Raw genomic sequence first — 56,080 nt, forward strand, 5'->3', positions numbered from 1 at the left:
TGTCGCTGCTCATCGGTGAGAACGACCCCGCGAGGGGTGTTCGCCGCCGACAGCAGCCGTCTGAGCCACTCGTCGTCCAGAGCCGGCACCGAGCCGTCGGCGTACGTGAAGAACACAGGATGCCTGGGCGTGAGCCACAGCGACCGTCGGCCGCCGCCCTCGGGCGAACCGCCGTCCCACCACGTGAGCACGAACGGCTCGCCGCGGCGGAACTTGTTCACGATCACCGTTTCGAGATGGATGAGCACCTGGTCATCCAGCTCTACCTCCAGCTGTCCGTGGTTCAGTGTGCCCATTTCAGTCTTGCTCCTTCGGGTCGCGTCGAGACCGGTGCGAATATCGCCCCGACGGTGGGTTGGGGATGCCCAGTGCAAAGGTAGGAATAAGCAGGGGTGAAATCTTCACCCCTAAGGGTGAAACCGACTTATTAGGCTGAAACGATGGCTCTCACTGTTGCGCTCATCAACGACTACGAGGTCGTCGTGCGCGGCCTCGCCTCGATGCTCGCTTCGTATCGCAATCGCGTCGAAGTCGTCGAGCTCGACCTCAATCGAGAGGTCAGCTCATCCGTCGATATCGCTCTCTACGACACGTTCGCGTCACCGCAGGGGGACAGGTATCGCGTGAAATCCCTCGCGGCCAACCCTTTGATCAGCAAGGTCGTCGTGTATTCGTGGAACGTCGACGACGACCTGGTGCGTGCGGCACTGTCGAACGGGTCAGCCGGCTACATCTCGAAGGGGATGTCGGCGCGAGAGCTCACCGAAGCGCTCGAGGGCATACACGCGGGCGCCAACCAGGTGTACGCCACCCCCTCCAATGCCACGATCGTGGCCGGGGATTGGCCGGGGCGTCAGGAGGGTCTCACCCAGAGGGAGGCCGAGGTGCTGGCGCTCATCACTCAGGGCTTCACGAACGACGAGATCGCCGATGTGGCTCATCTGTCGATCAACTCGGTGAAGAGCTACATCAGAAGCTGTTATCGCCGAATCGATGTCGACAGCCGCACGAAGGCGGTGCTCTGGGGGATCGAGCACGGGTTCCGTCCCGACTACGCGCGCGTCACGAATCCCGAGCCGGCGCCGGGTGAGGGCGGGGACTGAGCAGGAGACTCAGTCGGACTCGGAGAACTCCGCCACGGCCTGCCGGCCTGCGTCTGCTGCACGCTCGAGGAAGCCGGCGATCAGCTCGAGCTCTGCCGGGGAGTACGAGTCGCAGACGGCATCCAGCTGGGTGTTCATGCCGTCGTAGTGCTGGAACACGGCACCGATCGCCTCCGGACGGACCGAGATGACGACGGCACGGCGGTCATCCTTCGCGCGTTCGCGCTGGATCCAACCGCCCTTCTCCAGACGGTCGATGACACCCGTCATGGTCGCGGGATGCACGCCGGCTCGTCGGGCGAGGGCGCCCGGACTCGCCGGGCCGTGCTGCGCCAAGAAATCGAGGCAGTCCAGGTCGATGTCGCGCAGGTCGACCTGGGCCGAGACGTGGTGCGAGAGCAGAGCGATCTGGTTGTTCACGTCGCGGAATCGCCGCTTGAGCTCGCTCGTCGTGCGCCTGCGGGCGCGAGCATCCTCGTTCTCGCCCATAGATGTTCTCACTCTCATATTGTATGGTTTTCATATCGTCTGACATCGGTGACAAGGAGAATCTAGTGAACATCGTGGTGTTCGGGGCCAACGGCCCAACGGGACGTCTGGTGGTGAAGGGAGCACTCGAACGAGGGCACGTCGTCACCGCAGTGACGCGCAACCCTCAGACCTTCCCGCTCCAGCACGAGAACCTCAGGGTGGAGCGCGGTGATGTGCTCGACCCCGAGTCGATCGCACCGGCGGTTGCCGGGCAGAATGCCGTGCTCTCAGCCCTCGGCGTGCCATACGGCAAAGGGGAGATCACGACGTACTCGGCGGGAGCCGAGGCGATGCTTCACGCGATGGGCATCCACGGCGTGCGACGCCTCGTGTCCGTGAGCTCGAGCGCGGTCGATCTCGAGGCGGGACCGCACGGTGGCCTCTTCTTCGAACGCGTGCTGCAGCCGTTCGTGACGAACGTGCTCGGCAAGACGTTGTACGACGACATGAAACGCATGGAACGCATCGTTTCTGAGAGCGACGTCGACTGGACGGTCATGCGCCCGTCAGGCCTCTTCGACGCGGATGTCGTCAGCGACTATCGCATCGCGGAGCGCTACGTGCCGCAGAAGTTCACGTCGCGCATCGATCTCGCGGATGCCATGATCCGCCAGCTCGACGACCGCCGCTTCGTTCGTACAACGGCGGCCGTCGGCACTGTGTCGGGCGCCCCTTCCGTGGTGCAGCTGATGATGCGCGAGGCATTCAAGCGCCCGCCGAGGAAGGCGGAGCCGACGGAAGAGCTCAGTCCTCGACCGGTCCGTTGAGGCGCTCTCCGCTTGCAACGTCGAACAGGTGCACACGGTGCGGCTTGGCGGTCACATAGATCGTGTCGCCGGCGTTGGGGTGCACCCGACCGTCGACGCGCGCGATGATGTCGACGCGCTTCTCGTCGACCTCGGTGTGCCCGTACAGGTAGCCATCCGCTCCGAGTTCCTCGACCAGGTCGACGGCGACCGTCAGACCCTGGCCTGCGGAGGTCGAGATCACGATGTCCTCGGGGCGTACGCCGAGGGTGATCTGCTGCCCGGTCTTGGCGAGCACCTCCCGCTCGACGGGAACGACCGCAGTGCCGAACTGGATGCCGCCCTCGTTCACATCGGCAGTGAACAGGTTCATGGAGGGGCTGCCGATGAAGCCGGCGACGAACACGTTGTTCGGGTTCTCGTACAGTTCGCGCGGTGTGCCGACGTGCTGCAGAAGGCCGTCGGCCAGCACAGCGATGCGGTCGCCCATGGTCAGAGCCTCGACCTGGTCGTGCGTGACGTACACGGTGGTCACGCCGAGACGACGGGTGAGGGACGAGATCTGCGTGCGCGTCTGCACGCGCAGTTTCGCGTCGAGGTTCGACAGCGGCTCGTCCATGAGGAACACCTGCGGCGATCGCACGATCGCACGACCCATCGCGACGCGCTGACGCTGACCACCGGACAGCGCCTTCGGCTTGCGGTTCAGGTACGGCTCGAGGTCCAGCAGCTTCGCGGCCTCGAGCACACGCTTCGCCCGCTCGTCCTTGTGCACACCCGCGATCTTCAGCGCGAAGCCCATGTTCTCCGCAACGGTCATGTGCGGGTAAAGCGCGTAGTTCTGGAAGACCATCGCGATGTCGCGATCCTTCGGCGGAACATCCGTGACGTTGCGCTCGCCGATGAAGATGTTGCCCTCATTGACCTCTTCGAGGCCGGCCAGCATTCGCAGCGATGTCGACTTTCCCGATCCCGAAGGCCCGACCAGCACCAGGAACTCGCCGTCGGCGATGTCGAGGTTCAGCTTGTCGACCGCCGGCTTGGCCACACCCGGGTAGATGCGCGTCGCCTCGTCGAAAGTCACCGTAGCCATGTCATATCTCCTTTGCACCGGCATCCATGAGCCGGATGATTCTCAGTAGTGGGGTGGAAGTGTGAAGTCGAATCACGCGATGTCCTGCTCGACGGGCCAGTCGCCGAGCGTCGCTGCCGCCTGGTAGGTGCGTTCCAGGAACTCGAGGACGAGAGCGTCTGGGTCGGGCGAACGTCTGACCGTTTCGTAGGGAAGAAGGAACTCACCGAGGTCCGCGTCGTAGTAGGCGCCTTCTGGCATCGGGGCATTCTCGAATTCGCCGGGTTCGGGGTACGCGTACGAATAGAAGGCGCCCTCTTCGCCGCCGCCCGGCCAGAAGCCGGCGCTGCTCAGTTCGCGCGAGTACCCCTCGACCATCACACTGTCGGGGCAGTTGGGCGCGCCGCCGGGATGCCTCGGTGCCGGTCGTCCCGAGAATCGGGTGACGGCGAGATCTATGGCGCCCCAGAAATAGTGGACCGGGCTCGCCTTTCCGCGGAATCGCGACCTGTGCAGCTGAAGAACCCGCTGCGCCTCGATGAGCTGGCTCCAGAAGGCGTGCGCGTGATCGGGAACGTAGGTGCAATGGGCGGTGTCTTCGAAGAACGGGGTCGCGACCAGCACCTCATTGGGTGTCGGATGGATCGTGACCTCGACGTCCAGTTCGCGGAGGACGGCGAAGATGTCGGCATAGAAGTCAGCGACCGAGTGGCCGGACAGTGGGAAGCCGCGTTCTTCTCCCGAGCTCGTCTGCACGGTCAACCGATGGCTGGAGAAGTCCAACTCGATCTCGAAGACCCCACGGCCGCCAGGGATCGGCCCGGTTGTGATGCCGCGCGGGCTCAGGTACAGCGCGGCATGCCACCAGTGATTGACCGGTGGCGACACCGTCATCTTGATCTTGCCGACGATCTGGGTCCACATGTGCACGGTGTCGCGCGTCGGCTTCCACGAATCGACGCGTAGCGAGGGCCACGCGCCGTCGTCGGTCGACGGCGTGCGCGCGGCGGAAAGTCCGGTTCTAGCCATGAGGGGTCCTGAGAACTTGTTGAAGCGGGCCGCCCGTGCGAGCGCGCGACAGTTGCAGCTCCGGCTTCCACCTCTGGCCAACCCGAGAACGAACGGCACGTGCCCGCATGAACGTCCCGAACGTCATCTGGCTCGTGTCGTCAGAGTATCTCTGTGGCCGCAAATGCGATGCGCGTAACCTGGGCGACGGTGTCCGGGTGCGTGACGCCGGAGGAGGAGTGGGCGTGGCGCTGCCGCACAAGCCTGGCGATCAGGCCTTGCTCTGGAACGACCCGAAGTTCGACGCTCAGGAGAACTTCCGGCTTTTCGCCGATTGGGCGGAAGACGGCGACACAGGGGAGATCCCCGATCGCTTCCGCGGGCACGTGTTCCGCAGGAATGTCTCGCCGGCCCTGTCGTGGTCGCCACTCCCCGAGGGCACGGCGGAATTCGCGTTGGTCGTTCAGGACCCTGACACACCCATGTCCGGGGCATCCACTCACCTCGTCGCCGTGGTCGACCCGTCCGTTGTGTCACAGCTTGCGGACGGCGAGCTCTCCAAGGGCGCCGCTCCTGCCGGTGTCACGCTGGGAAAAGGCGGCTTCAAGCTCGGGTGGGCCGGGCCGCTGCCTCCCAAAGGACACGGCGCCCACCGCTATGTCTTTCAGGCGCTCGCGCTCGACCGCACCCTGGGGCTAGCGGCTGGCTTCCGTCTTCGCGAGCTGACCGGAGTGCTCGGCGGCGGACTGCTCGGGCGAGCCCAGCTGATCGGGATGCACGAGACTCGGTGAGAGCCGGGGGCCGCTCGCGACCACGATGACCGCCGCAACGACGCAGCCGATCGCGAGCGCCCATCCGCCCAACAGGAACACGCCGCTGGGCTTCACGATGGACTGACCTGCGAGCGCCTGGAAGGTCACGATCGTGAGCGTTCCCGCATACGCGACCGTCGCGATGGCCACGAGACGGAACCGCACCCGGTCGTCGGCAAGGGCGCGCCAGCGCCGGCCGAGCCAGCCGATCAGGATGGCGAAGAGGGGCAGCAGCTGAAGCGCGTGCATCCCGACGAAGTGGGGGATGCGGAGGTCTCCGCCGACGGTGCTCCAGCCGAGGAAGGGGAGTCCCGGTCCGCCGTCGGGCAGGCCGACCGTGTGAGCGCCGATGATGCCCTGGAAGTCGGAGATCTGCCCGGGCGTCGGCCCGGTCATCAGGTAGGCGAGCCCCATGCCGATCAGCGCGATCACGGCGCCGGCGCGTACCGCGAACGTCGTGGATCGCGTCGGCAGGCGCAGGAAGAAGACCGCGAAGGTCGTGATGAAGGTGCAGACGTAGAGGACCGTGATCGACACGGCCATGACTCCCCAGATGGTCTGCGCAAGCGGGGTCGAGACGTTGAAGTGGCTGGTGGTGCCGGCCGCGGCGGCACCGATGATGAGTGCCTGCTCGATGATCAGCGCGACGGCGATGATGGTTCCGGCGAGGTGCGCCGCGCGGCGCCAGCGGGGCAGATGGGCGATGAGCCAGGCCCAGGTGACGCTGTACAGCAGGATGGATACGGAGAACTTCAGCGGCTTGTCCCACACGTCGAGGCCGGTGATCTGGCGGTGGTCGACGAGCAGACCGACCAGGCAGACGATGGTGCTCACGAGCATCAACCCGGCGACCGTCATGAGCGGACGGTGCCAGGCGAAGACGGACTTCATGTCATTCTTCTCTCATTCGTGACGACGGCCTGAGCCATGCGACGCAGGCCGAGAGCGAGGGTGTCTCCGAGTACGGTGCCGACGACGACGAGCTCGGTCATCCGTGCCGGATCGGGGATGGCGGCAACCGTGCGCAGGTCGGCTTCGGCCTGCTGGCGTGCGGCCGTTGCGTAGCTGTCGAGGTAGTCGTCGGGCAGGGGGAAGCCGGCGTTGTCGAACGCGTCGATCACCTGTGCAGCGATGCCGCGGCCGATGTTGTCTTCGCAATCGGCCCAGCCGGAGCGGATGACCAACGCATCCACCCGCTCGAGCGCCTGAGCACTCGGCGGAGCCACAGCGGGCACGGCTGACCGCGACACCGCCTGCTGGGCGACGTCGAAGGCGTGGCCGACGGGAGCGCCGGGTTCGTCGAGGGCATCGAGCACACCGTGAACGGCGGCGATGGACAGTTTGCCCACCTCGAGCATCGCCCTGATGAGCTTCAGCCGGCGTTCGTGCTCGTCCCCGTATACGGTGCGGTTGCCGCCGACGCGCTCACCGGCGGGCAGCAGTCCCTCGCGCACGTAGTACTTGATGGTGGCGGCCGGAGTGGCTGAGCGTTCGGAGAGTTCGGAGATGAGCACGTCACCGATAGTAACACTACCGGTAGTGACGCTACCAGTGTCTCGCTCAATGACATCCGCTCCCGTTGTGCCAGGGTTGGTCGACATGATCTATTACGGCGGCGACTACAACCCGGAGCAGTGGCCGGAGTCCGTCTGGCAAGAGGACGTACAGCTGATGCGCGAGGCCGGGGTGAACCTCGTGACGCTGGGCGTGTTCTCGTGGTCGCGCATCCAACCCGCCGAGGGCGTTTTCGACTGGGAGTGGCTGGATCGCATCCTCGATCTGCTGCACGAAGGAGGGATCGGCGTCTGCCTCGCGACGGCGACGGCCTCGCCTCCGCACTGGCTGAGCGTCGACTATCCGCAGTCGCTGCCGGTGACGCGCGACGGAGTGACTCTCGGCCCCGGAAGCAGGCAGCATTACGCGCCGACCGCGCCCGACTACCGCAGGTTCGCGAGCGAGCTGGTCAGGCGGATGACGGAGCGATACGCCGAGCATCCTGCCGTGCAGATGTGGCACATCAACAACGAGTACGGATGCCACCTGCACGCCGACTACTCGATCAACGCCGAGCTGGCGTTCCGCGAGTGGCTGCGCGAGAAGTACTCGACGATCGATCGCCTGAACGAGGCGTGGGGCACCGCGTTCTGGTCGCAGATCTACGGAAGCTTCGACGAGGTGCTCCCACCGCGCACCGCTCCGTACAGCACCAATCCCACCGGCTGGCTGGACTTCAAGCGGTTCACCTCCGCCGCGTTCCTCGACCTCTTCAGAATGGAGAAGGGGATCATCCGTGCCGCCGGCGCCGAGCAGCCGGTGACCACCAACTTCATGGGTGCGTTCGAGCCGATCGACTACTGGTCGTGGGCCTCGGAGCTCGACATCATCTCGGATGACAACTACCCCGATCCGGCCGACCCCGAGTCGTTCCGCGGGTCCGCCTTCACCCGCGACCTGATGCGCTCGCTCGGCGGCGGGCGGCCTTGGATCCTGATGGAGCAGGCGGCGAACGCCGTGAACTGGCGGCCGGTGAACGCCCCGAAGGCGCCCGGCCAGATGGCAGCGCTGAGCAGGCAGGCGATTGCTCGTGGCGCGACGGGCATCCTCTTCTTCCAATGGCGACAGTCCCGCTCGGGCGCCGAGAAGTTCCACTCCGCAATGCTTCCGCACGGGGGAACGGGGACGCGCACGTGGCGAGAGGTCACCGAGCTGGGACGCACGCTCGCCGAACTCCCCGAGGAGCGAGCAGCGGATGCCCGGGTCGCGGTTCTTCTCGACTGGGAGAACTGGTGGTCGCTCGGCGCGCCCGACCATCCAGCCCAGCTCGACTACCTGGCGAACGTGCAGGCCTGGCATGCGTCGCTTCACCGCAAGAACGTTCTCGTCGACCTCGCGCACCCGGGTGCCGACCTCAGCGAATACGATCTCGTGATCGCACCCCAGCTCGGGCTGATGAGCGACGACACGGCATCCCGCCTCGCCGAGTGGGTCGAGAGCGGTGGGACCCTCGTCACGACGGCGTTCACCGATGTCTCCGACCTCGATGACCGCTTCCTCACCGGCGGCTTCCTCACGCGGCTGAAAGAAGTCGTCGGCGCTCACGTCAGCGAGCATGAGGGCCTTCCGACCCCGTTGGATGTCGAGTTCGATGGCCGGACCGTCGTGGCATCCACCCTCGCCGAGGTGCTCGAGGTCGCCGATGCCGACGTGATCGGTCGATTCCGAGGCGGATGGCGCGACGGCCGGCCCGCGATCACCCACAGGCGGAGCGGAGCAGGGCACAGCATCCATGTCGGGTTCATCCCCGACCAGGCGGGTCTGTCCGGCATCGTCGACCGTGCGCTTGAGACCGCCGGGCTCGCTGGATTGAAGCAGCCGAGCCCTGAGGGCGTCGAGCTGATCCGGCTGGCCGCGGGCGGCACGCTGGCCATCAACCACAGCGGCGAGCTCGTTGCCGTCTCGGTGGGCGGCGAAGATGCCGAACTCGAGCCGTTTGCCGTGCGGGCGGTCGGGTAGACATAACCCGGATATGACAAGTCACTAACTTGTATGATGACCTGTGAGCTCGCCGAAGGGCTCTCGAAGGGTCGTCATGTCGCATCCGGATGCAATCCGTTCCGTCCGTCTCCGCTCCGTGCGTCTGCCGCTGGCCACGCCGATCAGCGACGCCAAGGTGCTCACCGGTCGCCAGCGGCCGATGACCGAGGTGGCGATGCTGTTCGCCGAGGTGCTCACCGAGCAGGGGCACGAGGGACTCGGGTTCAGTTACTCGAAGCGCGCTGGGGGCGACGCCCAGTTCGCGCACGCCCGAGAGGTCGCACCGGTGCTGATCGGGCGCGACCCGAGCGACATCCAGCGGCTGTGGACCGCGATGGTGTGGGCCGGCGCCTCGGTGGGACGCAGCGGCGCGGCGACGCAGGCGATCGCTGCCATCGACAATGCCCTGTGGGACCTTAAGGCGAAGGGAGCTGGACTGCCGCTCGCGAGGCTGCTCGGCGCCCACCACGACGCGGTGCGTTGCTACAACACGTCGGGCGGGTTCCTGCACACGCCCATCGAGCAGGTGATCGAGAACGCCCAGGCGTCGCTGGCTCGGGGCATCCGCGGCATCAAGATCAAGGTCGGCCAGCCCGACGCGCGTGAGGATCTTCGAAGGGTCCGCGCTGTGCGCGAGGCTCTCGGCGAGGACGTGCCCCTGATGGTCGACGCCAATCAGCAGTGGGACCGACCGACCGCCATCCGCATGGGCCGCGCGCTCGAGGAGTTCGGTCTGGTGTGGATCGAGGAGCCGTTGGATGCCTACGACGCGGCCGGCCACGCTGACCTCGCGCGGGCGCTCGATACTCCGATCGCGTCCGGTGAGATGCTCACCAGCGTGCGCGAACACCGCGACCTCATCGAGGCGCGGGCGGTGGACATCCTGCAGCCCGACGCTCCTCGCATCGGCGGCATCTCCCAGTTCCAGCGGCTGCTCGCGCTCGCCGACGAGGCAGGCCTCGACCTGGCGCCCCACTTCGCGATGGAGCTGCACCTGCACCTCGCCGCCACCTACCCCCGCGAGCCGTGGGTCGAGCACTTCGAGTGGCTCGAGCCGTTGTTCGAGGAGCGACTCGAGATCGTCGACGGCAAGATGCCCGTGCCCGACCGACCCGGCATCGGCGTCACCCTGAGCGGCGCGGTCCCGGGGTGGACGGTCGCCGACGTGACGGTGATCGACGCCGTGGGCGGTGCGGACTCGTGACGGCATCCGGCGCAGGGGCGGCGACCGGCACCACGGCGGAAGGTGCGAGCGGTGCGGGTCGACCCCGTCGGTCGGAGCAGCTCGCCGCCGACCTGCTCGACCTGATCCGTTCCGGTGTGGTGCGCCCCGGTGCGAAGCTGCCGACGGAGTCCGAGCTCGGCGATCGGTTCGGGGTCAGTCGCACGGTCGTGCGTGAGGCCATCGCCCAGCTCGGCGCCGCGGGAGTGGTGCGCTCGCAGCAGGGCCGTGGCACCTTCGTGCTCGCCCTGCCGAATGAGACACCGATCACAGTGGGCGCGTCACAGGTCGACGACCTTGCCGGACTGCTCCAGCTGTTCGAGCTGCGCACCGCCGTCGAGGTGGAGGCCGCCGGCCTCGCCGCTCGGCGCCGCACCGCCGACCAGCTCGGAGCGCTGCGCACCGCGCTGGCCGCGATGACGGATGCCGCGCGTGACGCCGCCGCGTACGACCCTGCCGCTCACGTCGCCGCTGACTTCGCGTTCCACGTGGCTGTTGCTCGGGCCACAGCGAACCAGCACTTCGTCGCGCTTCTCGACGCCTGGGGTGTCGGGATGCTCGCCGTGCCGGGGGAACGACTCAGTCACGACGACGAGCGAGTGCGGCGGCTCCAGCATGAGCACGCAGCGGTGCTCGACGCGATCGCGGAGGGCGACGCGGTGGCCGCCCAGGCGGCGATGCGCACCCACCTCGTGGCGTCACGCAGGCGTCTCGCCGGCTGAGGTGGTATGCGGGGTGGCTACGACGACTGCCGCACCATCACCTCGAACGACTCCGTCACTCTCACCGTGCGGAACCCCTCGGTCAGATACAGCCGGCGTGCGAAGTTGTCCGGCTCGACGGCGAGGCTGACGCGGGAGTGGCCGAGCACTTTGGCCTGTGTGAGCACGGCGCGCAGCAGATCGCGACCGATCCCGCGGGCGCGCCAGAGCGGGTTCACTCCGATCGTGAGTTCGGGCACGCCGGATGCCACGAAACCGTCGCCCGCCGATTCCGGTGACAGCACACGGGCCCACGCCGCTCCGACCGAGCTTCCCCGTTCGTCGACCGCGATCGCACCGAAGTCCGACGGGCGCTTCCAGCCGGAGAGATACAGGATGGCGCGCGGGTCGTCGAGCACCGCGATACGTGAACGACGTACTCCCGTCGAGGCGGCAGCACCGTTCACGGCCTCCACGAGCATGTCGTTCAGGTGCGCGATGTCGGATGCCACGGCATGCCGTATCGTGTAGCGCTCCATGTCCGGACTGTAGGCGCACCGTGTTACAGCGGGGTTACATGGGGGCTCGATCGTTTCGTTGTATATCTATTGGCATCGATGCCATTTTGTGTCATGATGACTCGACCAAAGGTGGATGGAGCTGCGATGACCGTCTCTCGCAAAGCCCGTTTCGTGCGCAGACCGTTCGTTCTCGTCGTTGGAGCGGCGGTGATCGTCGCATTGGGTGCCGTCGCTCTCGTCATCTGCCTGGCCCCGAGGCCGATCGGAACCATCGACGGTGCCGCCGTCGGCCAGGACGAGCTGACGTTCCAGATCGACCTCGCTCGCCACGAGGGATTGGACGATGCGACCGCTCGCAGGAAGGCGCTGGACGCCATCGCTCAGGACCACGCACTCGTCACCCTCGCACACGACGCAGGGGTGACATCCATGACGAGTCCCGCCCAGATTCTGGATGCCCGTCAGCAAGCCAACACGACGAAGCAGGCCCTCGCGGCGAGTGGCCAGGTGGTCTACGGAAAGACCACCTACACGCCGCAGGAGTTCTACTCACGCACCCTCAGCGACCTGCGCAACAAGCTGGTCGAGGCACTGAGCAGCGGCAGCTCGCCCCGGGTGGTCGTCACCGATGCGCAGGTCGGCGCGAACCTCAGGGCGCACCTCGGCGATTGGTCGGCCGGTGCGACGACTTACACGGTGACCGCGTTGTCGGTGCCGGCCGCTACGGACGGCAGCGCCCCGGCTGCGCTGGTCGGCGACGGCCCGCGACCGACTCTTGAGCTGCTGGCGACGAGCATCCCCGGCGCGACGCTGAAGGCCGAGACCATCGGTCCGGACACTCTCGATGCTGCCGGGTTCTCGCCCGACACCACGCAGCAACTACAGGACGCCACAGTCGGCAGCACAACGGAACCCTTCACGCAGCGAGGCACGTGGGTCGTGCTGCGTGTCGACGCACGGAACGTGGATGCCGCCGCGGCGCTCGCGAAGCACGGAGACGAGCTGCGGGCGAAGCTCGTCGAGCAGAAGGTCGACGAGCTGATCGAGAAGACCCGTCGCGCGGAGACCGACGACCTCAAGTAGTGTCCGCGACCCGCGCCGACGCGGACACGGATGAACCACCAAGCACATTCGGGAAGAAACACATTCGGGAAAGAGGAAGACACCTATGAGAGCTGTCAGAAGCGGTGCGCCATGGCGTTGGCCGGCCACCGTCAGCGCGGCGGTGGTCGCAGCGCTGCTCACGTTCGGGGTGACGGCGCCGGCACACGCTGCGGGCGCCGATCCATCGTCTGAGTGGGCAGGCAACACTGCGAACACCACAGGCGGAACCGACTACTACATCGACTCCTCCGGCGGTGACGACAGTGCAGCCGGCACCTCGCCCGGTGCGGCATGGAAGACGCTCGCCAAGGCGAACGCGACCACGTTCCAGCCCGGCGACCGCATCCTGCTCAAGGGCGGCGACACCTGGAACGACGAGCAGCTGTGGCCGAAGGGCTCGGGAACCGAGTCGGCGCCGATCACCATCGACGCCTACGGGAATCCGGATGACGGACTGCCCTACATCTCGACAAACGGTCATGTTCCCGCAGCTCTGCTCGCAAACGGCACGAAGAACCCTGACACCGTCGGACTCAGCGGCGCGGTCGTGCTGCGCAACCAGGAGTACTGGAACATCGCGCACCTGGAGCTGTCCAACGATGACGACTTCAACACGAACATGACCACAGGCAACGTCGTCAGGGACGGCGTCTCGGTCTCGATCAACGCAGACCTGTTCGCCCCCGGCGACAACACGATCATGCACGGCATCCACATCTCCGACCTCAACGTGCACGACATCGACGGCCCCGACTCCTGGCAGAAGATCTACGAAGCGGGCGTCGACTTCCAGGTCTTCGGCAAGAACCAATACGGCAGCTACGGCACCGGCGGGTACTACTTCCAGGGCTCACGAGTCGAGAACAACACCTTCACCCATGTGGAGTTGAACGCCGTGCAGTTCGGCTTCAACTGGTGGGGCGACAGCGTCGGCTACAACGACTCGACTGGCAAGTTCCACGAGGGTTGGGAGCAGCTCTGGATCCGTGATCGCGACCTCTACAGCCGCGACATCTACATCGGCCACAACTACGCGGAGAGCATCGGCCAAGGCGCGTATCAGTTCGGCGACATCAAGAACCTCGTCGCCGAGTACAACGAGGCGAACGGATGGCTGCAGCGCTACAACGGTGTCTCCGCAGGCCTCTACCTCTGGGCGGGCGCCGACTCGGTGATGCGCTACAACGAGATCTACGGCGGCCCCGCGCAACAGTACGACGCCACCCCATGGGACCTCGAGTACACCAACTTCAACGTCACGTACGAGTACAACTACTCGCACGACAACCTCGGCGGCTGGATGTCGTACATGGGCAACAGCTCGAACTCGATCGCGCGCTACAACCTGAGCGTGAACGACAACGGCGTCATCTGGAAGAACATGCTGTCGACGAACTACTCGCCGACCTACGTGATGAACAACGTGATCGTCTACGACGGCTCGAAGCTCAGTTCGTTCCACGACGCCGTGCTGAAGGACAAGGTCTACTTCGCAAACAACATCTTCTACAACAGCTCGAAGACGACGACCACGAAGTGGTTCACGCAGCCGGGCGCGCTCGCCAACGGCGTGTTCACGAACAACGCCTACTACGAGGCCAGCGGCAAGTACTCGCCGAACCAGCCGACCGACGCGCATGCCGTGATCGGTGACCCGCAGTTCGTCGGCAACCCTGCTGACTACGCCAAGACCGCCAGCGTCGACGACATCCTCACATCGGTGGCGCCGTTCGCGATCTCGCCGACATCCCCTCTCGTGGACAAGGGGCGATACAACGCGCACATCGGCACCAAGGACTTCTTGGGCAACGCGAACTACCGCGGCAAGGCACCTGACATCGGTCTCGCCGAGACGGCCAATGGCGCCGTCGTGACGAACCCGGTCGACACCGATCCGATCGAGAACATCGGAAAGGACGGGCGCACCGACCTCGCGCTGAACAAGCCGATCACGGCGACCTCGACGCACGCCGGAGCGCAGTACGCCGCATCGCGACTGGTGGACGGTGACAAGACGACCAGGTGGGCCGCGGATGACGTGGTGACCTACCCGCTGAACATCGACATCGATTTCGGCGCGCCGACCGCGTTCGACGAGGTCGACCTGTCTGAGTTCACGGACTCGGGCACCAAAGCGAGGGTGGCGAACTACTCGTTGCAGAAGTGGGATGACGCCACGAACTCGTGGGTGACGTTCTCGACGCAGTCCGCGATGGGTGTCAGCGCCGTGGTCAAGGACTTCGGCGTGGTCACGAGCTCCAAGCTGCGTCTCTCGATCGCGTCGCTGCTGCCCGGCTCGACCGGCACCCCCACGATGACCGAGATCGGCGTGTACAGCACGAAGCCCGTCACGGACCCGACCGTCACGCCCGACGCCGCGGTGTTCGACCGCAACGCCGCGAAGGCCGACGCAGCGGACAACCAGGTCGCGTTCACCGTCGACCCCGACGGCGACACACTCCAGGCGATCAACTACGTCACGCCGGCCGGCGCGATCGTCGGCGCCCTCGGCACGGACGACTACACGACGAGTGACGCGGACGGCAAGACGGTCTATCGCATCTCGCCGGCGTTCCTCGCGGGCAAGGACCTCGGCAGCTCTGGGCTGCAGTTCTCGTTCGAGTCGACCAAGACGGTCAAGGTGTCGGTCGAGATCATCGACTCGACGGCGTTGACGGCCGCTGTCGCCGACGCTGATGCGCTGAAGGCGAGCGACTACACCGCGGATTCGTGGGCGTCCGTGAAGGCGGCGCGGGACGCCGGTGCAGCGGTTCTCGCCAAGTCCGGCGTGACGCAGGCCGAGCTGGATGCCGCGACGTCGGCCATCACATCGGCGAAGGCTGGTCTGGCGTCGGCGGTGCGGACGTTGTCGGTGGAGCCGTCGGCGGAGGCGTTGCCGACGGGGACGGCTGCGGCGGGTGCTGCGGTGTTCCATGCGACGTTGGCGGACGGTTCTACGGTGACGCTGACGGATGCCGACGTGACGGCGTCCGGCTGGGATTCGTCGAAGGCCGGGACGGTGCCGGTGACGTACACGGTGCGGTCGGGTCTGGTCGCCACAAGCGGCAGCCCCGTGACTGCCACGGTGTCGTTCGTGTTCGCTCCCGCGTGGTCGGCATCGACGGCGTACACCGCCGGCGGCAAGGTCGTGTACGACGGCACCCTGTGGGTGGCGTCGTGGTGGACGCAGAACCAGAAGCCGGGCGATGTGAACGGTTCGTGGCAGCAGGTGCGGACCGCGCCGGATGGCACCGCGATCTGGACCCCGACCCGCGTCTTCAACACCGGTGACGTGGTCGTGTACCAGGGTGAGCGGTACAAGGCCGACTACTGGACCAGGAACCAGACACCAGGGGACCCGAACGGTCCGTGGGAGCAGCTGTCGACCACCAGCGACGGGACCGTGCTGTGGACGGCATCCCGCATCTTCACTGCCGGTGACATCGTCAGCTACCAGGGCAAGCTGTACGAGGCGAAGTGGTGGACCCGCAACCAGGCACCAGGAGACGCGAAGGGCCCCTGGCAACTGGTCGGCTGACCCACCTGACACATCTGCCCGGGAGGCCACACCACGGCCTTCCGGGCAGACGTATGATGCCGCTTCGGCACGACACCGCTCCGCAGAAAGGATCTCCTTGAACATGACGAATTCCGGGCTGCCCCATCTCGCAGCGCACGACGCGGCGAGCATCCGCGAAGCCTCCTTCGTGCGCCCGTCGGAGCGTCAGGTGGCGTGGCAGCGCATGGAGTTCTACGCGTTCATCCACTTCGGCATGAACACGATGACCGACCGCGAGTGGGGCCTCGGCCACGAGTCGCCCGAGCTGTTCGACCCGACCGCGCTGGATGCCGGGCAGTGGGTCGACGCCATCGCCTCAGCAGGGATGACGGGCGTCATCCTCACGTGCAAGCATCACGACGGCTTCGCGCTGTGGCCCACCAAGGTGTCGTCGCACAGCGTGGCGTCGAGTCCGTGGCGCGGCGGCGAGGGGGATGTCGTCGCCGAGGTCGCCCGAGCGTGCGCCGAGCGCGGGCTGAGGTTCGGCGTCTATCTCTCGCCGTGGGACCGCACCGAGCAGAGCTATGGCAGCGGCCCTGCGTACGACGACTTCTTCGTCGCGCAGCTGACCGAGCTGCTCACCGGGTACGGCGAGATCTTCACGGTGTGGCTCGATGGCGCGAACGGCGAGGGGCCTGACGGCCGGCGGCAGTACTACGACTGGGACCGCTACTACGAGGTCGTCCGCAGCTTGCAGCCGAACGCGGTCATCAGCGTCTGCGGCCCCGATGTGCGCTGGTGCGGCAACGAGGCAGGGCACACCAGGCCCGACGAGTGGAGCGTCGTGCCGGCGTCGCTGCGCGAGGCGGAGGGCATCGCCTCCCGCTCGCAGCAGGCGGATGACGGGGAGTTCGCCCGTCGTGTACTGAGCGACGACGCCGATCTCGGAAGCCGTGATGCCCTTCTCGCCTCCACCGAGCCGCTGGTCTGGTACCCGGCGGAGGTGAACACCTCGATCAGGCCAGGATGGTTTCATCACCCGGCGGAGGACTCGGCGGTGCGCTCGGTGGACGAGCTGTTCGAGATCTACCTCTCGAGTGTCGGCGGCAACGCGACATTCCTGCTCAATGTGCCGCCCGCGCGCGACGGGCTGCTCGCCGATGAGGACCTGGATACGCTCGCCGCACTCGGTGACCGTATCCGCGCGTTCGACGCGAGCGATATCGCGGGTTCCGCTGCTGTCACTGTGTCGAGTGGTGAGGTGGCTGACCGGGGATGGCGTCCGGCGCCGACCGGCTTGCCAGAGACGCTCTCGCTGACGTGGGATGCGGCGCGCACGATCGACGCGGTCGCGCTGCGGGAGGACATCCTGATCGGGCAGCAGATCGAGAGTGTCAGCGTGCGAGGCACCAGCCCCGACGGCGAAAGCCTCGAGCTCGGACGGGCGCGCTCGGTGGGGTATCAGCGCATCATCCGGTTCCCTGCCGTCGAAGTGATCGCGCTCGAGATCGAGCTGGACGCGTACCGCGGCCCGTTCGCGCTCACGCAGGTGCGGGCGTTCGCCGCGTCGAGCCCAGTCGGCAGCGTCGACCTGAGCACCGGCTCACGCAATGGCACGGATGCCAAGGCTTAACACAGATCGGCTGGCGATGATCGGGGCATGGAGATGAGCGGCAGCGTCGCAGCGAGCGACCCGGTGGCATCCGCAACGGATGTTGACGCGACAGAGACCGCGGCAAAGGTGCAGCGCATCCGCCAGCCCACCATGGCCGATGTCGCGTCGCTCGCGGGGGTGTCGCCTCAGACCGTCTCCCGCGTCATGCGCGGTCATCCCAATGTCAGCGACGTGACTCGGCTGCAGGTCGAGGCCGCCATCGAGAAGACGGGCTACCGGCGCACGGGGCTGGCCCGCGCGCTCGTGACCGGGCGCAGCATGACGATCGGGGTTCTGACCCACGAGTCGGATCAGTATGCGGGGGCATCCATGATGCTCGGCATCCAGCGGTCGGCACGCGCGAACGGATACTTCGTGAGCGCGGCGGGCACGACCTCGGTCTCACCCGCGGCGCTCAGCGAGGCGATCGAGCATCTGCGCAACCAGGGAATCGACGGGCTCGTCGTGGCGCTGCCCGTGTGGGACGAAGAGTCGCTCGAGCATGCGACGGCCGGGCTGCCGACTGTCGTCATCGACGCCCTGGCGTCAGAGGTGGGCGAGATCATCGCCATGGACCAACTGGCCGCAGGCACGATCGCTGTCGAGCACCTGCTCGGCCTCGGGCACGAGACGGTCTGGCATGTCGCCGGCCCGGCAAGCTGGAAGGACGCCGCCGGCCGAACAACGGGATGGGAGCGCACGCTGCGCGAGGCCGGGCGCACGCCGCCGCCCGTGCTGCACGGCGACTGGACGCCAGAATCCGGCTACCGCAACGGTCAGATCCTCGCCCGCATGGACGACGTGACAGCGGTCTTCGCGTCGTCGGACGAAATGGCGTTCGGCATCATGCGCGCCCTGATCGAGCACGGCCGGCGTATCCCGGGTGACGTGTCGGTGGTCGGCATGGACGACATCGCCCTCGCCCCGTTCGCCGCGCCGCCGCTGACGACCATCCGTCAGCCGTTCGAGCAGATGGGCCGCGTCGCCGTCGACCACGTCGTGCGGTTGATCGAGGAGACCGAGGCGGAGGGCGACGCCATCACGATCACGCCCGAGTTGGTCATCCGTCAGAGCACCGCCGCCCCCGGGCGCCGCTGAGGCGCGCGATCGAGGCACACGAGCGCTCGCGGCGGGCACCCACACTCCGTTGCGATCCAACGATGCCATCCATCTCGCCACGGCGGTGCGATTCGGTGTCGACGACATTGCGACCTCTGACGTGGAACTCGGCCAGGCAGCCCGAACAGCTGGGCTAGGAGTTGTCGCTCCGAGCTAGCGGCTCCCGCCGCCGCTGACACGCAGGCGGATCGCGCGGTACGCGACGCCTACGGCGAGCACGATCACGCCGGCGATGATCGCGGGCACCGGCAACGTGACGACGAGGATGACGCAGCCGACCGCTCCCGCGACGGCGAGGAACCGAGGGTAGCGGCGATTCTCGCGGCGCTGCGTCCACGCGGAGGCGTTCGCCACGAAGTAATAGAGGAGTACGCCGAACGAGGAGAAGGCGATCGCGCCGCGCAGATCCGTGAAGGCGACGAGCACGCACACGATCAGGCCGACCGCGATCTCGGCCCGGTAGGGCACGTGGAACCTCGGGTGCACGGCGTCGAACCACCCGGGGATGTCGCGCTGACGCGCCATGGCGAGGCCGGTACGACCGATGCCCGCGATCATCGCGAGCAGGGCTCCGAGCGCTGCGGCCGCAGCACCGATGCGGATGACGATCCCTGGCCAGTCCGCACCCGTCGTCTGCGCGACGGCGTCTAGCGGGGCGGTCGCCGAGGCGAGTCCTGCTGCACCGAGCGCGTGCAGAGCGGAGACGGCCACGAGTGCGTACACGACCAGCGTGATGCCCAGCGCGGTGGTGATGGCCCGCGGAATGGTGCGCGAGGGGTTGATGACCTCCTCGCCCATGGTGGCGATGCGGGCGTATCCGGCGAACGCGAAGAAGAGGAGCCCGGCGGACTGCAGCGTGCCGTACAGCGTTACGGGCGGCCCGGCCTCTGACGCGCTCGCCGCGGTGTGAGTGAAGCCGATGATGACGGCCACTGTGAGCGCCACGAGGGAGATCGCGACCAGGATGCGCGTGAGCAGAGCCGTGCGCGTGACCCCGAGGGCGTTCACCCCGGTGAGCACGAGTACGGCGACGATCGCGACGGGCTTCACCCAGGCGGCAGGCACGGCGTAGGTGGCGAACGTGAGAGCCATCGCCGCCGAGCTGGCCGTCTTGCCGATCACGAACGACCATCCGGCAAAGAACCCCGGCCAGGCGCCAAGCTGTTCGCGTCCATAGACGTAGGTGCCGCCCGAGGTCGGGTACTGAGCGGCGAGCTGGGCCGACGACGTGGCGTTGCAGAACGCGATGAATCCTGCGATCAGAAGCCCTACCAGCAGGCCGACACCCGCTGCCTCGGCCGCCGGGGCGAACGATGCGAAGATGCCGGCACCGATCATCGACCCGAGCCCGATGACGACGGCGTCGCCCAGGTTCAGGCGTCGCGCCAGCTGTCCGCCAGACGGGGCGCTCGGCATGGATGTCACGGCAGTCGTCTCCTTCGGGCCGTCGGCGCTCATTCTCCCCGACGCGTGTAAACTGCGGGGCCGTCATCCACGTCGCGTCCCGCGTGGGGTCCCGCCGAGTGTCGCCCCACCACCCCACCTGCCGCGGAGTCGTCGCCACCCCACACCACCTGCCGCAAAGTCGTCGCCAACCCACACCACCCTCAAGTCGTCGCCACTTGTTGCGGCATCCATGTCCACGAACGCACAACAACTGGCGACGACTTCGCGGGGCAGGGCGGCGTGGGGGATGGCGTCGGGCGGGGATGGCGTCGGGCGTGGGTGGGGTGAAGGGGGCGGGATGGTGTCGGGTGGGGGTTGGGCGAGGGGTGCGGTGGGGTGCGGGCGGGCCGGGGAGGGGCACCGGTAGGTTGGTATACCTACCCCTCCCGCTGCCGAAAGGACTGCCGCGCGGCCATGCGCGGCTGCCCGGCCACCACGCCGATGCCTCTCGCCCCGTCTGCGCCGCCGTCTGCCGAGTACCGTCTTCCCGACGGCAACGTGCCGGTGCGCGCGGTGTTGAGGCGTCCGCGGTTGCTCACCACCGAGGTGCTCGCCGGCATGGTGACGACGCTCGCGCTCATCCCGGAGGTGATCTCGTTTTCGATCATCTCGGGAGTCGGGCCGGATGTCGCGCTCATCTCCTCCGTCGTGCTGGCGGTGGCGATGTCGTTCCTCGGCGGCCGCCCGGCGATGGTGACGGCAGCTGCGGGGTCCGTCGCTCTGGTACTGGCGCCGATGGTGCATGCGCACGGCACCGCATACGTGCTGCCGACGGTGTTGTTGACGGGGGTCATCCAGATCGCGTTCGGGGCCGCGGGGCTCGCGAGGCTCGTGCGGTACATCCCTAGGTCGGTGATGATCGGATTCGTCAACGGGCTCGGCGTGCTGATCTTCATCGCCCAGCTGCAGCACGTGATCGACGTGCCGCTGGCGGTGTATCCGCTGTTCATCGTGACCGTGCTGATCGTGGTGTTCCTGCCGCGGCTCACGAAGGCGGTGCCCGCGCCACTCGTGGCGATCGTGGTGGTCACCGCTGCCGCCGTCGTGTTCGGGCTGCACGTTCCCACGGTCGGCGACGAGGGGACCGTGAGCGGAGCCCTGCCCGGCATCACGCCGTGGAAGGTGCCCTTCAACCTCGAGACCCTGCAGATCGTGGGGCCGACCGCGTTGGCCGCCGCGCTCGTCGGCCTGCTCGAGACCCTGCTGACCGCGAAGCTCGTCGACGAGCTCACCGACAGCCGCTCGGCCAAGGGTCGCGAGTCGTGGGGGCTCGGCATTGCGAACATCCTCGCCGGACTGTGGGGCGGCGTCGCCGGCTGCGCGATGATCGGCCAGACCGTCGTCAACGTGCAGATCGGGCGAGCACGCACCCGCATCTCCACTCTCGTCGCCGGGCTGTTCCTCCTTCTGCTCGTCGGAGTGCTGTCGCCGGTGATGGCGGCCATCCCGATGGCGGCACTCGCCGCGGTGATGATGATCGTCGCCATCCGGACCATCGACTGGCACAGCGTGCGCCCGTCGACGCTGCGCAGGATGCCCGTGCCGGAGACCCTCGTGATGCTCGTGACGGTCGCGGTGATCGTCGCGACCGGCAACCTTGCGATCGGCGTCGGCGTCGGCGTGCTACTCGCGCTGGTGTTCTTCGCACGGCGCATCGCCCACGTCGTGCGGGTGGAGCGCACCCTCGACGACGCCGGGTCGGTGGCGCGCTACCGGGTGCTCGGCCCGCTGTTCTTCGCGTCGAGCAACGACCTCGTCGACCAGTTCTCGTACGCGGATGACCCACCTCGCGTCATCGTCGACCTGACCGGTTCCCACGTTTGGGATGCCTCCAGCGTCGCCGCCCTCGACGCTGTGGAGTCGAAGTACGAGAAGCATGGAGCGACGGTCGAACTCGTCGGCCTCAACGACCACAGCCGCATGTTCCATGGCCGGCTCACCGGCTCGCTTGGCGGGTGAGCGGTCCGTAGGCTGAGGAGCCTGCGCAGGCGGCGTGCCCCCTACGTGGGTTGAGGAGCCTGCGGCGAAGCCGCGGGCGTCTCGAAACCGGTACTCGGCGGCGTTGGTGGTTTCGAGACGCGCGCTTCGCGTGCTCCTCAACCAGCGGTGGGGAGGTGACGCGGATCCGGCGGGGGTGTGCGCTTCGCGGCCGACGAAGGAGGGCGGGGGTTCTTTGAGTCTTCTTTGCGCAGGCGGCCGAAGACTTGGGGGATGAAGTTTCGCCTGGACGCTGAGCGTCGCGACCTGATCCTGGACTGGGTTTTCCTGGTCGGCGTCGCGCTGAAGGGCATCGACGGGCTGATCGAGGTGCTGGCGGGCATCCCTCTCTTCTTCATCACCAAGTGGCAGCTGATGTCGCTCGCCCAAGCGGTCACCGCGGGGGAGCTGGCGGAGGATCCGCACGACCTCCTCGCGAACTTCCTGCTGCACGAGGCGTCGAAGGCGAGCGGTTCGAGCCTCTTCATCGGTGGGCTCTACCTCTTTCTTCACGGCGTCGTGAAGCTGGCCATCGTGATCGCGCTGGTGCGCGGATCGAGGCGCGTGTACCCGTGGGCGGTCGGGGCGCTGTCGGTGCTGCTGGTCATCCAGCTGGTCGATCTCGTCGTGAAGTTCTCGGTCGGGGTGCTTCTCCTGACGCTGCTCGACGCTCTGATCATCTGGCTGACCGTGCGGGAATGGCGGCACGGAAGAACGCTGCACGACGTCTTACGGCTGCGGGCACCGTGGTTCGGCAGGCGTGACGCGGAGCGTTCGGTAGGCAGTTGAGGTCCCGTGGAACAAGTCGGTCTGCCCCTGTTGTCGTGCCGCTCTTACGGGGCGATGCCGTGACGTGAGACGCTGTCCGGATGGAGGGTCGCGGGTACCGCCGCGGGGTGCGATGAGCCGCGCCCGCGTCGTGTCGTCGCAGACCGACGAGGAGATCGTGCGGAGGGCATCCGTGCGGGTAGCCCTGCAGTTCGCGCTCGCCGTGGTGATCGTCGCCGCCGTCGGCTTGGTCGGCGCGATCCTGTTCGTGCTGCGCCAGGTGCCGCAGCAGCTGCAGGTCTTTCCGTTCCGCGACCTGAGCATGACGCTCGGGGCTCGCGATTTTCTGCTCGCGGGCATTGCCGGAGGCGCCATCGCTGTCGTCGTCGCAGCGGCCATGGCGCTCGTGCTGACCCGTAGGGCGGTGCGGCCGCTCGCCGAAGCGCTGCGCTTGCAGAGGGACTTCGTGACGGATGCCAGCCACGAACTTCGCACGCCGCTCGCAGTGCTCGACATGCGCATCGAGCTGCTCGAACGTGAGACGAACACACCGGAGCCGGTCGCCGAGGAGCTGCAGGCGCTGAAGCACGACGCCGAACGACTCAACAACGTGATCTCCGACCTGCTCGAGGCCGCAGCGTTGCAGAACGCCGCGCAACCGGAGAATGCGATCGACGCCGGGCTCGCGGTCGCCGATGCGGTCGACGAGGTGAACATGCTCGCCGCGGAACGCTCGATCGAGATCGAGTACGACTATGCGGGACCGTTCTCGGTGGGCATCCCGGCCGAGAGGCTGCGGCGGTGCGTGGTCATCCTGCTCGACAACGCCGTGCGGCACTCGGGGCCCGGCTCCCGCGTGCTGGTCGAGATCGCTGTGGTTCGTCGCCGGGTGCGCATCCGGGTCGTCGACCACGGAACGGGCATCGTCGGCATCGACCCGTTGCGCATCTTCGACCGCTTCGCCCACTCGCGACCGGCCCGTGAGTCCGACGACGTGGGGCGCGGCATCGGACTGGCGCTCGTGAAGGACACGGCCAACCGGTATGGGGGCACCGTGCGGCTGGTCAGCACGTCCTCAGAGGGCAGCGCGTTCAGCCTGTCCTTTCCACTCGCCCGCTGGAGTTAAGCGCGAGGGCACGGGCCCGGCGCTCGTCCCGGGTCGCGACGTCGGACACAGGCCGCGTATGTCAAGCGGACCAAATGGTCCATTTAATCTATAGTTGGAGGCGTCAAGGAATCCGCGCCGGTCTCGCCGGCCAGTGGGCGAGCAGCCCGGGTCCGAACGAAAGGTTCTCGTCATGACGGATGCCACGCCGCCCCACGGTGACACCCTCGAGCACCACGACGAGGCGGGGCGCCCGGGCGGAACGGAGCCACTCACCGAAGACCAGCTGGCGTTGATAGAGCAGGTCATGCGATCTGGCGACAGGCCTATCGATGACGTCATCGTCTCGGACATCACCGTGACGAACGAGGAAGAGAACCGGGTCTACACCGCCATGGTCGGCGACACGGCGCTCGGTGCGATCTCGTACAGTCGCGTCGGCGACCGTTTCGTGCTGCTTGCCGCTGCGGTCTATCCGGAGTTCCGTCGCCATGGTGTTGCGACCGAGATGATCCGCCAGGTGCTTGACGATGTGCGCAGGCAGCGCTTGACCGTGACGATTCTCTGCCCGATCGTTCGCGCGTTCATCAACAAGCACCTGCAGTACGCGGATCTCATCGATCCGAACAACCCTGGAGTGACGGTCCCGTCCCGATGACGGCGCCATCGGTGTGGCGGAGTCGGACCTTGCGGCTCGGCGACGGCAAGTGAACTGGAGAGCAGAATGAGCGGACCCGAGACGGGTGCAGCATGGGTGTATCCGGCGAGATCGGGGTATCCCGACGGTGCTGAACAGCGCGACGACGGGCGACGGGACTTGGTCGACCAAATCGCCGCCCGTCACTCAGCTCCCGGTTCATCCAACAGGTCGGACTACGAGCTCGGGTTCTCTCGCGATGATGAGAACCTGAAGTACGAGGTCGAGCTGAATCAGGACACCATCGGTGCGCTGTCGTACAAGACGCTGCAGAACGACACCCGGGTGGCGTTGCTGAGCACCGCGGTGAAGTTCGCGTACCGCAACCACGGAGTTGCCACGGAGCTGATTGCCCGTGCGCTGGACGACATCCGCCCGTCAGGTCGCACGATCACGATCATCTGTCCGATCATCAGGGAATTCATCGACCGGAACCCCGAGTACGAGGACCTCGTCGACAAGGTTCACCCCGGGATTCGCAGCACCGCTCAAGCGCTGCAGGCGGCGTCTGTCGACGACGTCGACGATGTGCTCACGGCGTTCGAATCCGGCGTCGACAGCCACAAGTACGGCGAATAGCGATGAGCTTCCACGACCTGCACAACGGCCCTGAGGCTCTGCTCCTGCCCGACGCGTGGGATTTCGGCTCCGCTGCCGCCTTCATCGAGGCCGGCTTTGCGGCAGTGGGCACTACCAGCTTCGGGGTCGGCGCCGCAGTCGGAGGGCGTGTCGCCAACCGAGAGACTCGGCAGGCGACCACCGCGCTCATCGATGTGATCAGGGATATGCCGGCGTACATCACGGCCGACATCGAAGACGGCTACAGCGACGACCCAGCCGAGGTTGCCGACTTCGTTGCTTCTCTCGATGTCGATGGCATCAACATCGAAGACTCCACCCGTGGGCGACTCATCGACCCCGAGCTGCACGCGAAGAAGATCGCGGCGATCAAGCAGGCCGCACCGGATGTCTTCATCAATGCTCGTGTGGACACGTTCTGGCTCGATCAGGACCGCACCGTCGCGCAGACCATCGAACGCTCGGGCCAGTATGCGTCGGCGGGCGCTGACGGCATCTTCGTTCCGGGACTCGCTGCAACACTCGTCGTCGCCAAACTCGCGAGCATGTGCCCGCTTCCCCTCAACGTCCTGGTCATTCCGGATGTCAGCGTCGACGAACTCTTCGACTACGGAGTACGCCGAGTCAGCACCGGCTCCTTGCCGTACCGGGCCGCGATCGATGCGGCCGTGAGTGTCGCGACTTCGGTCAAGAACCGCAACGACGCGCCTTCGGCGACGCCCTACGCGCGTGCGCAGGCCGTGCTCGCCAAGTACAGCCCGCAGGGGAGGACCGCATAGCGATGTCCGAGACGGGGCTCGACGTGCCCGTACGTCGCAGGGACCACCTCCGTTCGGGCGGCAGCTACGAGACAGAGAGGCTCGAGTGATGCAAGAGACGGGACCGAGAAGCGTCATCAGTGACGGGATTGAGCCCGCGGCGGGATTCGCGCAACAGCGATCGCCGTTCATCCCTGCGGTCGTGGGGTTCTTCGCGGTCTTCGCGACCGTCGGAGTCACGATCCCCCTGTTCAACATCTATCGTGCCGAGGACGGATTCACGAACCTCGACATTTCGCTGAGCGTCGTCATCTACTCCGCGGCCACGTTGCTCACACTGTTGGTCTTCGGCCGCCTCTCGCACCATGTCGGCCGAAAGCCGGTCGGGATAGCGGCTCTTCTGCTTCTCGTGGCAGGAGCCGTCGTTCTCCTCGACGTGCATTACGTTGCGGTCCTCGTGGTCGGTCGCAGCATGATGGGTCTCGGTGCCGGGCTCGCCAGCAGCAGCCTCACCGCCTACATCGTGGACTCCGCGCCCCGCAAGCCGACCTGGCTCGCCTCGGTGGCCTCCAGCCAGACGGTCATGCTGGGACTCGCGATCGGCGCCGTTGCGTCGGGCGCTTTGATCCAGTTCGCTCCCTGGCCGCGCGACCTGACCTTCATCCTGGTCATCGTGCTCCTGCTGGCGTCAGCCGCCTGGATCGCGGCAAGCCCGGAGACCGCCCCACGCACGCCTGGAGCCCTCAGGTCGCTGCGCCCCCGGGTGTCCGTGCCCGCCCAAGTCCGTCACCTCGTCCCCGTCGCCGCGGCCGTCATCGTCGCCACCTGGGCGACCGGATCCTTCTACCAAGCGTTCGTCCCCGGTATCGTCGAAGGGCAGCTGCACACGAAGAGTCCTCTCGTTCTCGGGCTCGTGTTCGCCGCATACATGGCACCGAGCGCTCTCGGCGCGCCGATCAGCGGCCGTTTCAGTCCCGCCGTCGGACAACGTCTCGGCATGGTCGGCTTCCTTGTCGGGATGATCGGTGCGATCACGGCGATCACCACCGACACGCTCGCCCTGTTCATCGTTGCGACCGTCGTCGCCGGCGCTTCCCAAGGCATTGCCACGAGCGCAACCACCCGAGGTCTGCTGCACGGAAGCAGGGTGCACGATCGGGCCCCGATCTTCAGTGCGATCTACTTGCTCTCGTACGCGGGCGCCACGATTCCCGCCCTCATCGCGGGCCAGCTGACCGGCATCTTCACGCTCTCGCAGATCGCGATCGGCTACGGTGTGCTCGCTCTTGTAGCGACCGCGATCACGGCACTCGCCGCTCGCAACCCGCGCGATTAGCGACGAGGCTCTCCCTACTTCTCGTAGCGTTTGACTCGCTCGCGTCACGATTGAAAGGACGAATCGTGCTCACAGCATTGCCTCTGCCTGACTCACGGCCCACGCGGTCCGCGAACCTGGAGATTCGGCGCGCGACCGGCGACGACCTTTCGGCGGTCGTGCGACTCATCACCGATGATCCGATCAGCGCGGGTCGAGGCGACAGAAACGATCCGGCAGCCGTCTCGATTTATCGGCGAGCGCTGACCGAGGTCCTTGACGCGCCGCGCAACGATCTCGTTCTCGCCGTCGACGCCCAGGGTGAGGCCGTCGGCACCCTGCAGTTGACGCTCATACCCGGCATGGCACGCCTCGGCGCCACCCGGCTCCTTGTCGAATCCGTGCACGTCGCGAGCACGACACGGTCGAGCGGCATCGGAACCACCCTGATGCGCTGGGTCATCGACGCGGCGGCGCCGGCACTGGGCGCCGATCTCATTCAGTTGACTTCAGACGTCGCCCGCCCGGATGCGCACCGCTTCTACGAGCGACTGGGATTCGTTCCCTCGCACATCGGATTCAAGTACCAGATCGCCTGACCGTCCCGGTGTGGCGCGCCAGCGCGCTGTGGCGCGGTGTCTCGCTCGCATGTTAGTTTGTTAGGACAAACTCGACGAGGGAGCGGCTGGGCATGACGGAGACGGGCACGACGCACGGGCAGCAGAACGAAGGTGCGCCGTTCGACCTGATCACGATCGGCCGCATCGGCGTCGACATCTACCCGCTGCAGGACGGCGTCGGTCTCGAAGAGGTCGAGACGTTCGGCAAGTACCTGGGCGGCAGTGCGACCAACGTGGCAATCGCCGCAGCACGGCACGGACTGCGCGGCGCGGTGATCACCGCGACGGGCGAGGACCCCTTCGGGCGGTACGCCCACCTCGAACTGCGTCGGCTCGGCGTGGACGACCGGTTCGTCGGCACGGTGCAGGGGCTCAACACCCCGGTGACCTTCTGCGAGATCTTCCCGCCTGACGACTTTCCCCTCTACTTCTACCGCGAGCCGATCGCACCGGACCTCGCGCTGACGGAGGCCGACCTCGATCTCGACCAGATCAGCCGCGCGCGCATCTTCTGGTCCACCGTCACAGGGCTCTCCAGGGAGCCCAGCCGCGCCACGCATCACGTCGCGTGGGAGGCGCGCGGCCGACAGGCGCTCACTGTGCTCGACCTCGACTACCGCCCGATGTTCTGGTCGTCGCCCGAGGCGGCGACCGAGGAGGTGGGTCGCGCGCTCGAACATGTCACCGTCGCGGTGGGAAACCGCGAGGAATGCGAGATCGCGGTGGGGGAGACCGACCCTCAGCGTGCAGCCGACGCCCTGCTCGACCGCGGCGTCGAGCTCGCGATCGTGAAGCAAGGTCCGCGCGGCGTGCTCGCCAAGACGCGAGAAGAGACCGTTGAGGTCTCGCCCGTGCAGGTGCAGGTCGTGAACGGCCTCGGCGCGGGCGACGGCTTCGGCGGGGCTCTGTGCTTCGGGCTGCTGCAGGGCTGGGACCTTCGGCGGATCATCCGCTTCGCCAACGTCGCGGGCGCCATCGTGGCCAGCCGGCGCGAGTGCTCGACCGCGATGCCGACCACCTCCGAAGTGGACGCGCTGATCGAGGAGGCGGATCGCGCCCATGTCTGACACCACTCGTGAGCGTGCGCTCCCCGTGACGGATGACGCATTCGAGCGTCTGCGCGACAGCCGCCAGCACGACCCGTCATCCATCGCGGCGGCCCTCGCGGCGCGGTCGCGTCGTCCCCTGGTGCGCGGTGACGGGCGGCTGTTCATCGTCGCGGCGGATCATCCTGCACGCGGAGCTCTCGGTGTTCGCCGCGACCCGTTCGCGATGGGCAACCGCTACGACCTGCTGCAGCGACTCGCGCTCGCGCTCTCGCGGCCCGGCGTCGATGGGGTGCTCGGCACGCCGGACATCATCGAAGACCTCGCCCTGCTCGGCGTGCTCGACGACAAGATCGCCGTCGGCTCGATGAATCGCGGAGGCCTTCGCGGCGCCGTCTTCGAGATGGATGACCGCTACACCGGCTACGACGTCGACTCCATGACCCGCTCGGGCCTCGACGCCGCCAAGCTGCTCGTGCGTGTCAACCTGCAGGATGCCGCCACCTCACGCACCCTCGAAGACACGGCGCACGCGGTGTCGCGATCAGCCGAGGCCGGTCTGCCGATCATGCTCGAGCCCTTCATGAGCGACTGGGTCGACGGCCGCATCGTCAACGACCTCTCGACGGAGGCGGTAGTGACGTCGGTCGCGATCGCATCGGGCCTCGGCGCGTCATCCGCCTACACCTGGCTGAAGCTGCCGGTCGTCCCGAACATGGAGCGCGTGATGGAGGCGACGACGCTGCCGACGCTTCTGCTCGGCGGCGACAACGAGGCGGACCCCGACGAAACGTACGCGTCGTGGGCATCCGCCCTGGCACTCCCCGGCGTGCACGGCCTCGTGGTCGGGCGAACGCTGCTGTACCCGCCGGACGGCGACGTCGAACGCGCTGTGGATGTCGCAGCCGCACTCGTCCATGGACGTTGACGGCGCACCTGGCATCCACGACCAAGCACCGGCCGGGTGGCCGAATCGCACCAGAAGCATCAGAAGGAAGACCATGACGAACACCATCGAGACACCTGCCGGCACCGTGGCTCAGACGGCACCGGCCGTCATCGGGCACTGGATCGACGGGGCTGACTCGCCGTCCACCAGCGGCCGCACTGCTCCGGTCTACAACCCGGCGCTCGGTGTCGAGGCGAAGCGCGTCGCCCTCGCAGACCAGGCGGAGATCGACGCGGCCATCGAGTCGGCGCAGCGCGGCTTCGAGGTGTGGAGCCAGTACTCGATCGCGAAGCGCCAGGCGGTGCTGTTCGCGTTTCGCGAGCTGCTGAACTCCCGCAAGGGCGAGCTGGCCGAGATCATCACCTCCGAGCACGGCAAGGTGCTCTCCGATGCACTCGGCGAGATCAACCGCGGCCAGGAGGTCGTCGAGCTCGCGACCGGGTTCCCGCACCTGACCAAGGGTGCGTTCAGCGAGAGCGCCTCGACGGGCATCGACGTCTACTCCATCAAGCAGCCGCTCGGCGTGGTCGGCATCATCAGCCCGTTCAACTTTCCCGCGATGGTGCCGATGTGGTTCTTCCCGGTTGCGATCGCCGCCGGCAACGCCGTGGTGCTGAAGCCGAGCGAGAAGGACCCGTCGGCCGCACTGTGGCTCGCGAAGTTGTGGAAGGAGGCCGGCCTTCCGGACGGCGTGTTCACCGTGCTGCAGGGCGACAAGCTCGCGGTCGACGGCCTGCTGAACAGCCCGGTCGTGCAGTCGATCTCGTTCGTCGGATCGACGCCGATCGCCCAGTACATCTACGAGACCGCGTCGAAGAACGGCAAGCGCGTGCAGGCCCTCGGCGGGGCGAAGAACCACATGCTCGTGCTGCCGGATGCCGACCTCGACCTCGTCGCGGACCAGGCAGTGAATGCCGGGTACGGCGCTGCAGGCGAGCGGTGCATGGCCATCTCGGTCGTGCTCGCCGTCGAGCCGGTCGCCGACGAGCTGATCAGCAAGATCTCCGAGCGCATCGGCCGCCTGCGGGTCGGCAACGGGGTGGGCGACGCTGCGGGTGAGCCCGACCTCGGGCCGCTCATCTCCCGCGAGCACCGCCAGAAGGTGTCAGGCTACGTCGACATCGCCGAGGCGGATGGCGCCACGATCGTCGTCGACGGACGCAGCCTCACCGTGGAGGGCCACGAGGACGGGTTCTTCTTCGGCCCGACCCTGATCGACGAGGTGCCCACCGAGTCACGCGCCTACCAGGAGGAGATCTTCGGACCGGTCCTCGAGGTGGTGAGAGTCAAGACCTTCAAGGAGGGCATCGACCTCATCAACTCCGGACAGTTCGGCAACGGCACCGCCATCTTCACGAACGACGGCGGAGCGGCAAGGCGGTTCCAGAACGAGGTGCAGGTCGGGATGATCGGCATCAACGTTCCCATCCCCGTTCCGGTCGCATACCACTCGTTCGGCGGCTGGAAGAAGTCGCTGTTCGGCGACGCCAAGGCCTACGGTGCGCACGGATTCGACTTCTTCACCCGTGAGAAGGCGGTCACGAGCCGCTGGCTCGATCCCGCGACGCACGGCGGCATCAACCTCGGATTCCCGCAGAACGACTGACCCGTGCTGAACCCCGCTGGTCGAGTAGCGCGCCAAAGGCACGCGTGTCGAAACCGATGCCGTCCCGCTGGTCGAGTAGCGAGTCGCGCAGCGGCACGCGTATCGAGACCCTACCCAGTCGAGGCGTGGTCTCGATACGCGTCGACCTGCGGTCGGCGCTACTCGACCAGCGGGGGCGTCGACCTGCGGCCGGCGCTACTCGACCAGCGAAGTCGGCGAAACTGAGACGAGAAAGGCACGCACATGGCCGTGCGCAACGAATGGTTCTTCCCGCGGGGAACGCTCGCCGACGGCGGGTGGGAGTCGGTGGTCGACGACGGCATCGATGGGTGGCAGCACACGGGCATCCGCGTCGCCGTTCTGGATGACGGTTCCGTCGACACGCCCAGCGCTCTCGAGTTGCCCGGTGCCGACGTCGAGCGCATCGTCGTGCCGCTCTCGGGCGGATTCGAGGTCGACCACGGCGGCACCACGACCACGCTCCAGGGGCGCACGAGTGTGTTCGACGGGCCGACGGACGTGCTCTTCGTCGGCGCTGGCGAGGGGCTGACCATTCGTGGACGCGGCCGGGTGGCCGTCGCCGAAGCGAAGACCTCGGAGCGCAAGCCCAGCCGTTACGTCGCGAAGGCCGACGTGCCCGTGGAGATCCGCGGTGCGGGTCGCGACACCCGTCAGGTGCACAACTTCGGTACGCCCGACGCGCTGGACGCCTCGGCGATCATCGCCTGCGAGGTCATCACGCCGAGCGGCAACTGGTCGTCGCATCCCGCGCACAAGCACGACGAGGACGTGCCGGGCCACGAGTCCCGCCTCGAGGAGATCTACTACTTCGAGGCTGCGCCGCACGCCGGGTTGCTGCCACCGCACGACGTCGACGCGTTCGGCACGTTCGCCAGCTACTCGTCGCCCGCTGGGGAGATCGACACGGGGGCGATGGTGCGCACCGGCGACATCGCGCTTGTGCCATTCGGCTACCACGGGCCGGCCGCCGCTGCACCGGAGTACGACCTGTACTACCTCAACGTCATGGCCGGGCCGGGCGAGAAGCGCGAGTGGCTCATCGCCGACGATCCACGGCAGACCTGGATCAGGAAGCATTGGGAGACCCGCCTTCCCGACTCCCGGTTGCTGGGCGGGCAGCACAACAGCCAGCAGCACGACAGCCACCAAGACGACGGCGCTCGACAGGACAACGGAGCACACCTATGACCACACGGCGGATGACGGTGGGCCAGGCCCTCGTCGAGTTCCTCGGGCACCAGTGGACGGTCGACGGCGACGTGCGGGAGCGCACCGTGCCGGGCATCCTCGGCATCTTCGGTCACGGCAACGTCGCAGGCGTCGGCCAGGCGCTGAAACAGTACAACGTGCTGCAACCGCAGCTGCTTCCGTACCACCAGGCCCGCAACGAGCAGGCGATGGTGCACCAGGCGGTCGGCTTCGCCAGGGTGCACAGGCGTCGGGCGACGCTGGCCGCTGCGGCATCCGTCGGCCCAGGCGCGGCGAACATGCTCACCGGCGCGGCACTCGCCACCGCGAACCGGCTGCCCGCGCTTCTGCTGCCCAGCGACACGTTCGCCACCAGAGTCGCCGACCCCGTGCTGCAGCAGCTCGAGCATCCGCACGACATCGGCATTCAGGTCACCGACGCGTTCCGACCGCTCTCGCGGTTCTTCGACCGCGTGCAGCGCCCGGAGCAGCTGTACTCGATCGCACTCGCCGCGCTGCGCGTGCTGACCGATCCGGCCGAGACCGGCGCGGTCACGATCGCGCTGCCCGAAGACGTGCAGGCAGAGGCGCTCGAGGTGCCTGTCGAGTTCCTGCAGGACAGGGAGTGGCACATCCGCCGCCCCCTGCCGGAGAAGTGGGCGCTGGATGCCGCGGTCGCAGCCATCCGCGACGGGAAGCGACCCTTCATCGTCGCCGGTGGCGGCGTCATCTACTCGAGCGCGGAGGACGCCCTGCGCGCGTTCGTGGAGAGCACGGGCATCCCTGTCGGCACCAGCCAGGCAGGCGGCGGATCGTTGACCTGGGATCACCCGCAGTACCTGGGGGGTGTGGGTGCGACCGGAACGACGGCGGCGAACCGGCTGGCGGCGGAGGCCGACGTCGTGATCGGCATCGGCACGCGGTACAGCGACTTCACGACCGCCAGTCGCACGGCGTTCCAGAACCCCGATGTGACGTTCGTCAACATCAACGTCGCGGCGTTCGACGCCTACAAGCACGGCACGCAGCTGCCGGTGATCGCGGATGCCCGTGAGACGCTGACCGCGCTCCTCACGGCGCTCGACCGCCACCGGGTTTCCGCCGACTACGCCGAGCTCGTCGATCGCCAGAAGCGGGCGTGGGATGCCGTCGTCGACGCCGCGCTCGAACCCGCCGCGGCTGAGCAGGGCGACACAGGGGACGCCCCGGTGCTGCTGAGTCAGGCGGAGATCATCGGCGCCGTGCAGGCTGCGAGCGCGCCGCAGGACGTCGTCGTGCAGGCGGCCGGCTCGCTCCCCGGCGACCTGCACAAGCTGTGGCGCGTGCGCGATCCGCTCGGCTACCACGTGGAGTACGCGTTCTCGACCATGGGCTACGAGATCGCAGGCGGCCTCGGCGTGAAGCGCGGCCTCGAGGCGCTCGGCGACGACCGCGACGTGATCGTCATGGTCGGCGACGGCTCCTACCTGATGCTGCACAGCGAGCTCGCCACCGCGGTGGCCGAGGGCATCAAGATCATCGTCGTGCTCATCCAGAACGAGGGCTTCGCCTCCATCGGCCACCTCTCGGAGACCGTCGGCTCCGAGAGGTTCGGAACCCGCTACCGCTACCTCGACCGCGATCGGCTCAACTTCGAGTCGGGTGGCCTGCTCTCCGCGGTCGACCTGGCCGCGAACGCCCGCAGCTACGGCATCGATGTCGTCGAGATCGAGCCCGGACCGGATGCCGCCTCACGGCTGAGCGACGCGGTCGCCGCCGCGAAGGCGGGCAACTCATCCACGCTCATCCACGTCGATTCGGACCCATTCCTCTACGCGCCGGACGGCGAGGGCTGGTGGGACGTGCCCGTCGCGCAGGTCTCCGAGCTGGAGAGCACGCGGCACGCCCGCGCCGAGTACGTCGAACAGCAGAAGAAGCAGCGCCCGCTCCTGGGCTGAACACCACAACCGAAGGACCATCATGACGGACACCGAAACCCGCTCCACTGCGGTCGGGCCGCACACCTCTGGCCTGCGCATCGGAACGGCGCCGGACTCGTGGGGCGTCTGGTTCCCCGAAGACCCGCGCCAGACCCCGTGGCAGCGTTTCCTCGACGAGGCTCAGGCCGCCGGCTACCACTGGATCGAGCTCGGCCCGTACGGATATCTCCCCACTGATCCGCACGAGCTGCGGGATGAGCTGGGCAAGCGCGACCTCGAGCTCTCGGCGGGAACCGTCTTCACCGGTTTCCACAAGGGCGAGGAGCAGTGGCAGCGCGCGTGGGACCAGGCGGTGAAGGTCGCCGGGCTCGCCCATGCGCTGGGTGCGGAGCACATCGTGGTCATCCCCGACCTCTGGCGATCGGATGCCACGGGCGAGACCCTCGAGTCGCGCACGCTCACCGACGAGCAGTGGCAGAAGCTGGCATCCGGTCACGACCGCCTCGGCAAGGCGCTGCTCGAGGAGTACGGCGTGCACCAGCAGTTCCACTCGCACGCCGACAGCCACGTCGGCACGTACCGCGAGGTGGAGCGGCTGCTCGCGCAGACCGATCCGCGCTACGTGAACCTCTGCCTCGACACGGGCCACTTCGCGTACTACGGCGGTGACAACCTGAAGATGATCGCCGCGCATCCCGACCGCATCGGCTATCTGCACCTCAAGCAGATCGACCCCGAGCTGCGGTTCGAGGTGCTCAAGAACGACGTGCCGTTCGGCGACTCGGCGATCGACATCATGGTGGAGCCGCCGTCGGGCATCCCGGAATTCGCTCCGATCATCGAGGCCGTCTCCTCGATCGACCAGGACATCTTCGCGATCGTCGAGCAGGACATGCCGGGTACCGACATCGACCTGCCGCTCGGCATCGCCACCCGCACCCGCGAGCACATCTTCGGCTGCTCCCCGCTCACCCGCACCCGCTGACCACCGCACCGCCCCCAAGGAGACCACCTATGACCACCAGCGAACTGCGCGTCGGCGTCGTCGGAGCCGGCATCATGGGCGCCGACCACATCACCCGGCTCACCGAGACGATCACGGGTGCGACGGTCTCGGCGATCATCGAGCCGGACGCCGGCCGCGCCCAGGCCGCCGCCGCTCACGCTCCGGGGGCCGCGCTCTTCACCGGCATCGAGGACGCTCTTGACGCGGGTGCCGTCGACGCCGTCGTGATCGCCACACCGGGCCAGTTCCACGAGCCGGTGCTGCTCCCCGCGCTCGCCGCCGGAATCCCGATCCTCTGCGAGAAGCCCCTCACGCAAGATCCCGAGTCATCGTGGCGCATCGTCGAGGCGGAGCAGAAGGGCGGAAGGCAGCTCATCCAGGTCGGCTTCATGCGTCGCTTCGACGCCCAATACCGCCAGCTCAAAGAACTGATCGAATCCGGCATCGCCGGCGAGCTGCTGATGCTGCGCGGCGTGCATCGCAACCCGTCAGTACCGGAGAGCTACACGCAGCAGATGCTCATCACCGACTCGGTGGTGCACGAGTTCGACGTGGTGCCGTGGCTCGCCGACGCGACGATCCGTTCGGTCGAGGTGCGCTATGGCAAGCGCAACGCGCTCGGCCCTGAGCGGCTGCGGGAACCGATTCTCGTGCTGATGGAGCTCGACAACGGCGTGCTGGTGGATGTCGAGATGAACGTGAGCGTGCAGTTCGGCTATCAGGTGGCGACCGAGGCGGTCTTCCAGCGCGGTATCGCGCAGATCGGCCAGCCCGACGGGCTGCAGCTCTGGCAGGATGGCCGGTTCCAGATCGCCGAGCACCAGAGCTACACGACGCGCTTCAAGCAGGCCTACGACGTCGAGGTGCAGGCATGGGTGGATGCCGCCAAGCAGGGCACCATCGCCGGCCCGTCCGCCTGGGACGGCTACAAGGTCGCCGTCGCCTGCACCGCGGGCATCCGGGCCCTGAGCAACCCTGGGCCCGTGCTCGTGGAGCTCCCGCCCGTTCCGGCGTTCTACGCGTAAGCATCCGCACGCAGGAGGATCTCGATGGTGAAGATCGCGCTCGACCCGACGCCGTACCACGCGACGCACTCGTTCCTCGAGTTCTTCGACGTGGCGGCGTCGACGGGGTACGAGTGGATCCAGCTCACACCGCACCCCGAGTTCGTGCCGTTCTTCTCGCATCCGCGCGTCGACGCCGACCTCCTTCGCGCGGTGAAGAAGCGGGCGAAGGATGCCGGAGTCGGGGTCAGCTCGCTGCTTCCTGTTCAGCGTTGGTCCTGGCCGGAGGAGCTGCCGCGCGACGCAGCGGTGCGCAACTGGAAGCGGATCATCCAGATCGCCCAGGAGCTCGAGGTTCCGGTGATCAACACGGAGTTCTCCGGGCGCCCCGAGCGCGCTGAGGAGTCGGAGGCGGGCTTCTACCGATCGATGGAGGAGCTGCTGCCGCTGATCGAGGCTGCGGGCATCCGCGTCAACATCGACCCGCACCCCGACGACTTCGTCGAGGACGGGCTCGAAGCGTGGCGCATCATCCGCGGGCTCGATTCGGATGCCGTCGGCCTGGTCTACGTCGGCAGCCACACCTTCCACTACGGCGACCGTGCGGCAACGCTCATCCCCGAGGTCGGCGACCGGCTGGGCGCCGTCTACGCCGCCGACAGCTTCGACCACCGCCGCTCGCACGGCCTTCGGTACATCACCAACCCGCCGGGCAACCCGGCCAGGGTGCACCAGCACCTGCGGATCGGCGACGGCGATGTCGACTGGACGGAGCTGTTCGGCGCACTCAGGTCATCCGGATTCCTCGACCGCGACGACGCCATCATCTGCTCGAACGTCTTCGCCGAAGACGAGACCGCTGACGAGACGTCGCGCTTCCAGCTGGCGCGCATCCGTGAGCTGATCGCGGAGGCATAGCGATGGATGCACAGCCTTCGGCACCACGCGGCTCGGCGGCACGCCCGCTGGGCATCGGCCTGATCAGCGTCGGCTGGATGGGACGGGCGCACTCGCGCGCGTACCGCAACGTGAACGAGCACTACCCGGAGCTCGCCGTGCGCCCTCGGCTCGCGGTCGCGGCGGACGTCGTGGAGGGCAATCGGGCGGATGCCGTCGAACTGCTCGGTTACGAGCGCGCCGTCGCCGACTATCGGGAGGTGATCGCCGACCCCGCCGTCGAGGCAGTCTCGATCTGCGCGCCGAACTACCTGCATCGCGAGATCGCGCTCGCCGTCGCCGCGGCGGGCAAGCCATTCTGGATCGAGAAGCCGATGGGGCGTGGCCTCGCCGAGAGCGACGATATCGCCCGTGCCGCGGCGGACGCCGGCGTCGTCACCGCTGTCGGGTTCAGCTACCGCAACCCGCCCGCCGTTGCAAAGGCGCGTGGGCTGATCGCCTCCGGACGGCTAGGTCGCATCACCAACGTGCGAGTCTCGTTCCTCGCGGACTACTCGTCTGACCCTCAGGGCGCGCTGATGTGGCGGTTCATCCGCGACCGGGCAGGGTCAGGCGTCTACGGCGACCTGCTGTCGCACGGCTTCGACCTGGCCACCTATCTGGTCGGTCCGATCAGCGAGGTCTCGGCGGCTCAGCAGACCTACATCGAGCAGCGGCCGCGGCTGACCGGCATCGCCATCGGCCACAACGCGACCGCGACCGGTGAGCCCGCGCCTGTGGAGAACGAGGACTACGCGGCAGTGCTCGCGCGCTTCGAGGGCGGAGCGCTCGGCGTCTTCGAGTCCAGCCGTATCGCGGTGGGGCCCCGCGCCGAGTACATCATCGACGTCTACGGCACGGAGGGGTCGTTGCGGTGGGACTTCCAGCGGATGAACGAGCTGAGGCTCGCCGTCCGTGGCGACTCGGACTACGGATACACCACCCTGTACGCGCAGCCCGGTGACGGCGACTTCGCGCGGTTCCAGCCCGGCGGCGGGACCGCGATGGGATTCGACGACCTCAAGACGATCGAGGCGGCGTCGTTCCTCCGCTCCGTCGCGGAGGGCGTGCAGCACGGACCGTCCGTCGCCGAAGGGCGCGCGGCCGCGGCGATCGCAGATGCCGCCCTTCGCTCCGGCGCGACCGGCCGTTGGGAGAGCATCCCCCTCGCTGGTTGAGGGGCTCGTGCCGCAGCCGCGCGCGTCTCGAAACCCCCGACATCTTGCGACCGGGTTTCGAGACGCGCCGCTTCGCGGTGCTCCTCAACCGGCGGGGGATGCGCCGCTTCGCGGTGCTCCTCAAACCACGGCGGTCTTACCCGCCGAAGGCGATCACGCCGTTGGTCGTGCCGAGGAACAACATCCCGCTGACGAAGGACGGGGTAGCGAAGTTCGGCAGCGGACCCGTGTCGACGGTCTGCATGGGGGCGCCCGAGCTCGCGGAGAACTCGGTCAAGCCGCCATCCGGGTAAGTCGCCGCCCACACGGTGCCGCCGACGACGATCGGCGCGCTGTTCGCACCCTGAAGCACAGGGCCGAGTGCGCGCGCAGTCACCTCGATCACCTGGATGCCACCGCCGCGGCACGGCACGAACAATCGCCCTGTGACGGGGTCGAAGGCCGGCCCCCCGTCGGGGTCGCTGCCGCAGACGCCGCCGATCTCGGCGACGCGGGAGAGGTCGGATGCCTGCAGAAGGTATCCGTTGTCGGTCTTGCCGACCGCGAAGACGAGACCGCCGGGCAGCAGCACCGGGTTGCCGGTCGCGAGGTCCTCGTCGCCGCCCGCCGCCTCGTCCTTGAACGACGCGACCACCTGCAGCGTCGGCGAGAGCTTCACGACGCTCTCCGTCAGCTCGATCTGATCCATACCGGGCGGCCACGGGTTGGAATTCCCGGTCGTGACGTAGACGCTGCCGTCCGGGCCGATCGCAGGGGCGCCGCCCGACAGCCAGATCGCGCCGCCCTCGCCATCCTTCGCCACCTCGAAGCTCACGAGGTCGCCCTGCGCCGTCTCAGACGCCCCGACGAGCCAGCCGTGATAGGTGCCGCAGTCGCCGTAGTTGCCGCCGTACCCGATATACACGCGGCCGTTTCCGATCGCGAGGCCGACGCGTTGCAGCAGGTCGGCGGGGTCCTCGCCGCCGGGCAGCGGAGGATCGGCGTTCTCACTGAACATGAGATGCCCGTTGGCGACGGAGAGTCCGACGAGCCGGTGGTGCACGCTGCCATCGCCGTCGACGACCTCACCGACCGCGAAGACCTCGCCGCGAGCCGTGTCGATGGCGAGCGACGAGGTGATGCCGAGCGGGTCGATGTTGCCGCAGCCGACCCGCTGCACGACGTTCGTGAGAGGTGCGCCCACTTGGTACGACCACAGACGGCGTCCGGTGGTGCGGTCGAGTGCGACCACGGCGTCCGACTCCGTGCCGACGATCACCGTGTCGCCGATCACGACGGGCTGGCCGTAGACCGCGGAACCGAGATCGACGTTCCACGCTTGCTTGGCGGGGTTCGGTGCTGTGCCCGAGACGGATGCCGTGCGTGCCTGGTCCGAGTGATAACTCGGCCACACGGGCACCGCGATGGGTGCGGGCGTCGGGGACGCCGAGGGGGTCGGTCGTGGCGCCGGGGGAGTCGACGGCGCCACGTGGTCTCCGCCGTCGACACAGGCGGCGAGCGTAAGCGCCACGGTGCAGGCGACCGCGACGCCGAGCATCCGAAGCCTGCGCATGCCTCCAGTCTCCGCCTCTCGGGCGGAATGCGCGGTCCGCACTCTTGGTTGGTGCACAGAGGGACTTACACACAGACGACGAGGAGCAAGGGCATGGCCACCGAGGCACCGATCATGTACACGACGACCTGGTGCGGGTACTGCCGCAACCTCAAGACGCAGCTCTCCCTGGCGAACATCGCCTTCACCGAGGTGGACATCGAGCGGGACCCGGATGCCGCGACCACGGTCGAGCGCGTCAACGGCGGCAACCAGACCGTTCCGACCGTGCTGTTCTCCGACGGGTCCGCGATGACGAACCCGTCAGCTCGCGACGTCGCCCGGAAGCTGGCCGCGCTCGCCGGCTGACGCCGCCGTTCCGGCTCGGTGCCCGCGCGCCACTGGCGCAGCGTCACTTGTTGACGAGCGTGATCTCGAAGGCGTAGAGGTCGGGCCGGTAGCAGTGGTGGCCGTATTCGACAGCCCGTCCGTTGTTGTTGTACGCGGTGCGGTCCATCGTGAGCACAGGGCCGTGATCCTTGACGTTCAGCAGCCGGCTCTCCTCGTGAGTCGCAGCCCGCGCGCCGATCGTCTGCTGCGCCACGCTCAGCAGCGTGCCGCGCGAGCGCATCAATTGGTAGAGGCCGCGTGCTCGCAGGTCTTCCTCGGTGATGTCGCCGAACTCCTCGGGCAGAAAGTTCTCCAGCACGGCCAGCGGAACGCCGTCGGATGACCGCACCCGCTTCACGTGCAGCACGGGTGACCCCGACGGGATCGACAGCACCTCGGCGATGTGCTCGTCCGCCGTGATCATCTCCCGTGAGAGCAAGGTTGTGGTCGGATGCTTGCTGCCGCGCTCCAGGTCGTCGAAAAGGCTCGTGAGCTCGACCTTGCGGGTCAGCGGACGCTGAACCACCTGCGTGCCGATCCCGCGCCGCCGCACCAGCAGCCCCTTGCCGACGAGCTCCTGGATCGCTCTGCGCACGGTGGGACGCGACAGTCCGAGCCGCTCTCCGAGCGCGACCTCGTTCTCCAGCCGTGAGCCGGGCGGCAGGATGCCGTCGTTGATCGCCTGCTCGATGATCGTTGCCACCTGGAAGTACATCGGGATGGGGCCTGATCGGTCGACATCCATGAAGAGCTCCGACGGGAGCATCGTCTGCTCGGCGATGGAATCCGCCATGTTCGCTCCAGGTGACAAAGTGCTGACTTTGTCCGTAGTTTACGTCATACCGTCAAGGATTCCGGAGGCGGACGCGCACGCGGTGGTGCGAATCCGACAGAATGCCCTCATGGCACATCCGGAACCCGTCTACACCCTTGAACTACTCGAAGCAGAGCCCGTCGCGGACTTCGCTTCCTTCACCCGCGACGACGCCGTGCGGCTCGGCGAGATCGGCGTGGCACTCATCCGTGAGCGCGGCATCAACCTCTGCGTCGAGGTGCACATCGGCGACGAGCTCGCCTACCGCGCCCAGCTCGGCACGACCGGCGAGGGCAACGCCGAGGTGATCGCGGGCAAGCGCCTCGTGGTGAAGCACTTCAAGCACAGCTCCTTGCTCGCCAGGTTCAAGAAGGATGCCGACCCTTCCTTCGCCGACGGGCTGGGTGACGAGTACAAGTTCTGGGGCGGCAGCATCCCGCTCTTCGTGAACGGCGAGCTCATCGGCACCCTCTCGTCATCCGGTGAACCGGACGTCGTCGACCACGAGACCATCGCGGACGCCCTCGCGATTTTCCGCGCGTAACGCTCGCTCGACCGAAGCTCTCTGAGTCACAGCGATCTCACAGCTTCGGTGGGCACGTACGGGAACTTACGACAGGGGCACCGTGTTCTTCCTCATGTAAGGAGTTCACAATGAGCAACTATCGCAAGGATCCCGAGGCCGTCGCCAAGCTGACGCGCCGCCAGTACGACGTGACGCAGAAGGCGGCGACCGAGCCCGCGTTCCGCAACGAGTTCTGGGACAACCACGAGGCTGGGCTGTACGTCGACATCGTGTCGGGCGAGCCGCTCTTCGCCTCGACGACGAAGTACGACAGCGGTTGCGGATGGCCGAGCTTCACCGCACCGCTCGACCCGGCGAACATCGTGGAGAACACCGACACGGCGTTCGGCATGGTGCGCACCGAGGTGCGCTCGACCCACGGTGACAGCCACCTTGGGCACGTGTTCGACGACGGCCCGGTGGAGGCCGGCGGACTGCGCTACTGCATCAACTCCGCCGCCCTTCGCTTCGTGCCGCTGGCCGACCTCGAGCGCGAGGGCTACGGGCAGTTCGCGTCCCTCTTCGCACGCGACGCTTCGTCGCAGGCGTAGCCGACGGGCGGGCATCCGACCGACAATGACAACATCCATCAGCAAGGAGTCATGAGCATGAGCACTGAGCGAGCGATTCTCGCCGGCGGTTGTTTCTGGGGAGCCCAGGAGCTGCTGCGCCACAGGCCCGGAGTGATCTCGACGCGTACCGGATACTCCGGCGACCCGAACACGCCGAACGCCACGTACCGCCACCACGGCGACCACGCGGAGTCCGTGGAGATCATCTTCGATCCCGACGTGATCAGCTACCGGGAGATCCTGGAGTTCTTCTTCCAGATCCACGACCCGTCGACGAAGAACCGTCAGGGCAACGACATCGGCCGCAGCTACCGGTCGGCGATCTTCTATCTGTCGCCGGAGCAGGAGCGCGTTGCGCGCGACACGATTGCGGATGTCGATGCCTCGGGTCTCTGGCCGGGCAAGGTCGTCACCGAGGTCGAGCCAGCGGGCGAGTTCTGGGAGGCCGAGGAGGAGCACCAGGACTACCTGCAGAAGTACCCGGCGGGATACACCTGCCACTACGTGCGCCCGAACTGGCGACTCCCGCACCGCGAGGCACAGACCGCGTAGTACATACCGCGGGTTGAGGAGCTCGCCGACGGCGCGCGTCTCGAGACCTGCCGTGGCATGGGTTTCGAGACGCTCCGCTTCGCGATGCTCCTCAACCACCGGGGAGGGCGCCGCTTCGCGGTGCTCCTCAACCGCCGACAGGGCGGGGTCGGAGCCGCTCAGCCAGCGACGGGGAAACCCGCCGCAACGACGACCTGCACTTCTTCTCGGGGTGCGACGTCGTGCAGCGACCGAAGGGCAACGCCCGCGAAGGCGTGGCCAGACTCGAGTCGTTCGGCGACGGATGCCCCGCTCAGCAAACCGTGCAGATAGCCGGCGGCGAAGGCATCCCCCGCCCCGACCGGCTCGACCACGTCGACCACGCGTGCAGGCACGAACGCGGAGCCGTCTCGATCGAACGCGGTGGCGCCGACGTCGCCGTCCTTCACCACGAGCTCGGGCGAGGGCAGCAGCTCCCGCACCTGCTCGGGGGTCTCGCATCCCCACAGCACGTTCGCCTCGTCGAGGCCGACGAACACCAGGTCGGATGCCCGTGCCTGTGCGAGCAGCGCCTCCGCGGCCTCCTGCACCGACCAGAGCGCCGGCCGGTAGTTGACGTCGAACGAGAAGAGTGCGCCTGCCGCCTTCGCCAGACCGCGAACGTGTGAGACGAGCTCCGCGCATCCGGGGGAGAGGGCGATCGTGATGCCGCTCATGTGCACAACGCGCACCGTGGACAGGTCGGGGAGGTCCGCGGTCGCTGCCGTGAGCGCCGCGGCGGCTGATCCTCGCCGGTAGTAGTACACCGTCGTTCCCGTCGGGGCGGGGTCTTTGAAGTACACCGCGGTCGGCGCGTTCCGATCGACGAGCACGCGTGAGACATCCACTCCGTATGCGGAGATCTCGCGCAGCATCCGCTGTCCGAACGGATCATCGCCGACGGCACTCACCCATGCCACCGAATGTCCGGCAGCGGCGAGGTAACTCGCGGTGTTCGACTCCGCGCCTCCGATCCCGATGCGCACGGCCTCCGCGTCGGCGAGCCGCTCGCCCTGGGGTACGAGCTGCACCATGGTCTCGCCGATGGCGACGACGTCGTACGTGCGATCGGAGCTCGCCTGTCCGGTCATCCCGTCGTTCTTCGCGCTCATGCGGTCGCGAGCAGGGGAGCGATGGCGGGCAGCTGGGCCGGGTCGGCGAGCGCCGACCCGAGCGCGACGACGGATGCCCCGCCGGCCAGGAACGCGGCGGCGTTGGACGAGTCGATCCCGCCGGTCGCGACGAAGCGCACCTGCGGGAACGGGCCCGCCATGTCCTTGAACCACGCCGGGGTGAGTCGGGCGGCGGGGAACGCCTTGAGCCAGCGAAGTCCGATGGCCACGGCCGCCTGCACCTCGCTCGCCGTCGCGACGCCAGGGATGCTGGGCATGTCCGCATCGAGGGATGCCCGCACCACGTCGGCCGAGAACCCGGGGCTCACGGTGAAGGATGCACCTGCACGTCGGGCATCCGCGACCGTCTGGTCGTTGATCACCGTTCCGGCGCCGACGCCCAGCCCGCGTTCGCGAGCTGCAGCGACCGTGGCCTCGAGTGCCTCGATGTCACGCGGGGACTGGATGGGCACCTCGACGAGGGTCACGCCCAGATCCCAGGCGATGTTCGCCACTTCGAGGGTGCGCTCTGGTCCGAAGCCGCGAAGGATGGCCATCACGGGGCTAGCGCCGAGGGTCGTGTCGAGCCATTCGTTGCCGGTCTGCATTGATCGATTCTCCCGTTGGATCGAAGCCGTACCACCTAGGTTATGCGGCGCCACGTGGGCTCGCGAACGTCAATGCGGTCCCTGACGAGCCCCTTCTTCGGCGTCGTCCACATCGTGATGTGCGCCTCATGTGCACCCCGTTCGGGGGAAGACTACCGAATACTTGATTTAATAACACTCTTGGTTTTATATTTTCCACCAACCCCCGGACAGCTCCCACGTCCGGCTCGGAAAGCAAGCACATACGCAGAACACATCCACACGACACAGGAGTTTCAATGAAGAAACGAGCTCTCAAGATCGCGGTGCTCCTTGCATCCGTCAGCACGATCGCCGCGCTGGCAGGGTGCAGCGGAACCGGCGCCGACGGCACCACGAACCAGGGCAAAGCCGATCCGAAGGCGAAGGTCACCATCACCGTCGGCGACGAGCCGACCGCCGACAAGGCGGCCGATCGCGCGAACTTCCTCGACCGTCTGAAGCAGTTCGAGAAGGCGAACCCGAACATCACGGTCAAGCCATCGACCGAGTACTGGCAGGCGCAGACCTTCCAGGCCAAGCTCGCGGGCGGAACGCTGCCGGACACCATGAACGTGTCCCTCACCTACAGCCAGCAGCTCATCGACAACGGTCAGCTGCCCAACATGACGCCCTACCTCAAGCAGATCGGGCTGCTCGACGAGCTCAACCCTCTGGCGCTGAAGAACGTCGAGGACGCCAAGGGCAACGTCTACACCGTGCCCTACGGACTGTTCTCCGTCGGCATCGCCTACAACCGGGCCATCTTCACGAAGGCCGGCCTCGACCCGAACAAGCCGCCGACGACGTGGGATGAGGTGCAACAGGACGCGAAGACGATCCACGAGAAGGTCCCAGGCGTTGCGGGATACGCGCAGCTGACGACGAACAACACCGGCGGCTGGATGCTCACCACCATGACCTACAGCATGGGCGGCACCATCACGAACAAGGCCGGCACGAAGTCCAGCATCGGCGCGCCCACCCAGCAGTCCCTACAGACCCTGCACGACATGCGGTGGGTGGACGACTCGATGGGTAGCCAGTTCCTCTACAACCAGGACGACATCCGCAAGGCGTTCTCCGCAGGCAAGATCGGCATGGTGCTGCAGGCGCCGGACATCTATGACCAGGCGGTTCACCTCTACGGCATGAACCCCGCCGACTTCGGCGAGGGAGCCCTTCCGCAGGCGAACGGTGAGAACGGAACGCTCACGGGCGGCACCATCGCGATGTTCAACGCAAAGGCGACGCCCAACCAGCTGCTCGCCGCAGCCAAGTGGGTCAAGTTCATGAACTTCGAGCAGTACTTCGACGAGCAGGTCGCAGTGCAGACCGCAAAGGCATCCGCCGCGTCGAACGCCGCCGTGGGAACGCCGGGGCTTCCGCCGGTGAAGGATGCGGTGTATCAGCGCTACCTCGGTTGGATCAAGGACGAGATCAACGTGCCCCTCGACCAGTTCGCCGGTTACACGTCATCGAAGCTTCCGCTCATTCCGGAGCCCGCCGATGCCCAGAACACCTACGCCACGCTTGATCCGGACGTGCAGAAGGTGTTGACGGACAAGAGCGCCGACATCAAGGCATTGCTCAACACCGCCAGCCAGACGATCGACCGGAACCTGGCGCAGCAGCGCTGACCCGATCACGTGATGGGTCGACCGAAGCCCGGTCGGCCCGTCACGCGGTGAGGACCAACCATGTCACGAACAATCGATGTACGCCTGACGCGCCAGCCGCGTCGACGTCGCTCCCTCGTCGGGTGGTACCGATCGGGCGGCCTGACGGCCGTGCTATTCGCCATCCCTGTCGTGCTGATCTTCCTGTACTTCAGCTGGGGCCCCGTGGTGCGCGGCCTGCTGATGAGTGTGGAGAAGACCAATCTCGTCACCTCGACCTTTGTCGGTCTGAGCAACTTCACTTACGTGCTCACCGATCCGGGGCTTCCGCAGGCCGCCTTGAACACCGTGTACTACGCGGCGCTCGGGCTGATCTTCGGATTCCCGATCCCCATCCTGATCGCCGTGTTCGTCAATGAACTGCGGCGCATGGGATGGATGTACAACCTGCTGGCGTACCTGCCCGCGGTCGTTCCGCCCGTCGCGGGCATCCTGCTCTGGAAGTTCTTCTACGACCCGTCGAGCATCGGAATCTTCAACACCATGCTGGGGTGGATCGGGCTCGGACCCTATCCGTGGCTCAACTCCGAGGCCATGGCGATGCCGTCGCTCGTCATCTATACGACCTGGGCGGGGGCCGGAGCAACGGCGATCATCTACCTCGCGGCGATCGGCGGCATCAGCCCGGAGCTCTACGAGGCGGCAGAGATCGACGGTGCGGGCATCTGGTCGCGGCTGTGGCACGTCACCATCCCGCAGCTGCGCAACGTGATCTTCATCATGATGCTGCTGCAGCTGATCGGCACGTTCCAGCTCTTCACCGAGCCGTTCTTGTTCACCGGCGGCGGCCCGAACAATGCGACAGAGACCATCATGCTCAAGATCTACAACTACGCGTTCGTCAACGGAGACTATGGGGCGGCGACAGCGCTGAGCGTTCTTCTCGCCGTGTTCCTGTGCCTGCTCTCGATCGCCTACCACTTCGTCACCAAGCGTTGGAGTCCGTCATGACCTCAGCAGGGGAAAGCATCGTCGTCGCACCCGCCGAACTCCAGGTCGTCGAACCGGATGTCGCGCGCAAGCGTCGACGCACGAGAGAAGCGAAAGAGCGGGGCGCGATCTCGGCGGCCGATCGCAAGAGGCCGGTCGTCATCGTCTCGATGTGGATTCTGCAGATCGTCATGTTCGTCGGTCTGCTCTTCGCCGGCCTTGGTCCGATCGCATGGTCGGCTCGGGCATCCCTCAGCAGCAGTCAGGCGATCCTGAGCGATCCGATGAACATCTGGTCCACTCCGTTGCAGCTCGGGAACATCGCAGAGGCCTGGAACGGAGCTCAGATCGGCTCGGCGCTCGGCAACACGGTGATCGTGGCGCTCGGCAGCACGATCGCGACGCTCTTCGTCAGCGCGACCGCCGCGTATCTCCTCAGCGTGCTGAGGCCGAAGTGGAGTCCGATCCTCTCGGGCGCCATCCTCGCGACGCTCTTCCTGCCTGGCGTGATCAGCCTCGTGCCCCTGTACCTGACCATCCTGCACATGCCGGTGCTCGGAGTGAGCCTGCTCAACACCTTCTGGGGCGTCTGGCTACCGGCTGGCGCCAGTGCGTTCAACGTGATCGTGCTGAAGCGGTTTTTCGACTCCATCCCGCGGGAGCTCATCGAGGCGGCGCGGATCGATGGTGCGAGCGCAATTCGCGTGTTCACAACGGTGGTCATCCCGCTGTCGCGGCCCATCCTCGGAGTCGTGACACTGCTGACGATCATCGCTTCGTGGAAGGACTACCTCTGGCCGTTGCTCGTGCTGGCGGCCCCGGCACTGCAGCCGGTGTCGGTCGCGCTCGCAAACCTGCCCAATGGTGCGATGCCGTTCTCGGTGCAGATGGCGGCGGTGTTCCTGACCATCATCATCCCCGTCGTGCTGTTCGTGGTCTTCCAGAAGCAGTTCCTGCGCGGGGTCAGCTCGGCCGGAGGGCTCAAGGGATGACGGAACTCACGGGCACCCGGGTGCTGGTCACAGGCGCGGCCGGTCGGATCGGCAGCGTGGCAACACGGCATCTCGCCGAGCGCGGGGCACTTGTCACGGCACTGTGTCAGCCCGGGCAGGAGGTGGATGGCGCGGACAGGGTGGTGCACGGTGACACGCGATCAGAGCACGATGTCGCGACGGCGCTCGACGGCGTCGAGGCCGTGGTGCACCTCGCGGCGCTGGCGCATCGCGACAACGGAACGCCGTACGACGTGTACTCCACGAACGTGGTGTCTACGTTCAACGTTCTCGCGCAGGCCGCTCACCGAGGGGTTCGCCGGGCGGTCGTCGCCGGCAGCATCAACCGCAATGGTCTGCCGCAGGGCATCGACCAGAACGCCGTGCCGCCGTACCTGCCCATCGACACCGACTTTCCCGCCGACGTCTCCGACTGGTACTCGCTCTCGAAGCTGAACGACGAGAACACGTCGCAGATGGTCTCGAACCGCTGGGGCGTCGGCATCGTCACGCTGCGGTTTCCGCACGTGAACACGATGGCGGCCATCGAAGCGCAATCAGAGGAGCTGACGAGGGATCCGCGCGCAGGTCTCACGGAGGCGTGGTCCTATCTCGATGTGCGTGATGCAGCGCGCGCCATCGAGCTTGGGTTGACCACGAGCACCCCCGGTGCCAACGCGTTCTATCTCGCAGCGCCGACCACGAGCATCCCCTATCGCACCGAGGATGTGCTCGACGCCGTCGCCCCCGATGTTCCCCGCAAGAAGTGCTTCACCGGGCGTGAGGTGCCGATGGACCTCTCCGATGCCGAGCGCGTGATCGGGTTCACCGCCGAACACGTGCTGCACCTCGACACGCGGGACCTGCCGCCGGGCATCCGGCGGTCGAGCATCGGCTGAGCCGGCGCTACCCAGCAAGCCACCGCACGAACACGACGCCACAAAGGAAGAGACGATGGACACCTTCGACAGCCCCTGGCAACCGCGCACCGAGCTGCGCATCACCTCCGTTCGAGCGATCGTGACAGCGCCGGAGGGTACGCCGCTGGTCGTCGTGCGCATCGACACGAACGAGCCAGGCCTCTACGGCCTGGGATGCGCCACCTTCACCCAGCGTTGGATGGCGGTGCGCTCCTTCGTCGACGACCACGTCGCGCGGTTGCTGATCGGTAGGTACCCGGGCGACATCGGCGACCTCACCCGGCTGATCGGCTTCACCGGCTACTGGCGTGGAGGACCCGTCACCAACAACGCGATCTCGGGGGTCGACCAGGCACTCTGGGACATCGCGGGCAAGCGTGCGGGCATGCCGGTGTACGAGCTGCTGGGAGGCAAAGTGCGCGCCGCTGCAGACACCTACTTGCACGCGGCGGGGCGCACGATCGATGAGACGCTGGACGACGCCGAGCGCCTCATCGAGGCCGGACAACGCCACGTTCGGCTGCAGATGTCGACTCCGGGAGGCGGAGGGTACGGTGCCCCAGCTGTGCCCACGGAGTACCCGGATGCCCCATACCGCAACGGGTGGAGCGCTCGCGACTACCTGCGGCGCACCCCTGCGTTGTTCGAAGCGGCCCGTGATCGTCTACCCGACAACGTGGAGCTGCTTCACGATGTGCACTCCAGGCTCACGCCGAAGGATGCCGTCTGGCTGGCCCGCGCGCTCGAGCCGTACCGGCTGTTCTTCCTCGAAGACGTGTTGCCGCCGGAGCACTGGGACCGCCTGCCGGAGGTGCGCGCGGCGAGCCCCGTGCCCATTGCGGTCGGCGAGCTCACCACGTCGTTCCAAGACGCGGCTCGGCTCATCCAAGGCAAAGGCGTCGACCTGATCCGCAGCCACGTCTCCGATATCGGCGGCTTGACCGCGGGCCGCAAGCTCGCCGATCTCGCTGAAGCGAACGGCGTGCGCACCGCCTGGCACGGGCCCGGCGACACTTCGCCGATCGGGGCGGCGGCGAACGTGACGCTCGATGTGGTGTCGCCGGCATTCGGCATTCAGGAGGGCCACGTTTACAACGACGCAACGCACGAGGTCTTCCCGGGTACTCTTCGTATCGAGAACGGTTGGCTGACGCCGAACGATGCACCGGGGTGGGGCATCGACATCGACGAGTCCGCTGCGGCACGATACCCGGCCGGCCTCTCGGGGCACGACAGCTGGGCAGCGGGGGTGCGTCGACCGGACGGCGCTCTGGAGGCTCCATGACACAAGTGGATGACGAGCCATCGTCGATCAAGACGGTGCCTCCGGCTCCTCGCAGGGGGCACTTCACGACGACCGGAAAGCGTCTCCAGAGCGGAGCGAACCAATATGACCTCGGTTCGTTCAACGAGGCGACGATCATCGAGACCATCAGGCAAGCCGGCGTGATCAGCCGAACCGAGGTGGCCGAGCGCACTGGCCTCACGCAGCAGTCGGTGTCGCGCATCCTCCGCCTGCTCATCGACCGAGGGCTCGTGGTCGAGGGTGAGCAAGTGCGCACCGAACAGGTCGGCAAGCCCCGAACGACCATCAGGCTCCGGGCCGAGGCGGCGTACGCGGTCGGAGTGCTCGTCGACCCCACGTCACTGACCTTCGTGCTCTCCGACCTTGACGGCGGCGTCGTCGGGCGGCGGACCGTCGGACTCGACGAGGATGTCTCGCCCGACAGCCTCGTCGAGTTGATCTCGGATCGCATCGACGATCTGGTGGCGGCAGCAAGCATCGACCGCACATCGCTGCTCGGCGTCGGAGTGGCGACGCCGGGGCCGATCACAACCGACGGATCCCTGCTCGAGCTGCCGCTCTCCCGCTCGTGGAGGAACGTTCCGCTGCGCGACGTGCTTCAGGCACGCTTGGGTTGCCCCGTGATCGTGCAGAAGGACGGTGAGGCCGCGGCCGTTGGAGAGCGCTGGGTCGGGCGTACGACACGTGCCGGCGACTTCGTCTTCTTGTACTTCGGAACAGGCATCGGGTCGGGACTCGTGCTCAACGGCGACGTGTATCGCGGTGTGAGCTCGAACGCGGGAGAGTTCGGCCAGCTCTGCGCCATCCGCACCCGCAGGCTGGATTCCGCCGGACATCCGGAGCTCGTGCGGGAGTGCAACCCGACGGCGGCCCTGCCCGAGATCGCGAAGGAGCTCGGCTACGCCGGCCCGGCCACGACCTACCGCGAGATGTGTGCGGAAGTGGGGCGGGGTGAGGTGCATGCCGTGGCGGCCGGTGAACAGATCGCCGCCGTCATCGCACAGGGCGCCATCGCCCTGATAGACCTTCTCGACCTTCCTCTGATGGTCGTGGGCGGTCCCGCATTCGAACCGGAGTTGCGTGACCTCGTGGTCTCCACAATCTCTCGCGAGGTGAACTCCGTGCCCACCGCGCATTCAGCTCGTGAGGTGACCGTCGAGCGCTCGGTGCTTCAAGACGAGGCTGGAGCGATCGGTGCCGCGTCATCCATTTTCCACAACACGTTCGCCCCACGCATGGGCAGCAAGACGAGGTCGATACAGCTATGAAACGAACCGCCCCCGCTAACGCGCCGGCGGATGCTTTCGCCACGGAGACGATCTCGATCAGTTCGTCGGCGCTCGACGTCGCCGTCGAGTCTCTCGGAGCACGCATCTCATCCGTCGTCGACCGGCGCACAGGCACCGAGTTCCTGCTCAGCACTCCATGGGCCGACGAGACCTGGGATCCGGTGGCACTCGTCGACGGGACCAGCGTCGAGTGGCATCGCCGTTATCCAGGCGGGTGGCACACCCTCGTGCCGCACGCCGGCGACGAGCGCACGGTCGATGGGGTCGAGCACCCCTTTCACGGCGAGGCATCGTGGCGAACCTGGAGTCTGATGCACTCTGACGACGCCACGTGCACGCAGCAGGTCGTACTGCGAACCGTGCCGTTGCGGGTCATCCGTCGCGTGAGCGTCGAGGAGTCGACCGTTCGAGTCGAACAGCGCGTGGAGAATCTCTCGCCGGAGCCGGTCGGCTTCACCTGGACGGAGCATCCGGCTCTGGGCCCGGCCGTGGCCGGCCCACGTACTACCGTCACCACATCTGACGCCGTCCTCGACGTGAGCTTTCCGCAGGATGATGAAGGAGTCGCGGGCTTCCGAACGGTCTCCGTCGGTGAGCCGGGCGAGGTGACGATCGCGGAACCGGATTCCGGCGCCTTCGCGGTCTTGCGATGGGATGCCCGGCTGCTGCCATTCCTCCACGTCTGGCAGGAACACTATGCGACCGAGGGCTTCCCGTGGTGGCGTTCCATCTCGGCGATCGCCCTTGAGCCTGCGTCCCGCGACTACTGGCCGGACGGGGATGAGCTGGGCCCGTTAGTCGTGCCGGGGTGCGGTGCCGTTGAAGGTGTGTTCGAGCTCACCGTAGGAGTGCGGGAGTACCGCGGGGACTGAACCGCAAGGGCGCCTCCCGCGCCTAGCCACCGCTGGATTTCGGAGATCTGCCCTCGCTGCGGGCGTGTCGCCCATGGATGTCGGCGTGTCGGGTCAGATCTCCGAAATCCAGCAGCGGCGGCCAGCCGGGTTCGTGCCCAGAGGTTGGGTGTTGTGCTCCGCATTCAACTCGTGTTAACTAAGTCAACACGAGTTGAACAAGGGAGTTCCATGCAGCGCATCATCCTGGACACCGACCTCGCCATGGGCGCACCAGGGTCGGACATCGACGACGGATTCGCACTCGCTCTTGCGCACGCCGACAAGGAGATCCAGCTCGACCTCATCACCACCGTCAACGGCAACACCGACGTCGAGTCGGCCACGTTGCTCACGCTCGAGCTCCGCCGACGCCTCGGCATCGACGTGCCCATCTACCGCGGTGCCTCCACCCCGTTCTGCCACCCGGAGCGCGTGCGCACGCCGTCCGACGAGGTCGTCGCGAACTACGGCGTCGGACTGGAAGCCGACCCGGGCTTCGCGGCCGTCGAGATGGTTCGGCACGTCATGGCGAATCCCGGTGAGATCACCGTTGTGGCCATCGGTCCGCTGACGAACGTGGCGGCGGCCATCCTTCTCGAGCCCGCCTTCGCCGCCAGCGTCAAGGAGCTCGTCATCATGGGCGGCATCTTCCTCGGCACGATGGGGCACCGCGACATGGCCGGCGAGTTCAACGTGTGGGTCGACCCGGAGGCGGCGGAGGCCGTGCTGCGATCGGGCGTGAAGCAGCGCTGGGTCGGTCTCGACGTCACACTGCAGGTTCGGCTCACCAGGGAGCACGCTCGCCGCCTCATCGAGTCGCCGGGCGCCTTCGCTCAGCTCGCCGGCGAATCGACGCTGTCGTGGATCGACTTCTTGCAGCAGCGCAACCCCGGCGACGCATCCCTCTCAGACTCGTGCGCGATGCACGACCCGCTCGCGGTCGCCGCGGTCACGCACCCCGAGCTGCTCACGTGGCGCGATGCCGCTGTCTCCGTCGTCACCGGCGACGGCATCGCCCGCGGTGTCATGGTCCCCGACCTCCTCTACTCGGCGGAGCCGCCTTCGCCGAACTGCACCATCGCCACGGCCGTCGATGCCGACGGCTTCACGGAGTTCTTCCTCCGGTCGCTTGCATCCCTGTGAAGCGACAACCGCCCGAGCGACGACCGCTCATGGGCATCCACCCCACAGCGACACCCAAAGAAGGGAATGTCATGCACCTCACCCACCATCGAGGCCTGCGACGTCTGGCAACCGCCGTCGCCGTCGCCTCGGCTAGCGCACTCGTCCTCGCCGGATGCTCCGGCGGAGGCTCCGCCTCGGGGTCCGGCGACGCCGTCACGATTCCGAAGACCGATCCCAAGACGACGATCAAGGTTCTGAGCATCCTCGACCTCAAGACCGACAACATGCAGCCGGTCGTCGACGCCTTCGAGAAGGCTCATCCGTCCATCAAGGTCAAGTGGCAGACCGTGCCGTTCGACGCGCTCAACAGCACGGTCGACTCGCGGGTGTCGAACAAGGGTGGCGACCCCGACGTGTACTGGGCAGACCAGCCGAGGATCTCGGCGCTCGCCGCTCGCGGAGAGGCCGCCGATCTCACCGGCGCGTTCTCGAAGTACAAGTCGTCGTTCGACCCGACCGCGTACGACTCTGGGCTGTACAACGACAAGCTCTGGGCGCTGCCGATCGCGAACTCGACCCAGCTGCTCTATTACAACAAGGACCTGCTCGCGAAGGCCGGCGTCACCCCGCCGTCCGCATCGACGGACCAGCGTGCGACCTGGGACCAGATCGTGAAGGATGCCGCCAAGGCCAAGAGCGCCGGCGCGCAGTACGGATTCGCGTTCGGCCAGTTCGACCGCTACTACCAGCTCGAACCGCTGCCGGTGCAGCTGGGCGGATCGATCGGCGCCACGGGCAAGGGAAATCTGACGCCCGACTTCACCTCCAGTGCGTGGGTCAAGGCGTTCGACTGGTACGGCTCGCTGTTCTCCTCCGGGGTCTCGCCGCGCGGCATGACGCCGGACCAGACCGACCCGGCCTTCGTGGCGGGCAAGATCGCCTACATGGTCGAGGGCCCGTGGCTGCTGCCCGAGCTCCAGGCGTCGAAGGTCAACTGGGGCGTGGCGCCGCAGCCGGTGTTCGACGGTGGCAAGCCCGCAACGCCGGACGGCTCGTGGTCGCTCGCGGTGAACCCCTTCAGCAAGCAGAAGGAGGCCGCAGCGATCTTCCTGAAGTGGATGGCCATCGATGACGGCAGCGGATACATCAAGTACCGCTCCAACCCCGAGCTGCCCGCGAACGTCGAGGGCAAGCAGGTGTACTTCGCGAAGGACGTCTTCTCGTCGCCCGCCGGCAAGGATGCCGCGAAGATCATCGACTACGAGACCTCCAAGACTGCGGTCAACCGGGTGTCGACGATCGGCTACATCGAGTTCGAGTCGATCATGAACCAGGCATTCGCCGACATCCGCAACGGTGCCGACGCGAAGACCACGCTCGACAAGGCCTCGGCCCAGCTCAAGACCGCCTGGACGAAATACCAGCAGTGATGAGCTCGTCAGAACGCGGTCGCGGAGCTGTGTCGGTACGCCGGCGCAGCTCCGCCCGGCCGCCTTGGTTGTGGATCGTCGTGTTCCTCGCGCCGGCGGTGATCTCCCTGGTCGTGCTGCGCCTGGCGCCCACCTTCGGGGCGATCGGCTCGTCGCTGTACAAGGCCTTCCCTGGCGGGCTCGTCCCCGCGACCTTCGCAGGCTTCGCGAACTACCAGTCCCTGTTCGCCGATCAGGACTTCGTGGCCACGATCGGCCGCACGATCCTTTTCAACGTGATCATCAACCCACTGCAGGTGGCGATCGCGCTGGTGGTGGCCGTGCTGTTCATCCAGCGCATCCCGCTCGTCGGGGTGTGGCGCACGCTCCTCTTCATTCCCGTGACCATTCCGATCGTCGGGTCGTGCATCGCCTGGAGCGCTGCCCTGCAGCCCGACGGGCCGGTCAACGCCCTGATCTCGGCGCTCGGCGGCAACCCGCAACCGTTCTTCACCTCGCCGAACCAGGCGCTGGCGTGCATCATCCTGGTGGCGTCGTGGATCGGAATCGGCTACTGGATGATCTTCCTCATCGCCGGCCTCGAGGCCATTCC

The 56,080-nt window shown here is 67.1% G+C and carries 53 protein-coding genes (2 of these 53 cut by a window edge); 41 read left to right on the plus strand and 12 right to left on the minus strand.

What is annotated here, in order from left to right:
- On the minus strand, positions 1-296 hold the 5' portion of the coding sequence (locus ACYVDN_RS14190) for a DUF7882 family protein (protein ID WP_460572759.1). Its footprint begins 28 nt before the window's first position; the window shows 296 of its 324 coding nt (coding positions 1-296); the start codon lies at positions 294-296; the stop codon falls past the left edge of the window.
- Positions 297-440: 144 nt separating this feature from the next.
- Here ACYVDN_RS14190 and ACYVDN_RS14195 point away from each other — a divergent pair, with 144 nt between their 5' ends.
- Positions 441-1,103, plus strand: coding sequence for a response regulator transcription factor (locus ACYVDN_RS14195; RefSeq protein WP_460572761.1), 663 nt, complete (start codon positions 441-443; stop codon positions 1,101-1,103).
- A 9-nt stretch (positions 1,104-1,112) separates the two neighbouring features.
- Here the strand turns inward: ACYVDN_RS14195 and ACYVDN_RS14200 are convergent, their stop codons facing one another.
- The gene (locus ACYVDN_RS14200) at positions 1,113-1,604 is read right to left on the minus strand and encodes a MarR family winged helix-turn-helix transcriptional regulator (protein WP_460572763.1); all 492 of its coding nucleotides are present in this window, start codon (positions 1,602-1,604) and stop codon (positions 1,113-1,115) included.
- A 53-nt stretch (positions 1,605-1,657) separates the two neighbouring features.
- Between ACYVDN_RS14200 and ACYVDN_RS14205 the strand changes: the two genes are divergently transcribed.
- Positions 1,658-2,401 carry an NAD(P)-dependent oxidoreductase gene (locus ACYVDN_RS14205; RefSeq protein ID WP_460572765.1) on the plus strand — a complete coding sequence of 248 codons (744 nt, stop codon included), beginning with the start codon at positions 1,658-1,660 and terminating at the stop codon, positions 2,399-2,401.
- On the opposite strand, the gene ACYVDN_RS14210 is transcribed toward ACYVDN_RS14205, so the two are convergent.
- The gene (locus ACYVDN_RS14210) at positions 2,379-3,473 is read right to left on the minus strand and encodes an ABC transporter ATP-binding protein (protein ID WP_460572767.1); all 1,095 of its coding nucleotides are present in this window, start codon (positions 3,471-3,473) and stop codon (positions 2,379-2,381) included. The two genes, ACYVDN_RS14205 and ACYVDN_RS14210, sit on opposite strands and share 23 nt — an antisense overlap.
- A gap of 72 nt (positions 3,474-3,545) precedes the next feature.
- Complete coding sequence (locus tag ACYVDN_RS14215) at positions 3,546-4,481, minus strand: DUF5996 family protein (RefSeq protein ID WP_460572769.1); 936 nt, start codon at positions 4,479-4,481, stop codon at positions 3,546-3,548.
- A gap of 224 nt (positions 4,482-4,705) precedes the next feature.
- On the opposite strand from ACYVDN_RS14215, the gene ACYVDN_RS14220 reads away from it, so the two are divergent.
- Entirely contained in the window at positions 4,706-5,251 is a 546-nt protein-coding gene (locus ACYVDN_RS14220; RefSeq protein WP_460572771.1) for a YbhB/YbcL family Raf kinase inhibitor-like protein, read from the plus strand.
- On the opposite strand, the gene ACYVDN_RS14225 is transcribed toward ACYVDN_RS14220, so the two are convergent.
- Both ACYVDN_RS14225 and ACYVDN_RS14230 read right to left on the minus strand, forming a co-directional pair.
- Positions 5,156-6,163, minus strand: a complete 1,008-nt coding sequence (locus ACYVDN_RS14225; protein ID WP_460572773.1) for a hypothetical protein — start codon at positions 6,161-6,163, stop codon at positions 5,156-5,158. The two genes, ACYVDN_RS14220 and ACYVDN_RS14225, sit on opposite strands and share 96 nt — an antisense overlap.
- Positions 6,160-6,786 carry a MerR family transcriptional regulator gene (locus ACYVDN_RS14230; protein ID WP_460572775.1) on the minus strand — a complete coding sequence of 209 codons (627 nt, stop codon included), beginning with the start codon at positions 6,784-6,786 and terminating at the stop codon, positions 6,160-6,162. Before ACYVDN_RS14230 ends, ACYVDN_RS14225 begins: the two co-directional genes overlap by 4 nt.
- A gap of 49 nt (positions 6,787-6,835) precedes the next feature.
- On the opposite strand from ACYVDN_RS14230, the gene ACYVDN_RS14235 reads away from it, so the two are divergent.
- From ACYVDN_RS14235 to ACYVDN_RS14245, 3 genes are all read left to right on the plus strand, one after another.
- The gene (locus ACYVDN_RS14235; protein ID WP_460572777.1) at positions 6,836-8,785 is read left to right on the plus strand and encodes a beta-galactosidase; all 1,950 of its coding nucleotides are present in this window, start codon (positions 6,836-6,838) and stop codon (positions 8,783-8,785) included.
- Positions 8,786-8,861: 76 nt separating this feature from the next.
- Positions 8,862-10,010 (plus strand): mandelate racemase/muconate lactonizing enzyme family protein, encoded by a 1,149-nt coding sequence (locus ACYVDN_RS14240; protein ID WP_460573530.1) that lies wholly within the window; start codon positions 8,862-8,864, stop codon positions 10,008-10,010.
- Positions 10,007-10,750 (plus strand): FadR/GntR family transcriptional regulator, encoded by a 744-nt coding sequence (locus tag ACYVDN_RS14245; protein ID WP_460572779.1) that lies wholly within the window; start codon positions 10,007-10,009, stop codon positions 10,748-10,750. The genes ACYVDN_RS14240 and ACYVDN_RS14245 overlap by 4 nt, the downstream gene beginning before the upstream one ends.
- Before the next feature lie 17 nt (positions 10,751-10,767).
- On the opposite strand, the gene ACYVDN_RS14250 is transcribed toward ACYVDN_RS14245, so the two are convergent.
- Complete coding sequence (locus ACYVDN_RS14250; protein ID WP_460572781.1) at positions 10,768-11,268, minus strand: GNAT family N-acetyltransferase; 501 nt, start codon at positions 11,266-11,268, stop codon at positions 10,768-10,770.
- 126 nt (positions 11,269-11,394) lie between these two features.
- Between ACYVDN_RS14250 and ACYVDN_RS14255 the strand changes: the two genes are divergently transcribed.
- From ACYVDN_RS14255 to ACYVDN_RS14270, 4 genes are all read left to right on the plus strand, one after another.
- Positions 11,395-12,333 (plus strand): hypothetical protein, encoded by a 939-nt coding sequence (locus tag ACYVDN_RS14255; RefSeq protein ID WP_460572783.1) that lies wholly within the window; start codon positions 11,395-11,397, stop codon positions 12,331-12,333.
- A gap of 85 nt (positions 12,334-12,418) precedes the next feature.
- Entirely contained in the window at positions 12,419-15,892 is a 3,474-nt protein-coding gene (locus ACYVDN_RS14260; protein ID WP_460572785.1) for a carbohydrate-binding protein, read from the plus strand.
- Between the two features lie 103 nt (positions 15,893-15,995).
- Complete coding sequence (locus ACYVDN_RS14265) at positions 15,996-17,486, plus strand: alpha-L-fucosidase (RefSeq protein ID WP_460572787.1); 1,491 nt, start codon at positions 15,996-15,998, stop codon at positions 17,484-17,486.
- 27 nt (positions 17,487-17,513) lie between these two features.
- Positions 17,514-18,605, plus strand: a complete 1,092-nt coding sequence (locus tag ACYVDN_RS14270; protein WP_460572789.1) for a LacI family DNA-binding transcriptional regulator — start codon at positions 17,514-17,516, stop codon at positions 18,603-18,605.
- A gap of 174 nt (positions 18,606-18,779) precedes the next feature.
- On the opposite strand, the gene ACYVDN_RS14275 is transcribed toward ACYVDN_RS14270, so the two are convergent.
- Positions 18,780-20,042, minus strand: a complete 1,263-nt coding sequence (locus ACYVDN_RS14275; RefSeq protein WP_460573532.1) for an APC family permease — start codon at positions 20,040-20,042, stop codon at positions 18,780-18,782.
- Between the two features lie 471 nt (positions 20,043-20,513).
- Between ACYVDN_RS14275 and ACYVDN_RS14280 the strand changes: the two genes are divergently transcribed.
- The 17 genes from ACYVDN_RS14280 to ACYVDN_RS14360 all read left to right on the plus strand — a co-directional run bounded on the left by ACYVDN_RS14280 (position 20,514) and on the right by ACYVDN_RS14360 (position 38,744).
- Positions 20,514-22,031: a SulP family inorganic anion transporter gene (locus ACYVDN_RS14280; protein WP_460572790.1), complete on the plus strand. Its 1,518-nt coding sequence runs from the start codon at positions 20,514-20,516 to the stop codon at positions 22,029-22,031.
- 252 nt (positions 22,032-22,283) lie between these two features.
- Complete coding sequence (locus tag ACYVDN_RS14285) at positions 22,284-22,838, plus strand: DUF2127 domain-containing protein (protein WP_460572792.1); 555 nt, start codon at positions 22,284-22,286, stop codon at positions 22,836-22,838.
- Positions 22,839-22,950: 112 nt separating this feature from the next.
- Positions 22,951-23,943 (plus strand): sensor histidine kinase, encoded by a 993-nt coding sequence (locus ACYVDN_RS14290; protein ID WP_460572794.1) that lies wholly within the window; start codon positions 22,951-22,953, stop codon positions 23,941-23,943.
- A 172-nt stretch (positions 23,944-24,115) separates the two neighbouring features.
- Positions 24,116-24,580 carry a GNAT family N-acetyltransferase gene (locus ACYVDN_RS14295; protein ID WP_460572796.1) on the plus strand — a complete coding sequence of 155 codons (465 nt, stop codon included), beginning with the start codon at positions 24,116-24,118 and terminating at the stop codon, positions 24,578-24,580.
- Positions 24,581-24,646: 66 nt separating this feature from the next.
- Positions 24,647-25,198, plus strand: a complete 552-nt coding sequence (locus ACYVDN_RS14300) for a GNAT family N-acetyltransferase (RefSeq protein WP_460572798.1) — start codon at positions 24,647-24,649, stop codon at positions 25,196-25,198.
- 2 nt (positions 25,199-25,200) lie between these two features.
- The gene (locus ACYVDN_RS14305; RefSeq protein ID WP_460572800.1) at positions 25,201-25,977 is read left to right on the plus strand and encodes an isocitrate lyase/PEP mutase family protein; all 777 of its coding nucleotides are present in this window, start codon (positions 25,201-25,203) and stop codon (positions 25,975-25,977) included.
- Positions 25,978-26,065: 88 nt separating this feature from the next.
- Positions 26,066-27,292 (plus strand): MFS transporter, encoded by a 1,227-nt coding sequence (locus tag ACYVDN_RS14310; protein ID WP_460572802.1) that lies wholly within the window; start codon positions 26,066-26,068, stop codon positions 27,290-27,292.
- Between the two features lie 65 nt (positions 27,293-27,357).
- Entirely contained in the window at positions 27,358-27,870 is a 513-nt protein-coding gene (locus ACYVDN_RS14315; RefSeq protein ID WP_460572804.1) for a GNAT family N-acetyltransferase, read from the plus strand.
- Positions 27,871-27,962: 92 nt separating this feature from the next.
- Positions 27,963-28,958 carry a 5-dehydro-2-deoxygluconokinase gene (gene iolC, locus ACYVDN_RS14320; protein WP_460572806.1) on the plus strand — a complete coding sequence of 332 codons (996 nt, stop codon included), beginning with the start codon at positions 27,963-27,965 and terminating at the stop codon, positions 28,956-28,958.
- Positions 28,951-29,865 (plus strand): class I fructose-bisphosphate aldolase, encoded by a 915-nt coding sequence (locus tag ACYVDN_RS14325; RefSeq protein WP_460572808.1) that lies wholly within the window; start codon positions 28,951-28,953, stop codon positions 29,863-29,865. The genes iolC and ACYVDN_RS14325 overlap by 8 nt, the downstream gene beginning before the upstream one ends.
- A 73-nt stretch (positions 29,866-29,938) precedes the next feature.
- On the plus strand, positions 29,939-31,492 hold the full coding sequence (locus ACYVDN_RS14330) for a CoA-acylating methylmalonate-semialdehyde dehydrogenase (protein ID WP_460572810.1): 1,554 nt from the start codon (positions 29,939-29,941) through the stop codon (positions 31,490-31,492).
- A 243-nt stretch (positions 31,493-31,735) separates the two neighbouring features.
- Complete coding sequence (iolB, locus tag ACYVDN_RS14335; protein ID WP_460572812.1) at positions 31,736-32,701, plus strand: 5-deoxy-glucuronate isomerase; 966 nt, start codon at positions 31,736-31,738, stop codon at positions 32,699-32,701.
- Complete coding sequence (gene iolD, locus ACYVDN_RS14340; protein WP_460572814.1) at positions 32,698-34,638, plus strand: 3D-(3,5/4)-trihydroxycyclohexane-1,2-dione acylhydrolase (decyclizing); 1,941 nt, start codon at positions 32,698-32,700, stop codon at positions 34,636-34,638. Before iolB ends, iolD begins: the two co-directional genes overlap by 4 nt.
- Before the next feature lie 22 nt (positions 34,639-34,660).
- The gene (locus ACYVDN_RS14345) at positions 34,661-35,605 is read left to right on the plus strand and encodes a sugar phosphate isomerase/epimerase family protein (RefSeq protein ID WP_460572816.1); all 945 of its coding nucleotides are present in this window, start codon (positions 34,661-34,663) and stop codon (positions 35,603-35,605) included.
- Positions 35,606-35,634: 29 nt separating this feature from the next.
- Positions 35,635-36,651, plus strand: coding sequence for a Gfo/Idh/MocA family protein (locus ACYVDN_RS14350; RefSeq protein WP_460572818.1), 1,017 nt, complete (start codon positions 35,635-35,637; stop codon positions 36,649-36,651).
- Between the two features lie 24 nt (positions 36,652-36,675).
- Entirely contained in the window at positions 36,676-37,548 is an 873-nt protein-coding gene (locus ACYVDN_RS14355; protein WP_460572820.1) for a sugar phosphate isomerase/epimerase family protein, read from the plus strand.
- 2 nt (positions 37,549-37,550) lie between these two features.
- A complete protein-coding gene (locus ACYVDN_RS14360; RefSeq protein ID WP_460572822.1) occupies positions 37,551-38,744 on the plus strand; it encodes a Gfo/Idh/MocA family protein in 1,194 nt (397 codons plus the stop codon).
- A 136-nt stretch (positions 38,745-38,880) separates the two neighbouring features.
- Here ACYVDN_RS14360 and ACYVDN_RS14365 read toward each other — a convergent pair whose 3' ends face one another.
- Positions 38,881-40,296: a PQQ-binding-like beta-propeller repeat protein gene (locus ACYVDN_RS14365; RefSeq protein WP_460572824.1), complete on the minus strand. Its 1,416-nt coding sequence runs from the start codon at positions 40,294-40,296 to the stop codon at positions 38,881-38,883.
- A 93-nt stretch (positions 40,297-40,389) separates the two neighbouring features.
- Between ACYVDN_RS14365 and ACYVDN_RS14370 the strand changes: the two genes are divergently transcribed.
- The gene (locus tag ACYVDN_RS14370; protein ID WP_460572826.1) at positions 40,390-40,644 is read left to right on the plus strand and encodes a thioredoxin domain-containing protein; all 255 of its coding nucleotides are present in this window, start codon (positions 40,390-40,392) and stop codon (positions 40,642-40,644) included.
- A gap of 43 nt (positions 40,645-40,687) precedes the next feature.
- On the opposite strand, the gene ACYVDN_RS14375 is transcribed toward ACYVDN_RS14370, so the two are convergent.
- Positions 40,688-41,458: a GntR family transcriptional regulator gene (locus ACYVDN_RS14375; RefSeq protein WP_460572828.1), complete on the minus strand. Its 771-nt coding sequence runs from the start codon at positions 41,456-41,458 to the stop codon at positions 40,688-40,690.
- A gap of 109 nt (positions 41,459-41,567) precedes the next feature.
- Here ACYVDN_RS14375 and ACYVDN_RS14380 point away from each other — a divergent pair, with 109 nt between their 5' ends.
- The 3 genes from ACYVDN_RS14380 (at position 41,568) to msrA (ending at position 43,168) form a co-directional block, all read left to right on the plus strand.
- Positions 41,568-42,023 (plus strand): heme-binding protein, encoded by a 456-nt coding sequence (locus ACYVDN_RS14380; RefSeq protein ID WP_460572830.1) that lies wholly within the window; start codon positions 41,568-41,570, stop codon positions 42,021-42,023.
- A gap of 110 nt (positions 42,024-42,133) precedes the next feature.
- The gene (gene msrB / locus ACYVDN_RS14385) at positions 42,134-42,595 is read left to right on the plus strand and encodes a peptide-methionine (R)-S-oxide reductase (RefSeq protein ID WP_460572832.1); all 462 of its coding nucleotides are present in this window, start codon (positions 42,134-42,136) and stop codon (positions 42,593-42,595) included.
- A 57-nt stretch (positions 42,596-42,652) separates the two neighbouring features.
- Entirely contained in the window at positions 42,653-43,168 is a 516-nt protein-coding gene (gene msrA / locus ACYVDN_RS14390) for a peptide-methionine (S)-S-oxide reductase MsrA (protein WP_460572834.1), read from the plus strand.
- A 158-nt stretch (positions 43,169-43,326) separates the two neighbouring features.
- On the opposite strand, the gene ACYVDN_RS14395 is transcribed toward msrA, so the two are convergent.
- Both ACYVDN_RS14395 and ACYVDN_RS14400 read right to left on the minus strand, forming a co-directional pair.
- Complete coding sequence (locus ACYVDN_RS14395) at positions 43,327-44,298, minus strand: sugar kinase (protein WP_460572836.1); 972 nt, start codon at positions 44,296-44,298, stop codon at positions 43,327-43,329.
- Positions 44,295-44,906, minus strand: a complete 612-nt coding sequence (locus ACYVDN_RS14400) for a bifunctional 4-hydroxy-2-oxoglutarate aldolase/2-dehydro-3-deoxy-phosphogluconate aldolase (protein ID WP_460572838.1) — start codon at positions 44,904-44,906, stop codon at positions 44,295-44,297. The genes ACYVDN_RS14395 and ACYVDN_RS14400 overlap by 4 nt, the downstream gene beginning before the upstream one ends.
- A 278-nt stretch (positions 44,907-45,184) precedes the next feature.
- On the opposite strand from ACYVDN_RS14400, the gene ACYVDN_RS14405 reads away from it, so the two are divergent.
- From ACYVDN_RS14405 to ACYVDN_RS14450, 10 genes are all read left to right on the plus strand, one after another.
- Complete coding sequence (locus tag ACYVDN_RS14405) at positions 45,185-46,564, plus strand: ABC transporter substrate-binding protein (RefSeq protein WP_460572840.1); 1,380 nt, start codon at positions 45,185-45,187, stop codon at positions 46,562-46,564.
- 60 nt (positions 46,565-46,624) lie between these two features.
- The gene (locus ACYVDN_RS14410; protein ID WP_460572842.1) at positions 46,625-47,554 is read left to right on the plus strand and encodes a carbohydrate ABC transporter permease; all 930 of its coding nucleotides are present in this window, start codon (positions 46,625-46,627) and stop codon (positions 47,552-47,554) included.
- Positions 47,551-48,525, plus strand: coding sequence for a carbohydrate ABC transporter permease (locus ACYVDN_RS14415; protein ID WP_460572844.1), 975 nt, complete (start codon positions 47,551-47,553; stop codon positions 48,523-48,525). Before ACYVDN_RS14410 ends, ACYVDN_RS14415 begins: the two co-directional genes overlap by 4 nt.
- The gene (locus tag ACYVDN_RS14420) at positions 48,522-49,424 is read left to right on the plus strand and encodes an NAD-dependent epimerase/dehydratase family protein (protein ID WP_460572846.1); all 903 of its coding nucleotides are present in this window, start codon (positions 48,522-48,524) and stop codon (positions 49,422-49,424) included. The genes ACYVDN_RS14415 and ACYVDN_RS14420 overlap by 4 nt, the downstream gene beginning before the upstream one ends.
- A gap of 55 nt (positions 49,425-49,479) precedes the next feature.
- Positions 49,480-50,730, plus strand: coding sequence for an enolase-like domain-containing protein (locus ACYVDN_RS14425; RefSeq protein ID WP_460572849.1), 1,251 nt, complete (start codon positions 49,480-49,482; stop codon positions 50,728-50,730).
- On the plus strand, positions 50,727-52,019 hold the full coding sequence (locus ACYVDN_RS14430; RefSeq protein WP_460572851.1) for an ROK family transcriptional regulator: 1,293 nt from the start codon (positions 50,727-50,729) through the stop codon (positions 52,017-52,019). Before ACYVDN_RS14425 ends, ACYVDN_RS14430 begins: the two co-directional genes overlap by 4 nt.
- Positions 52,016-52,912: a hypothetical protein gene (locus ACYVDN_RS14435; protein WP_460572853.1), complete on the plus strand. Its 897-nt coding sequence runs from the start codon at positions 52,016-52,018 to the stop codon at positions 52,910-52,912. Before ACYVDN_RS14430 ends, ACYVDN_RS14435 begins: the two co-directional genes overlap by 4 nt.
- A 210-nt stretch (positions 52,913-53,122) precedes the next feature.
- Positions 53,123-54,076 (plus strand): nucleoside hydrolase, encoded by a 954-nt coding sequence (locus ACYVDN_RS14440; protein ID WP_460572855.1) that lies wholly within the window; start codon positions 53,123-53,125, stop codon positions 54,074-54,076.
- A gap of 71 nt (positions 54,077-54,147) precedes the next feature.
- Complete coding sequence (locus tag ACYVDN_RS14445) at positions 54,148-55,488, plus strand: ABC transporter substrate-binding protein (protein ID WP_460572857.1); 1,341 nt, start codon at positions 54,148-54,150, stop codon at positions 55,486-55,488.
- Between the two features lie 80 nt (positions 55,489-55,568).
- Positions 55,569-56,080, plus strand: partial view of a carbohydrate ABC transporter permease gene (locus ACYVDN_RS14450; protein WP_460572859.1) — the 5' portion only. It continues 331 nt past the right edge of the window; only the first 512 of its 843 coding nucleotides appear in the window; it begins with the start codon at positions 55,569-55,571; the stop codon falls past the right edge of the window.

Source organism: Humibacter soli, assembly GCF_054779035.1.

What these genes read in the sequence shown, in the direction of transcription:
- ACYVDN_RS14295 (WP_460572796.1), top strand. Translation starts at nt 24,116, where the DNA reads ATGACGGATGCCACGCCGCCCCACGGTGACACCCTCGAGCACCACGAC.
- ACYVDN_RS14435 (WP_460572853.1), top strand. Translation starts at nt 52,016, where the DNA reads ATGAAACGAACCGCCCCCGCTAACGCGCCGGCGGATGCTTTCGCCACG.
- ACYVDN_RS14380 (WP_460572830.1), top strand. Translation starts at nt 41,568, where the DNA reads ATGGCACATCCGGAACCCGTCTACACCCTTGAACTACTCGAAGCAGAG.
- ACYVDN_RS14235 (WP_460572777.1), top strand. Translation starts at nt 6,836, where the DNA reads ATGACATCCGCTCCCGTTGTGCCAGGGTTGGTCGACATGATCTATTAC.
- ACYVDN_RS14255 (WP_460572783.1), top strand. Translation starts at nt 11,395, where the DNA reads ATGACCGTCTCTCGCAAAGCCCGTTTCGTGCGCAGACCGTTCGTTCTC.
- ACYVDN_RS14290 (WP_460572794.1), top strand. Translation starts at nt 22,951, where the DNA reads ATGAGCCGCGCCCGCGTCGTGTCGTCGCAGACCGACGAGGAGATCGTG.
- ACYVDN_RS14415 (WP_460572844.1), top strand. Translation starts at nt 47,551, where the DNA reads ATGACCTCAGCAGGGGAAAGCATCGTCGTCGCACCCGCCGAACTCCAG.
- ACYVDN_RS14395 (WP_460572836.1), bottom strand. Translation starts at nt 44,298, where the DNA reads ATGAGCGCGAAGAACGACGGGATGACCGGACAGGCGAGCTCCGATCGC.
- ACYVDN_RS14265 (WP_460572787.1), top strand. Translation starts at nt 15,996, where the DNA reads ATGACGAATTCCGGGCTGCCCCATCTCGCAGCGCACGACGCGGCGAGC.
- ACYVDN_RS14215 (WP_460572769.1), bottom strand. Translation starts at nt 4,481, where the DNA reads ATGGCTAGAACCGGACTTTCCGCCGCGCGCACGCCGTCGACCGACGAC.
- ACYVDN_RS14355 (WP_460572820.1), top strand. Translation starts at nt 36,676, where the DNA reads ATGGTGAAGATCGCGCTCGACCCGACGCCGTACCACGCGACGCACTCG.
- ACYVDN_RS14260 (WP_460572785.1), top strand. Translation starts at nt 12,419, where the DNA reads ATGAGAGCTGTCAGAAGCGGTGCGCCATGGCGTTGGCCGGCCACCGTC.
- ACYVDN_RS14370 (WP_460572826.1), top strand. Translation starts at nt 40,390, where the DNA reads ATGGCCACCGAGGCACCGATCATGTACACGACGACCTGGTGCGGGTAC.
- ACYVDN_RS14305 (WP_460572800.1), top strand. Translation starts at nt 25,201, where the DNA reads ATGAGCTTCCACGACCTGCACAACGGCCCTGAGGCTCTGCTCCTGCCC.
- msrB (WP_460572832.1), top strand. Translation starts at nt 42,134, where the DNA reads ATGAGCAACTATCGCAAGGATCCCGAGGCCGTCGCCAAGCTGACGCGC.
- ACYVDN_RS14225 (WP_460572773.1), bottom strand. Translation starts at nt 6,163, where the DNA reads ATGAAGTCCGTCTTCGCCTGGCACCGTCCGCTCATGACGGTCGCCGGG.
- ACYVDN_RS14280 (WP_460572790.1), top strand. Translation starts at nt 20,514, where the DNA reads ATGCCTCTCGCCCCGTCTGCGCCGCCGTCTGCCGAGTACCGTCTTCCC.
- ACYVDN_RS14445 (WP_460572857.1), top strand. Translation starts at nt 54,148, where the DNA reads ATGCACCTCACCCACCATCGAGGCCTGCGACGTCTGGCAACCGCCGTC.
- ACYVDN_RS14365 (WP_460572824.1), bottom strand. Translation starts at nt 40,296, where the DNA reads ATGCGCAGGCTTCGGATGCTCGGCGTCGCGGTCGCCTGCACCGTGGCG.
- ACYVDN_RS14240 (WP_460573530.1), top strand. Translation starts at nt 8,862, where the DNA reads ATGTCGCATCCGGATGCAATCCGTTCCGTCCGTCTCCGCTCCGTGCGT.
- ACYVDN_RS14300 (WP_460572798.1), top strand. Translation starts at nt 24,647, where the DNA reads ATGAGCGGACCCGAGACGGGTGCAGCATGGGTGTATCCGGCGAGATCG.
- ACYVDN_RS14345 (WP_460572816.1), top strand. Translation starts at nt 34,661, where the DNA reads ATGACGGACACCGAAACCCGCTCCACTGCGGTCGGGCCGCACACCTCT.
- ACYVDN_RS14275 (WP_460573532.1), bottom strand. Translation starts at nt 20,042, where the DNA reads ATGCCGAGCGCCCCGTCTGGCGGACAGCTGGCGCGACGCCTGAACCTG.
- ACYVDN_RS14285 (WP_460572792.1), top strand. Translation starts at nt 22,284, where the DNA reads ATGAAGTTTCGCCTGGACGCTGAGCGTCGCGACCTGATCCTGGACTGG.
- iolB (WP_460572812.1), top strand. Translation starts at nt 31,736, where the DNA reads ATGGCCGTGCGCAACGAATGGTTCTTCCCGCGGGGAACGCTCGCCGAC.
- ACYVDN_RS14410 (WP_460572842.1), top strand. Translation starts at nt 46,625, where the DNA reads ATGTCACGAACAATCGATGTACGCCTGACGCGCCAGCCGCGTCGACGT.
- ACYVDN_RS14425 (WP_460572849.1), top strand. Translation starts at nt 49,480, where the DNA reads ATGGACACCTTCGACAGCCCCTGGCAACCGCGCACCGAGCTGCGCATC.
- ACYVDN_RS14195 (WP_460572761.1), top strand. Translation starts at nt 441, where the DNA reads ATGGCTCTCACTGTTGCGCTCATCAACGACTACGAGGTCGTCGTGCGC.
- ACYVDN_RS14400 (WP_460572838.1), bottom strand. Translation starts at nt 44,906, where the DNA reads ATGCAGACCGGCAACGAATGGCTCGACACGACCCTCGGCGCTAGCCCC.
- ACYVDN_RS14375 (WP_460572828.1), bottom strand. Translation starts at nt 41,458, where the DNA reads ATGGCGGATTCCATCGCCGAGCAGACGATGCTCCCGTCGGAGCTCTTC.
- ACYVDN_RS14420 (WP_460572846.1), top strand. Translation starts at nt 48,522, where the DNA reads ATGACGGAACTCACGGGCACCCGGGTGCTGGTCACAGGCGCGGCCGGT.
- ACYVDN_RS14440 (WP_460572855.1), top strand. Translation starts at nt 53,123, where the DNA reads ATGCAGCGCATCATCCTGGACACCGACCTCGCCATGGGCGCACCAGGG.
- ACYVDN_RS14270 (WP_460572789.1), top strand. Translation starts at nt 17,514, where the DNA reads ATGGAGATGAGCGGCAGCGTCGCAGCGAGCGACCCGGTGGCATCCGCA.
- ACYVDN_RS14350 (WP_460572818.1), top strand. Translation starts at nt 35,635, where the DNA reads ATGACCACCAGCGAACTGCGCGTCGGCGTCGTCGGAGCCGGCATCATG.
- msrA (WP_460572834.1), top strand. Translation starts at nt 42,653, where the DNA reads ATGAGCACTGAGCGAGCGATTCTCGCCGGCGGTTGTTTCTGGGGAGCC.
- ACYVDN_RS14210 (WP_460572767.1), bottom strand. Translation starts at nt 3,473, where the DNA reads ATGGCTACGGTGACTTTCGACGAGGCGACGCGCATCTACCCGGGTGTG.
- iolD (WP_460572814.1), top strand. Translation starts at nt 32,698, where the DNA reads ATGACCACACGGCGGATGACGGTGGGCCAGGCCCTCGTCGAGTTCCTC.
- ACYVDN_RS14250 (WP_460572781.1), bottom strand. Translation starts at nt 11,268, where the DNA reads ATGGAGCGCTACACGATACGGCATGCCGTGGCATCCGACATCGCGCAC.
- ACYVDN_RS14430 (WP_460572851.1), top strand. Translation starts at nt 50,727, where the DNA reads ATGACACAAGTGGATGACGAGCCATCGTCGATCAAGACGGTGCCTCCG.
- iolC (WP_460572806.1), top strand. Translation starts at nt 27,963, where the DNA reads ATGACGGAGACGGGCACGACGCACGGGCAGCAGAACGAAGGTGCGCCG.
- ACYVDN_RS14310 (WP_460572802.1), top strand. Translation starts at nt 26,066, where the DNA reads ATGCAAGAGACGGGACCGAGAAGCGTCATCAGTGACGGGATTGAGCCC.
- ACYVDN_RS14325 (WP_460572808.1), top strand. Translation starts at nt 28,951, where the DNA reads ATGTCTGACACCACTCGTGAGCGTGCGCTCCCCGTGACGGATGACGCA.
- ACYVDN_RS14330 (WP_460572810.1), top strand. Translation starts at nt 29,939, where the DNA reads ATGACGAACACCATCGAGACACCTGCCGGCACCGTGGCTCAGACGGCA.
- ACYVDN_RS14360 (WP_460572822.1), top strand. Translation starts at nt 37,551, where the DNA reads ATGGATGCACAGCCTTCGGCACCACGCGGCTCGGCGGCACGCCCGCTG.
- ACYVDN_RS14405 (WP_460572840.1), top strand. Translation starts at nt 45,185, where the DNA reads ATGAAGAAACGAGCTCTCAAGATCGCGGTGCTCCTTGCATCCGTCAGC.